General features: G+C 63.6%; 57 protein-coding genes (1 of these 57 running past the window's edge). 24 read left to right on the top strand and 33 right to left on the bottom strand.

The window, feature by feature from the left end:
• From trpA to NDO48_RS25985, 4 genes are all read left to right on the top strand, one after another.
• On the top strand, window positions 1-474 hold a 474-nt coding region (gene trpA / locus NDO48_RS25970), incomplete at its 5' end, for a tryptophan synthase subunit alpha (RefSeq protein ID WP_267322661.1).
• 36 nt (window positions 475-510) lie between these two features.
• Window positions 511-1434 carry an acetyl-CoA carboxylase, carboxyltransferase subunit beta gene (gene accD, locus NDO48_RS25975; RefSeq protein WP_267322662.1) on the top strand — a complete coding sequence of 308 codons (924 nt, stop codon included), beginning with the start codon at window positions 511-513 and terminating at the stop codon, window positions 1432-1434.
• Window positions 1435-1470: 36 nt separating this feature from the next.
• The gene (locus NDO48_RS25980; protein ID WP_267322663.1) at window positions 1471-2802 is read left to right on the top strand and encodes a bifunctional folylpolyglutamate synthase/dihydrofolate synthase; all 1332 of its coding nucleotides are present in this window, start codon (window positions 1471-1473) and stop codon (window positions 2800-2802) included.
• A gap of 192 nt (window positions 2803-2994) precedes the next feature.
• Window positions 2995-3378, top strand: a complete 384-nt coding sequence (locus NDO48_RS25985) for a VOC family protein (RefSeq protein WP_267322664.1) — start codon at window positions 2995-2997, stop codon at window positions 3376-3378.
• Between the two features lie 116 nt (window positions 3379-3494).
• On the opposite strand, the gene trxA is transcribed toward NDO48_RS25985, so the two are convergent.
• The 12 genes from trxA to NDO48_RS26045 form a co-directional block, all read right to left on the bottom strand.
• Window positions 3495-3818 carry a thioredoxin gene (gene trxA, locus NDO48_RS25990; protein ID WP_018430556.1) on the bottom strand — a complete coding sequence of 108 codons (324 nt, stop codon included), beginning with the start codon at window positions 3816-3818 and terminating at the stop codon, window positions 3495-3497.
• Window positions 3819-3891: 73 nt separating this feature from the next.
• Entirely contained in the window at window positions 3892-7422 is a 3531-nt protein-coding gene (gene addA / locus NDO48_RS25995; protein ID WP_267322665.1) for a double-strand break repair helicase AddA, read from the bottom strand.
• Complete coding sequence (addB, locus tag NDO48_RS26000) at window positions 7419-10544, bottom strand: double-strand break repair protein AddB (RefSeq protein WP_267322666.1); 3126 nt, start codon at window positions 10542-10544, stop codon at window positions 7419-7421. Before addB ends, addA begins: the two co-directional genes overlap by 4 nt.
• Window positions 10541-11245 (bottom strand): nucleotidyltransferase family protein, encoded by a 705-nt coding sequence (locus tag NDO48_RS26005; protein WP_267322683.1) that lies wholly within the window; start codon window positions 11243-11245, stop codon window positions 10541-10543. The genes addB and NDO48_RS26005 overlap by 4 nt, the downstream gene beginning before the upstream one ends.
• 29 nt (window positions 11246-11274) lie before the next feature.
• Window positions 11275-12786, bottom strand: a complete 1512-nt coding sequence (gene tsaE, locus NDO48_RS26010; protein WP_267322667.1) for a tRNA (adenosine(37)-N6)-threonylcarbamoyltransferase complex ATPase subunit type 1 TsaE — start codon at window positions 12784-12786, stop codon at window positions 11275-11277.
• Window positions 12787-12794: 8 nt separating this feature from the next.
• Entirely contained in the window at window positions 12795-15344 is a 2550-nt protein-coding gene (locus NDO48_RS26015) for a PAS domain-containing sensor histidine kinase (RefSeq protein ID WP_018430551.1), read from the bottom strand.
• A 198-nt stretch (window positions 15345-15542) separates the two neighbouring features.
• A complete protein-coding gene (ahcY, locus tag NDO48_RS26020; RefSeq protein WP_026227710.1) occupies window positions 15543-16943 on the bottom strand; it encodes an adenosylhomocysteinase in 1401 nt (466 codons plus the stop codon).
• 149 nt (window positions 16944-17092) lie between these two features.
• Window positions 17093-17395 carry an HPr family phosphocarrier protein gene (locus NDO48_RS26025; protein ID WP_018430549.1) on the bottom strand — a complete coding sequence of 101 codons (303 nt, stop codon included), beginning with the start codon at window positions 17393-17395 and terminating at the stop codon, window positions 17093-17095.
• Entirely contained in the window at window positions 17392-17793 is a 402-nt protein-coding gene (locus NDO48_RS26030) for a PTS sugar transporter subunit IIA (protein ID WP_018430548.1), read from the bottom strand. The genes NDO48_RS26025 and NDO48_RS26030 overlap by 4 nt, the downstream gene beginning before the upstream one ends.
• Before the next feature lie 163 nt (window positions 17794-17956).
• The gene (locus NDO48_RS26035; RefSeq protein WP_267322668.1) at window positions 17957-18403 is read right to left on the bottom strand and encodes an HPr kinase/phosphorylase; all 447 of its coding nucleotides are present in this window, start codon (window positions 18401-18403) and stop codon (window positions 17957-17959) included.
• A gap of 3 nt (window positions 18404-18406) precedes the next feature.
• Window positions 18407-20191: a sensor histidine kinase gene (locus tag NDO48_RS26040; protein WP_267322669.1), complete on the bottom strand. Its 1785-nt coding sequence runs from the start codon at window positions 20189-20191 to the stop codon at window positions 18407-18409.
• A 22-nt stretch (window positions 20192-20213) separates the two neighbouring features.
• Window positions 20214-20915 carry a response regulator transcription factor gene (locus NDO48_RS26045; RefSeq protein WP_085941106.1) on the bottom strand — a complete coding sequence of 234 codons (702 nt, stop codon included), beginning with the start codon at window positions 20913-20915 and terminating at the stop codon, window positions 20214-20216.
• 359 nt (window positions 20916-21274) lie between these two features.
• On the opposite strand from NDO48_RS26045, the gene NDO48_RS26050 reads away from it, so the two are divergent.
• The 4 genes from NDO48_RS26050 (at window position 21275) to NDO48_RS26065 (ending at window position 24713) form a co-directional block, all read left to right on the top strand.
• Window positions 21275-22885: a phosphoenolpyruvate carboxykinase gene (locus NDO48_RS26050; protein WP_018430544.1), complete on the top strand. Its 1611-nt coding sequence runs from the start codon at window positions 21275-21277 to the stop codon at window positions 22883-22885.
• Window positions 22886-22970: 85 nt separating this feature from the next.
• On the top strand, window positions 22971-23408 hold the full coding sequence (arfB, locus tag NDO48_RS26055; RefSeq protein WP_018430543.1) for an alternative ribosome rescue aminoacyl-tRNA hydrolase ArfB: 438 nt from the start codon (window positions 22971-22973) through the stop codon (window positions 23406-23408).
• Window positions 23409-23479: 71 nt separating this feature from the next.
• Window positions 23480-23998 (top strand): peptidoglycan-binding protein LysM, encoded by a 519-nt coding sequence (gene lysM, locus NDO48_RS26060; RefSeq protein ID WP_018430542.1) that lies wholly within the window; start codon window positions 23480-23482, stop codon window positions 23996-23998.
• Between the two features lie 97 nt (window positions 23999-24095).
• Window positions 24096-24713 (top strand): alpha-ketoglutarate-dependent dioxygenase AlkB family protein, encoded by a 618-nt coding sequence (locus NDO48_RS26065; protein WP_267322684.1) that lies wholly within the window; start codon window positions 24096-24098, stop codon window positions 24711-24713.
• A 15-nt stretch (window positions 24714-24728) separates the two neighbouring features.
• Here the strand turns inward: NDO48_RS26065 and coaA are convergent, their stop codons facing one another.
• From coaA to hisB, 8 genes are read right to left on the bottom strand one after another with little or no spacing between them, the layout of a single operon-like run.
• On the bottom strand, window positions 24729-25691 hold the full coding sequence (coaA, locus tag NDO48_RS26070) for a type I pantothenate kinase (RefSeq protein ID WP_018430540.1): 963 nt from the start codon (window positions 25689-25691) through the stop codon (window positions 24729-24731).
• A 29-nt stretch (window positions 25692-25720) separates the two neighbouring features.
• Window positions 25721-26047, bottom strand: coding sequence for a phosphoribosyl-ATP diphosphatase (locus NDO48_RS26075; protein ID WP_267322670.1), 327 nt, complete (start codon window positions 26045-26047; stop codon window positions 25721-25723).
• Window positions 26048-26062: 15 nt separating this feature from the next.
• Window positions 26063-26848, bottom strand: a complete 786-nt coding sequence (hisF, locus tag NDO48_RS26080; protein ID WP_026227707.1) for an imidazole glycerol phosphate synthase subunit HisF — start codon at window positions 26846-26848, stop codon at window positions 26063-26065.
• Window positions 26845-27609 carry a 1-(5-phosphoribosyl)-5-[(5-phosphoribosylamino)methylideneamino]imidazole-4-carboxamide isomerase gene (gene hisA / locus NDO48_RS26085; protein ID WP_267322671.1) on the bottom strand — a complete coding sequence of 255 codons (765 nt, stop codon included), beginning with the start codon at window positions 27607-27609 and terminating at the stop codon, window positions 26845-26847. Before hisA ends, hisF begins: the two co-directional genes overlap by 4 nt.
• A 2-nt stretch (window positions 27610-27611) precedes the next feature.
• Window positions 27612-27905: a DUF1330 domain-containing protein gene (locus NDO48_RS26090; protein ID WP_018430536.1), complete on the bottom strand. Its 294-nt coding sequence runs from the start codon at window positions 27903-27905 to the stop codon at window positions 27612-27614.
• On the bottom strand, window positions 27902-28552 hold the full coding sequence (gene hisH / locus NDO48_RS26095; protein ID WP_018430535.1) for an imidazole glycerol phosphate synthase subunit HisH: 651 nt from the start codon (window positions 28550-28552) through the stop codon (window positions 27902-27904). The genes NDO48_RS26090 and hisH overlap by 4 nt, the downstream gene beginning before the upstream one ends.
• A gap of 1 nt (window position 28553) precedes the next feature.
• The gene (locus NDO48_RS26100; protein ID WP_018430534.1) at window positions 28554-29036 is read right to left on the bottom strand and encodes a DUF2628 domain-containing protein; all 483 of its coding nucleotides are present in this window, start codon (window positions 29034-29036) and stop codon (window positions 28554-28556) included.
• Window positions 29037-29038: 2 nt separating this feature from the next.
• Complete coding sequence (gene hisB, locus NDO48_RS26105; protein ID WP_018430533.1) at window positions 29039-29638, bottom strand: imidazoleglycerol-phosphate dehydratase HisB; 600 nt, start codon at window positions 29636-29638, stop codon at window positions 29039-29041.
• 191 nt (window positions 29639-29829) lie between these two features.
• On the opposite strand from hisB, the gene hslV reads away from it, so the two are divergent.
• From hslV to NDO48_RS26135, 6 genes are all read left to right on the top strand, one after another.
• Window positions 29830-30378, top strand: a complete 549-nt coding sequence (gene hslV, locus NDO48_RS26110) for an ATP-dependent protease subunit HslV (RefSeq protein ID WP_018430532.1) — start codon at window positions 29830-29832, stop codon at window positions 30376-30378.
• Window positions 30368-30889: a GNAT family N-acetyltransferase gene (locus tag NDO48_RS26115; protein WP_018430531.1), complete on the top strand. Its 522-nt coding sequence runs from the start codon at window positions 30368-30370 to the stop codon at window positions 30887-30889. Before hslV ends, NDO48_RS26115 begins: the two co-directional genes overlap by 11 nt.
• Window positions 30886-31488 carry a DUF2585 domain-containing protein gene (locus NDO48_RS26120; RefSeq protein WP_018430530.1) on the top strand — a complete coding sequence of 201 codons (603 nt, stop codon included), beginning with the start codon at window positions 30886-30888 and terminating at the stop codon, window positions 31486-31488. Before NDO48_RS26115 ends, NDO48_RS26120 begins: the two co-directional genes overlap by 4 nt.
• Window positions 31488-32555, top strand: a complete 1068-nt coding sequence (locus NDO48_RS26125) for a hypothetical protein (RefSeq protein ID WP_051091999.1) — start codon at window positions 31488-31490, stop codon at window positions 32553-32555. The genes NDO48_RS26120 and NDO48_RS26125 overlap by 1 nt, the downstream gene beginning before the upstream one ends.
• A gap of 29 nt (window positions 32556-32584) precedes the next feature.
• On the top strand, window positions 32585-33892 hold the full coding sequence (gene hslU / locus NDO48_RS26130) for an ATP-dependent protease ATPase subunit HslU (RefSeq protein ID WP_018430528.1): 1308 nt from the start codon (window positions 32585-32587) through the stop codon (window positions 33890-33892).
• 165 nt (window positions 33893-34057) lie between these two features.
• Complete coding sequence (locus NDO48_RS26135) at window positions 34058-35017, top strand: DUF1402 family protein (protein WP_026227705.1); 960 nt, start codon at window positions 34058-34060, stop codon at window positions 35015-35017.
• Window positions 35018-35027: 10 nt separating this feature from the next.
• Here the strand turns inward: NDO48_RS26135 and NDO48_RS26140 are convergent, their stop codons facing one another.
• The 4 genes from NDO48_RS26140 to NDO48_RS26155 are packed head-to-tail and all read right to left on the bottom strand — an operon-like array spanning window position 35028 to window position 37783.
• Window positions 35028-35411: a helix-turn-helix domain-containing protein gene (locus NDO48_RS26140; RefSeq protein WP_018430526.1), complete on the bottom strand. Its 384-nt coding sequence runs from the start codon at window positions 35409-35411 to the stop codon at window positions 35028-35030.
• On the bottom strand, window positions 35408-35956 hold the full coding sequence (locus NDO48_RS26145) for a Smr/MutS family protein (protein ID WP_018430525.1): 549 nt from the start codon (window positions 35954-35956) through the stop codon (window positions 35408-35410). Before NDO48_RS26145 ends, NDO48_RS26140 begins: the two co-directional genes overlap by 4 nt.
• The gene (locus tag NDO48_RS26150) at window positions 35953-37059 is read right to left on the bottom strand and encodes a murein transglycosylase A (RefSeq protein ID WP_018430524.1); all 1107 of its coding nucleotides are present in this window, start codon (window positions 37057-37059) and stop codon (window positions 35953-35955) included. Before NDO48_RS26150 ends, NDO48_RS26145 begins: the two co-directional genes overlap by 4 nt.
• A gap of 22 nt (window positions 37060-37081) precedes the next feature.
• Complete coding sequence (locus tag NDO48_RS26155) at window positions 37082-37783, bottom strand: Tim44/TimA family putative adaptor protein (protein WP_018430523.1); 702 nt, start codon at window positions 37781-37783, stop codon at window positions 37082-37084.
• A 207-nt stretch (window positions 37784-37990) separates the two neighbouring features.
• On the opposite strand from NDO48_RS26155, the gene NDO48_RS26160 reads away from it, so the two are divergent.
• Window positions 37991-38491, top strand: coding sequence for an FxsA family protein (locus tag NDO48_RS26160; RefSeq protein ID WP_018430522.1), 501 nt, complete (start codon window positions 37991-37993; stop codon window positions 38489-38491).
• Between the two features lie 95 nt (window positions 38492-38586).
• Window positions 38587-39075 carry a protein-export chaperone SecB gene (secB, locus tag NDO48_RS26165; RefSeq protein ID WP_018430521.1) on the top strand — a complete coding sequence of 163 codons (489 nt, stop codon included), beginning with the start codon at window positions 38587-38589 and terminating at the stop codon, window positions 39073-39075.
• A 99-nt stretch (window positions 39076-39174) separates the two neighbouring features.
• Here the strand turns inward: secB and dnaQ are convergent, their stop codons facing one another.
• The 5 genes from dnaQ to NDO48_RS26190 form a co-directional block, all read right to left on the bottom strand.
• Complete coding sequence (gene dnaQ, locus NDO48_RS26170) at window positions 39175-39891, bottom strand: DNA polymerase III subunit epsilon (RefSeq protein WP_267322685.1); 717 nt, start codon at window positions 39889-39891, stop codon at window positions 39175-39177.
• A gap of 123 nt (window positions 39892-40014) precedes the next feature.
• Window positions 40015-40605 (bottom strand): dephospho-CoA kinase, encoded by a 591-nt coding sequence (coaE, locus tag NDO48_RS26175; RefSeq protein WP_267322672.1) that lies wholly within the window; start codon window positions 40603-40605, stop codon window positions 40015-40017.
• Window positions 40602-41438, bottom strand: a complete 837-nt coding sequence (locus NDO48_RS26180; RefSeq protein WP_267322673.1) for a shikimate dehydrogenase — start codon at window positions 41436-41438, stop codon at window positions 40602-40604. The genes coaE and NDO48_RS26180 overlap by 4 nt, the downstream gene beginning before the upstream one ends.
• Window positions 41431-42030 carry a Maf-like protein gene (locus NDO48_RS26185; protein WP_018430517.1) on the bottom strand — a complete coding sequence of 200 codons (600 nt, stop codon included), beginning with the start codon at window positions 42028-42030 and terminating at the stop codon, window positions 41431-41433. Before NDO48_RS26185 ends, NDO48_RS26180 begins: the two co-directional genes overlap by 8 nt.
• A 57-nt stretch (window positions 42031-42087) precedes the next feature.
• Window positions 42088-42909, bottom strand: a complete 822-nt coding sequence (locus NDO48_RS26190; RefSeq protein ID WP_267322674.1) for a pyruvate, water dikinase regulatory protein — start codon at window positions 42907-42909, stop codon at window positions 42088-42090.
• Between the two features lie 400 nt (window positions 42910-43309).
• On the opposite strand from NDO48_RS26190, the gene hemE reads away from it, so the two are divergent.
• From hemE to rho, 3 genes are all read left to right on the top strand, one after another.
• Window positions 43310-44344 carry a uroporphyrinogen decarboxylase gene (gene hemE, locus NDO48_RS26195; RefSeq protein WP_267322675.1) on the top strand — a complete coding sequence of 345 codons (1035 nt, stop codon included), beginning with the start codon at window positions 43310-43312 and terminating at the stop codon, window positions 44342-44344.
• Window positions 44341-44880 carry a protoporphyrinogen oxidase HemJ gene (gene hemJ, locus NDO48_RS26200; RefSeq protein WP_018430514.1) on the top strand — a complete coding sequence of 180 codons (540 nt, stop codon included), beginning with the start codon at window positions 44341-44343 and terminating at the stop codon, window positions 44878-44880. Before hemE ends, hemJ begins: the two co-directional genes overlap by 4 nt.
• A 167-nt stretch (window positions 44881-45047) precedes the next feature.
• Window positions 45048-46313 carry a transcription termination factor Rho gene (gene rho, locus NDO48_RS26205; RefSeq protein ID WP_018430513.1) on the top strand — a complete coding sequence of 422 codons (1266 nt, stop codon included), beginning with the start codon at window positions 45048-45050 and terminating at the stop codon, window positions 46311-46313.
• Between the two features lie 7 nt (window positions 46314-46320).
• Here the strand turns inward: rho and NDO48_RS26210 are convergent, their stop codons facing one another.
• Complete coding sequence (locus NDO48_RS26210) at window positions 46321-48336, bottom strand: thioredoxin domain-containing protein (RefSeq protein ID WP_267322676.1); 2016 nt, start codon at window positions 48334-48336, stop codon at window positions 46321-46323.
• 67 nt (window positions 48337-48403) lie between these two features.
• Between NDO48_RS26210 and mnmE the strand changes: the two genes are divergently transcribed.
• The 5 genes from mnmE (at window position 48404) to NDO48_RS26235 (ending at window position 54172) form a co-directional block, all read left to right on the top strand.
• Window positions 48404-49732 (top strand): tRNA uridine-5-carboxymethylaminomethyl(34) synthesis GTPase MnmE, encoded by a 1329-nt coding sequence (mnmE, locus tag NDO48_RS26215; protein ID WP_267322677.1) that lies wholly within the window; start codon window positions 48404-48406, stop codon window positions 49730-49732.
• Between the two features lie 173 nt (window positions 49733-49905).
• Window positions 49906-51780: a tRNA uridine-5-carboxymethylaminomethyl(34) synthesis enzyme MnmG gene (gene mnmG / locus NDO48_RS26220; RefSeq protein ID WP_267322678.1), complete on the top strand. Its 1875-nt coding sequence runs from the start codon at window positions 49906-49908 to the stop codon at window positions 51778-51780.
• Entirely contained in the window at window positions 51777-52412 is a 636-nt protein-coding gene (gene rsmG / locus NDO48_RS26225) for a 16S rRNA (guanine(527)-N(7))-methyltransferase RsmG (RefSeq protein ID WP_040456370.1), read from the top strand. The genes mnmG and rsmG overlap by 4 nt, the downstream gene beginning before the upstream one ends.
• 38 nt (window positions 52413-52450) lie before the next feature.
• Window positions 52451-53248, top strand: coding sequence for a ParA family protein (locus NDO48_RS26230; protein WP_018430508.1), 798 nt, complete (start codon window positions 52451-52453; stop codon window positions 53246-53248).
• Between the two features lie 39 nt (window positions 53249-53287).
• The gene (locus NDO48_RS26235) at window positions 53288-54172 is read left to right on the top strand and encodes a ParB/RepB/Spo0J family partition protein (RefSeq protein WP_018430507.1); all 885 of its coding nucleotides are present in this window, start codon (window positions 53288-53290) and stop codon (window positions 54170-54172) included.
• 104 nt (window positions 54173-54276) lie between these two features.
• Here the strand turns inward: NDO48_RS26235 and holA are convergent, their stop codons facing one another.
• The 3 genes from holA to NDO48_RS26250 all read right to left on the bottom strand — a co-directional run.
• A complete protein-coding gene (gene holA / locus NDO48_RS26240) occupies window positions 54277-55326 on the bottom strand; it encodes a DNA polymerase III subunit delta (protein WP_018430506.1) in 1050 nt (349 codons plus the stop codon).
• Between the two features lie 135 nt (window positions 55327-55461).
• Entirely contained in the window at window positions 55462-55602 is a 141-nt protein-coding gene (ccoS, locus tag NDO48_RS26245) for a cbb3-type cytochrome oxidase assembly protein CcoS (RefSeq protein WP_018430505.1), read from the bottom strand.
• Window positions 55599-55871 carry the 3' portion of a cation-translocating P-type ATPase gene (locus NDO48_RS26250; RefSeq protein WP_267322679.1) on the bottom strand. Its footprint extends 2001 nt past the window's final position, so the window shows 273 of its 2274 coding nt (coding positions 2002-2274); the start codon falls outside the window, past its right edge; the stop codon is at window positions 55599-55601. Before NDO48_RS26250 ends, ccoS begins: the two co-directional genes overlap by 4 nt.

Below are 55871 nucleotides of genomic sequence, written 5' to 3' on the forward strand. Positions count from 1 at the left end.
GGCATCGATGGCCTGATCGTCGTCGACCTGCCGCCCGAGATGGACGCCGAACTCTGCATCCCCGCACTCAAGGCAGGTATCAATTTCATTCGCCTGGCGACGCCGACCACCGACGACAAGCGGCTGCCCAAGGTGCTGCAGAACACGTCAGGCTTCGTCTACTACGTGTCGATGACCGGCATCACCGGCTCGGCGCTGGCCGACACCTCGAAGGTTGCCGAGGCAGTGGCGCGCATCAAGGCGCACACCGACCTGCCCGTCTGCGTCGGCTTCGGCGTCAAGACCGCCGAGCAGGCGCGCACCATCGGCGCCTCCGCCGACGGTGTGGTGGTGGGCACCGCCATCGTCAATGCGGTGGCCAATGTCATCGGGCCGAAGGGCGAGAAGACGGCCGATCCGGCCGAGGCGGTTGCGACGCTGGTCAATGGCTTGTCCCAAGGCATTCGCGCCGCACGCCTTGCTGCCGCCCAATAAATATCCCATGTCCTAGGGTCGAAGAGGACCAAAACCATGAACTGGATCACGAACTTCGTTCGTCCGAAGATCAATTCGATGCTCGGCCGCCGGGAAATGCCCGACAATCTCTGGATCAAGGATCCCGAGAGCGGCGAGATGGTGTTCCACAAGGATCTCGAGGAAAACCAGTACGTCATCCCGTCGTCTGGCCACCACATGAAGATCTCGGCGAAGGAGAGGCTGCGCTTCTTCTTCGATGACGGCCGCTACGACACCATCGAGAATCCGAAAGTCGTCACCGACCCGCTGAAGTTCCGCGACGAGAAGCGTTATGTCGACCGCCTGAAGGACGCCAAGGCCAAGACCGGCATGGAAGACGCGATCCTGTCGGGCACCGGCAAGATCGAGGGCCTGCCCGTCGTCGTCACCGTGCAGGACTTTGCCTTCATGGGCGGTTCGCTCGGCATGGCCGCAGGCGACGCGATCATCCGCGCCTTCGAAGTGGCGCTGGAGAAGAAGCGTCCGCTGGTCTTGTTCGCTGCCTCCGGCGGAGCGCGCATGCAGGAAGGTATTTTGTCCCTGATGCAACTGCCGCGCACCACGGTCGCGGTCGATCGGCTCAAGGAAGCCGGCCTGCCTTATATCGTGGTGCTGACCAACCCGACGACAGGCGGTGTGACTGCCTCCTATGCGATGCTGGGAGACGTGCATATCGCAGAACCTGGTGCGCTGATCGGCTTCGCCGGCCCGCGCGTCATCGAGCAGACCATCCGCGAGAAGCTTCCGGAAGGTTTCCAGCGCTCCGAGTACCTGATGGATCACGGCATGGTCGACATGGTGGTGTCGCGCCTGGAGATGAAGTCGACGGTCGCCAACCTTTTGAAGATCCTGATGAAGACGCCGGCGGAGGCCAAGCCGGCCGAAGCCGAGATCTTGCCGCCTGTCGTGTCCGTGCCGGAACGCCGCCCGCAGGCCTGATCTGACCGCAGCCGCGTAGTGCCGGGGGGAAACGCCATGACCACGCTCGAAGCCGATGTCGAAATCGAGCGCCTTCTGGCGCTGCACCCGAAGGGCTTCGACCTTTCGCTCGACCGCATCACCCGGCTGCTCGAGCGGCTCGGCAATCCGCAGGACCACATCCCGCCGGTGATCCATATCGCCGGGACCAATGGCAAGGGCTCGTGCGCGGCGTTTTCGCGCGCCTTGCTCGAGGCGCAGGGCATGCTCGTTCATGTCCACACCTCGCCGCATCTGGTGAACTGGCACGAGCGCTATCGTCTCGCTGCACCTGGCGGCGGCAAGCTGGTGGCTGACGACGTGCTGGCCGATGCGGTACGTCGCGTCGGCGAGGCCAATCGCGGCGAAAAGATCACCGTCTTCGAAATCCTGACCGCCGTCACCTTCGTGTTGTTTGCCGAACATCCGGCCGACGCCTGCATCATCGAGGTCGGCCTCGGCGGCCGCTTCGACGCGACCAATGTCATCAAGCGGCCGGCTGTGTCGGTGATCATGCCGGTGTCGATGGATCATGAGGCCTATCTCGGCGACAAGGTGGAGCTCATCGCCGCCGAAAAGGCCGGCATCATCAAGCGCGGCTGCCCTGTCATCGTCGGCGCGCAGGAGAGCGAAGCCGCCCAGCAGGTGCTGATCGACACCGCCGAGCGGCTGAATTGCCCGCTCGAGGTCTACGGCCAGGACTTCCTCGCCTTCGAGGAAAACGGCCGGATGATCTTCCAGGACCCGACCGGGCTGATGGATCTCGTGCCGCCGCGCCTGCCCGGCCGACACCAGTATGCCAATGCTGCCGCGGCGATCGCGGCGGTGAAGGCAGCGGGTTTTCCGGTCGACGACCGCATCGCCGACAAGGCGATGGCCTCGGTGACCTGGCCCGGCCGGATGCAGCGCCTGCCGCAGGGTGCGCTGACCGATCTTGCACCGAAGGGTTCGGAAGTGTGGATCGACGGCGGCCACAATCCCGGCGCCGGCACCGTGATCGCAGAGGCGCTGACCGAGCAGGAAGAAAAGGTGCAGCGGCCGCTGTTCCTGATCTCCGGAATGATCAACACCAAGGACCAGACCGGCTATTTCAAGCCGTTCCACGGCATGGCGCGGCATGTCTACACCGTGCCGGTGCGGATGAGCGAAAGCGGCGTCCCCAATGAAGAACTGGCGGTGCGCGCGTCGGAGGCCGGGCTTTCGGCCGAGCCGGTGAGTTCAGTCGCCAATGCGCTGATGCTGCTGCGCGATACCTGGGACGAGGACGAGCCGGCCCCGCGTATCCTGATCGGCGGCTCGCTCTATCTGGTGGGCGAAGTGCTGGCCGAAAACGGAACGCCGCCGACCTGAGCGACAAAAGCCCGGTCGCCCCCCTCACCAATAAGCATGTGAGATGCCTTTCTCGCAGAAGCCGGTCATAGAACGACGGCTTTTGCGGCCGTTTTTTTGCGACCACAAATAACTTGCCTTGCATTTGTTCTTGTTATGTTCTTTCTGGTTCGACATGGATTTCCATGTCGAACCTTCGGAGGAATGGCAGAAATGAGTGTTTACGTGACCGTTGGCGCCCTGGAGTCCGCCACGTCGAACGCCTTCTATGACGCGGTCCTGGCAACCATCGGATGGAGCAAGCATACGGAGTTTCCGGGGTGGCGCGGATATTCCGAGGGCGGAACGGGCGAGGGGCTTGTCCTATGGGTCTGCAAGCCTTTCGACGGTGGGCCGGCGAGCGCCGGAAATGGCGCGATGGTGGGCTTCATGGTCAAGTCTCGTGCGGAAGTCGACGCTTTCCACGAAGCTGCCATGGCCAACGGCGGAACGGACGAAGGCGCACCTGATCCGCGCCCGCACTATGGCCCGCACTGGTACGCCGCATACATGCGTGACCCCGCCGGAAACAAGATCTCCGTGGTCTACAACGGCTAGCGCTTCGTAAACCGGCCTTACGGCTGCCTGCGGAAAGAAAAAGCCGCTCGTAACAGGACGTTACGAGCGGCTTCATTTTCAGCAGCGACTAAGGCTTCGCTGTCGCCTTGCAAACGTCAGGCGACGTTGCCGGCGATCCAGTGGGCCAGCGCGGTCTTGGGAGCGGCGCCAACCTTGATGTCGGCCACTTCGCCATCCTTGAAGATCATCAGCGTCGGGATCGAGCGCACGCCGAACTGGGCAGCGATCTCGGGGTTCTCGTCGATGTTGACCTTGGTGATCTTGACCTTGCCGGCGAGCTCGTTGGAAATCTCCTCAAGCGACGGGCCGATCATCTTGCAGGGACCGCACCACTCAGCCCAGAAATCGACCACGACCGGCTCCTTGGCTTCGAGCACGCCGGACTTGAAATTGCTGTTGTCGATCTTGACGGTGGCCATGATGCGATCCTCTAGAGTTAGCTGTCGCGCCATATGTGGTGGTTTGGGGCCCGACGTTCAAGCAGTTCTTGTGTCACGCTTGGGTGAGTCGAGCAAGGGCGGCGTCCATGGCCGCCACGGGCAGCGGGATCAGAAGCGGCGCCTCAGTGAAGAGCAAGGCAGCCGCAACCGACTTGCCCGGATAGAGCGGCCGGAGTAGCGCGCGGTAGAGCGCAAGCTGTACGATGTAGGCTCCGGGCACCTGTTCAAGCGAGGCCGGCGGCGAGGCATTGGTCTTGTAGTCAACGATCAAAACCTCGTTATCCGTGACCGCCAGACGGTCGATCTTGCCCGACACCGAACGCGCTTTCCCCCTGATGTCGAGACTGCCCATCACGGCCACTTCGGCGCGCGAGGCGCGCGAGAAGAGGGGCGCAAAGCGCGTGTCGTCGAGGATGGAGAGGACGGACGCGAGAGCCGAAGCGCGCTGCGCCTCGTCCCAGTCGCGGCCTGTTCGGGCGAGATAACGTTCGGCCGCCTGCCGCCGCTCTGCCGGGTCGAGACGCGGCAGCATCTGCAGCAGGCGATGCAGCGCCGAACCGCGGGCGATGGCAAAGGCAGGCTCGACCTCCGCATCCAGCACCGGCGAACGGCCTGAGATCACCGGCTCTTCGGTCTCCTCGATCAGGGCCGAGGCCCCCGACGGCGACAGCGGGCGCGGCAGGTCCTCGAAGGGCGGCGGCCGGTCGAACAGGCTTTCGGGCAGCGGCGCCGGGGCGACGATCTCCGCCGCCTCGCGCTCAGGCGCGATTTCCGCCGCACCCGACAAAGGCGTGACGCGGAAGCGGTGCACCTTGAGGTCGGCGACGACGGGATGGTCGCGCAATTCGCTTTCCGGCGCGGCCGACAGCGCGCGCGAAACGATCGAATGCCAGGTGTTGCCGCCGGGCGCGCGTTTGCCGTGATAGCCGCAGACGATGAGACGGTCTTCGGCGCGGGTCATGCCGACATAGAGCAGGCGACGGTATTCGTCGTCGGCCAGTTCGCGCGCTGTCAGAGCAGCGCCCTTGGAGAAGGCATTGGCGACATCGGCGCCGGCGCGCCAGAGATAGCCTTTGCCCTGCCAGTGTCGGGCACGCGGGATGAAAGGCATCAGCCGGGGCAAATGCTGGTCGCTGAACGGCGCCGAGCCGCTGTCGACCAGGAATACGACCGTCGCTTCCAGTCCCTTGGCGGCGTGCGCGGTCATGATGCGGACCTCGTCGCGGGTCTGGTCCATCTCGCGCTTGATCTCGGGTCCGGCGTTTTCCAGCGTCGACAGGAAGGCTTCGAGGCCGGGCAGGCCGGTGCGCTCTTCGGCGAGGCAGAAGTTGAGGAACTCGTCGAGAATGTCGCCGGCTTCCTGGCCCAGACGGGAAATCATTTTCTTGCGCACGCCATCACGGTCGCGACCGCCCGAGAGCACGCCTGAGTAAAACTCGAAGATCGGCCGGAAGGCGGCCTCGGTGGCCCAGGCTTCGAGCTGTTCGGAGACCGGTTTCAGCGCCGCATCCGTTTCGGCGGCCTCACGCAGTGAGGCGACCAGCGAGCGGCTGCCGGGTCGGCCAGAGGCGAGCGCGAACAGCGCCTCCTCGGAAAAGCCGAAGATCGGACTGCGCAGGACGGCCGCCAGCGAAAGATCGTCCTCGGGCTGGATGAGGAAACGACCGAGCGCGATGAGGTCCTTGACGGCGATGTGGCCGGGCAGGCTGAGGCGATCGGCGCCGGCGACGGGGATGTCGCGGCGTTTCAGGGCTCGGGAAAGGGCGTGGACGAAGCGGTCGCGCTTGCGCACCAGCACCATGACGTCGCCGGCACGCAGGCGCTTGCCGGTGCCCTCGACGATCTCGTCATTGTCGAGCCATTTGCGGATCGTTGCCGCGACCTGCTCGGCCACCACCACGGCGGGCGCGTGGGCATGGTCGATGGGCTTGCGCCAGTCGTCCGGTTCGTCGACCACATCGGTACCAACAGAAGGCCAGACCTCGACATAGCCGGGGGCGCCGGCGCGGATCGCCTTGTGGCTGGGCGGCTCGGGCGCGCGGGTGACGCCACGGCGGACCGTCGGGTCCTCGAACACACGGTCGACCGCCGACAGCACGTCGTCGGTCGAGCGGAACGACCAGGTCAGCGTGACGTCTTCGAAGCGAGCTTCGGCGGCGCGGACGCGGGCGGCAAATTCGTGCTTGCTGTCGTCGAAGGATTCAGGCGCGGCACCCTGGAAGGAATAGATCGACTGCTTCTCGTCGCCGACGGCGAAGACGGTGCGGTGGACATGATCGCGCGCCCCGAAACCGGAGAAGAACTCCTCGGCCAAGCGCTTGACCACTTCCCACTGGTCGGGGCTGGTGTCCTGGGCCTCGTCGAGCAGGATGTGGTCGATGCCCTTGTCGAGCTTGTATTGCACCCACGGCCCGGCATCGGGGCGGGCAAGCAGGTTGACCGTGCGGGTGATAAGGTCGTTGAAATCGAGGAAACCGCGCCCGGTTTTCAGCCGCTCATAGCGGGCGATCAGCCAGTCGGCGATGGTGAGTGCGGCGCGCGTCGCCTCGAGCATGCGGAAATGGGCGAGACGGTCTGCGGCCCGGATGATCGCCTCTGACGTCGCCTGGTAGCGTTCCGGCAGGTCGGGTAGGCGGTCGAGCAAAGCCTTCTTGAAGGTGCTCGCCGTGTAGGGATCGCCGTCAGCCTTGAGGAAGGCATCGGCCAACAGGCCGAGACGCCTGATCGGGTCGGGTTCGGCATAGGCCAGGCTGGCATAGGGCAGGATGTTGTTGAGCACGCTGCGTGCGTCGGTCGCCTCGGCAGCAGCGGCAAAGGCATTGAAGAATGAAGGCTCGAAACCGGGCAGAGGCCAGATCGAGCCAGCGATGGCTTCGGCGTTGTCGTCCTTGATAAAGCCGAACTCCTCGTACAAAGCGCCGAAGGGCCAGGAAAAATCCATGATCTGGCCGATGAAGGCGCGCAGGCCGTCGCGCTTGGCGACGATTTCGGACAGCAGCGCGTCGAGACCCGCCTCGCCACCGCGCTCCAGCACCATGGCAAAGGCTTCGGCCAGCTCGGGATTGGCCGCCCCCCCGGTCACCATCTCGCGCCGCGCAGTGGCAAAGAGCGTCGCTTCTATCTGCGGATCGAGCATCTCGAAATGGGCAGCGATGTTGGCTTCGAGCGGGAACTGGTGCAGCACCGACTCGCAGAAGGCGTGGATGGTCTGGATCTTCAGACCGCCTGGCGTTTCCAACGCCTCGGCGAACAGCCGGCGGGCACGTCGCAGCATCGCCCGGTCGGGCCGCGCGCCGTCGAGGGCGGTAATGCGCTCGGCCAGCTCCGCATCGGGCAGCATGGTCCATTCAGACAGGTTGGCGAACACGCGGTTCGACATGTTGGCGGCGGCGGCGCGCGTGTAGGTCAAACAGAGGATCTTCGACGGATCGGTGCCGCGCAACAGCAACCGCATCACCCGCTGCGACAGCACATGGGTTTTGCCCGAGCCGGCATTGGCCGACACCCAGACCGAATTGCCGGGATCGGAGGCGCGGGCCTGCCTGTCCGCGGTTTCTTGGGGGACGAAGAACTTCTTCTTCATTCCTCGCCCTCCGAACCGCCATCGCCGCCGGCCGACCATTCGAGCACGCGGGCGAGATGGTCGTAATCGCCGTCGGTTTCGCCCTCGCGGAAGGGCAGTGCGCGCGACAGATAGCCGGTGGTGGGATCGTCATAGTGGTGGAGAAGCTGCTCTAGCCTCATCCAGGCCTCTTCCGACAGCTCCGACGCCGATTTGGGCTTGCGGTTGTGTTCGAGGATCGATTCCTCGAACACCTCGCCATTGGGCTTGAGGCGGACGAAAGCAAGTTGCGACGGCTCGCGCTGGCCCAGTTCGCGGAAGGCGCCGCGACGGAGCAGGGCGCCTTCAAGTGCCAGCTGCGGCGCGATCAGCGTATGGGCCTGCGCCTTGGAGGGCGACGAGCCGGTTTTGTAGTCGATGATGTCGGCCATGCCGCCTGCAAGCAGATCGATGCGGTCCGCCCGACCTGACAGCGTGATGCCGGTGCGCCCGACTTCGGTCGCGGAAGCACCTTCCTCGGCATGGCGGCTGACGACAGCGGCGGCACGGCTGCGCTCCCATTCGAGGATGCCCTCGGCCATGCGTTCGAAACGCGGCCACCAGACGGCCTCGACATCGGCGGGCAAGGATGCCTCGGCGAAGCAGTGCTTGCCTGCGGCGATGAGAACGTCGAGCGCCTGCGGCGCGCGCGGGTCGCCGACCGTCGCCGAGAACAGGTGCAGAATGTCGTGGAACAGCGTGCCACGCTCGGCGGCACCGGGATCCCGCACCAGCGGATCGATGGCCGACAGGCCGAGGATGCGGCGCGCATAGACGGCATAAGGATCGCGGCGCAGCGTTTCGATCTCGGTAACGCTGAAGCGGCGCGGCCGCACCGCGACCGGCGGCCTCGGCTCGGGGCGGGCGGCGAAGTCGGTCTTCTGGCCGGCATCGAGTTGCCGGGCCCAGCCGAGAAGCCTTGTGCCGCGCTGACGCAACACCGCCGCATGGTCGGGGCCGATATAGGTGAGCAGGCGCTGGAGCCAACGCGACGGCACGGCGGGCGCATCGCCAGAGCGCGCCGAGCGCGACAGCACGACGTTCCTGGCGCCCATCGCCATCTGGAAATCATGGGCGGCGAGGCCGATGCGGCGCTCCGGCGGTTCAAGGTCAATGCCCGATTTCATGACGCGCGACATGAAGCGGTCGGCCTCGGCCTTGCGCGGCCAGCTGCCTTCGTTGAGCGCGCCGATGACCAGCGTGTCGACGGTCTGGAGACGAGCCTCCAGCGCACCCCAGATGGAGATGGCGCGGTCGGCGCCCTGCGACGGCTTCACCGCCTCTGGCGCGACAAGTGCGTCGAGCACGTCGGGCCACTCGGCGGCGGCGAAGCTGAAGCTCGCCTGGGCCGAGACCAGCCCGCGCAACGTTTCGGCCAGCTTGGCGCCGGCATCACCATCATAGAGGGTCGCAAGCCCCCCAAGCTCGTCCCGGCCCAGATATTCCAGCGCCTCGACGGTGGCGCGAACGACCGCACCGAGTTCGATGGCCTCGTCGCCGCGAAGGGCAGTCAGCGGTGCGACTGCTGCAACCAGCCTGGCTGCAACGTTGCGCGCGTCCTCGATGCGGCGGACATTGATGCGGTCGAACCAGAAGGGCTTGCGCGATGCATCGCCAATGCCGGTGAGACGGGTGTCGAAATCCTCGGCAAGCCGGGCAACATCGGGGCGGCCGACGCCGCCGCGTAGCACCACGAGCTCAATGGTTTCGGCGGCGCGCCTGACCACATGACGCTCCAGCCCGAGGCGCAGCAGCGGGTGCTTGAGCAGCGACAGAACGGCGACCGGGTCGCCGGGGCGGATCGCCGCCTCGACCATCGTGCGCAGAAGTGCTGCCGGTGGGGTGTTGGCGAGCGGCACGCCGCCGGAATCGTCGGCCTGGATGCCGAAACGCCGGAGTTCGGAGGCGACGCGGCGGGCAAGGTTGCGGTCCGAGGTGACGAGGGCGGCGCGATGGCCGTCCTGTGCGACCGCCTCGCGCAGCGCGATGGCGATGGCGGCTGCCTCGTCGCGTTCCTGGGCGGCTTCGAGCAGCGTCACGCCGGCAAGGGCATCTGATATCTCGGCGTCGCTGACGCCGCCGCGCTTCTGGGCCCAGGCGTCTGTGGTTTCGGCCGGGCGCAGCGCCTCGCCGACGATGGCCGCGCGCGCAGTCAGCGCCGGCGGCGACACGCCCAGCTCCTCGATGTCGCGACGCAGGACACCGATCTTGCCGATCAGCTTGGCGAGACCATATTGCGGATGGCCGAGCACCGAGGCGCGCAGGTCGGGCGCGGTGATGGCCTCAAGGGCGGCCTCGTCGAGCGTGGCATCAAGACCGGGCAGGACGACCGCGCCACGCTGAAGGCGGGCGATGGCCGCGAGCAACTCGGCGGTTGCAGGAATGGAGCCGGTGGAACCGGCGGCGATGACCGGACCGACCGGCGGATTGCGCCTCAGACGCTCGGCCTCGAGCCGGATCAGCGCGCTGCGGTGGGCCGCCGGGTTGGATTGGTCGCGCTCGGCGAGCAGATCGGGCCAGACCGAGGTGACGATGGACAGGAAGTCGAGCGTGACCTGCCACCAGCCTGAGAGTTCGCCGGTGACGAGGCCAGCGAGCTTGGCCCAGTCGGAACCTTCGGTCTCGATCTCGTCCATCAGACCGGCGAGATCGCGTGCCAGCCAGATGGCGTCGGCGGCCGAGGCCGGCACGACCACCTCTTCCTCGAACAGGGCTGCGACATGGGCAGGCAGGCGACGCTTCCAGGCGCGCACCAGCGGCGCAAGCAACAGCAGCCGGTCGGTGGACGAAACGGGCGGTGCGAGATCGAGTGCTGCCGTACCTTCGGCCTCGAAGGCGGCCTCGTCCTCATCGAACTCGCCAAGCGGCTTGATCACGGGCAGGATGGCCGAACGGCCGCCGGCGGCGTCGACGAAGACACCACGCAAGGCGCGCGCCGCACGGCGCGTCGGCACGTAGATGGTGACGTCGGCCAAGGCCAGCGGGTCGCCGTCAAAGCGGAAATCGGGGATCAGGCTGCCGTCGAGCAGGGATGCCGCCAGCGTCGGCAGGAAGGGGGCGCCGGGCGGGATGGAATAGACGCGTGGCGACGCGCGCCCGCTCATTGCGCCCCTGCCAATGCCCTTTTCACCGCGGCCTCCGCAGGGACGATGGCGTCAGGCGTGCCGACGGTTATCCAGCTGCCTTGCATGGGCATGCCGAACAACCGGCCGGCCGAAATCGCCTCATCGAAATAGCGGTTTAGCGAGATCGCACCAGCAGGCGCGTCGGCGAAGATGCGGGGATGGATGATCGCAGCACCCGCATAGATCAGCCCGTCGGGCGATCCTGCGGCGCGGCGCAGCTGGCCGTCGGGCGCGACGAGGAAATCGGTGCCGCCGGAATGGCCGGTCGCCTGGGGGAGAGCCGCGAGCATGATGAGAATATCCATGCGGGCGTCGTCCCAGGCAAGGGCGAGGCGAGTGAGGTTCGGTGTGCCCTCGTCGACCCAGAAGGTGTCGGCATTGACGATGTAGAACGGATCGGTGCCAAGCTCGGGCAATGCCTTGACGATGCCGCCGGCGGAGTCGAGCAGTCCGTCGCGCTCGTCGGAGATGGCGATGCTCGGTGCCCGGCGGGACGCGGCATGCGCGACGATCTGGTCGGGGAGATAGTGGACGTTGACCACGGCCTTTTCGACGCCTGCCATGGCCAGGCTGTCGAGCCCCCAATCGAGCAGGGTCTTGCCGGCAATTTTTACCAGCGGCTTGGGAATCGTGTCGGTGATCGGCCGCATGCGCTTGCCGAGACCGGCTGCGAGAACCATGGCGACCGACGGGATCTTGGCAGGCCCACTCACGCGTCAAACTCCTCGAGCAGGCGGTTGTCGCGGTAAAAGTCGCGCAGGCCGGTCAATGCGGGATGTGCGAGCGCGCGGTGCAGGTAATCGCGGATGCGCGGCAGGTGCTTGAGATATTGCGGCTTGCCGTCGCGGCGGTCGAGCCGGACGAAGATGCCGAGGATCTTCGAGTTCCGCTGCGCCGCCATGATGGCGTAGGCTTCGCGAAAGGCAGCCTCGTCGAAGCCGCCGGCAGCGTTGCGGGCGGCGACATAGGCATCGACGGTGGTCCGCTCGATCTCAGGCGAGACAGTCACGCGTGCGTCCATGGCAAGCGAGGCGACGTCATAGGCGACGGGGCCGATCAGCGCGTCCTGAAAGTCGACGATGCCGAGCCGGGCGAAACCCTTCTCCTCCGTACGCCAGATGATGTTGGGCGAGTGATAGTCGCGCAGAACCAGGCCGTATTGTTTGTCGGTGAGGCGGTCGAAGACGGCGTTCCAGGCGGCGCGGTAACCATCGCGCAGCGCATCGGAGGCGGGCGCACCCGACACGGCCGGCACATACCAGTCGACCAGCAGGTCGACCTCGATCATCAGCGCGCCGCGGTCGAAGGGCGGAACCTCGTGGACGACGCCGGGGGCGGCTTCGAGCCGGTCATCCCAATGTTTCCCGTGAATCATTGCCAGCAATTCGGCAGCGGCGGCATAACGTTCGGCGACCGGATTGCCCTCTGGGTCAAGGAATGCGCCCGTTCCCAGATGCGCGAGGAGCAGAAAACCCTGGTCGAGGTCCTGGGCGACGATGCCCGGTACGGTGACGCCGCCCGAGGCGAGCGCCCGGTCGACCGCCGCGAAGGCGGCAACCGTCTGTGCGGTGTGAGCGATCTCGGCATAGGGCTTGCCGTCTCGAACCGGCGGTCCGAGCACCAGGCGCGGTGAATTCATCAGCACCAACGGCGCATGACCGTCGAGCGTCACCGTCTCATAGGCGCGAGCGGAGGCGTCGCCGATGAAGCGGGCGCGATGGGCTTCGCCCCAACCGGAAGCGGCAAGAAAGTCGCGCATGGCGAGCGAACGGGCCATGCGGTCGAAAGCGGGGCCATCGCCCGAAATGATGATGCGGCGGCCGTCGCCTTCATGCTCGATGGCAAGCCGCAGGCTGGTGGTCGGCATGGCGGCGGCCGCGCGCTCGGGCCACTCGACCAGTGCCACGCCGGAGGCAACCGCCTCGTCGAAGCCGAGCTCGTCGAGCTCCTCCGACGAGGACAGGCGGTAGAGGTCGAAATGGTGGACCGGAACCGGCGTGTCGTAGCTCTGGACCAGGGTGAAGGTCGGGCTCGGCACCTCGTGGCGGGGGTCGCCCGCCAGCGCCCTGATCAGGCCGCGCGCCAAGGTCGACTTGCCGGCGCCGAGATCGCCGTCGAGCAGGAACACGTCGCCCGGCCTGACGGCCATGGCGAGGTCCTCGCCCAGCCGCGTGGTGGCTGCCTCGTCGGGCAGGAAGCGCTCCAGCGATCTGGCCGTCATGAAGGGATCTACTCCGCCGCCACCCGGACGCCGGCCGGCGCGCCAGGGAACAGGCAGATGACTGTTGTGCCGCGGTCGGTGCCGCTGTCGATGCGGACCGAGCCGCCATGCAACTCGACGAAACTCTTGACGATGGACAGGCCAAGACCGGCGCCACGGCGGCGGCCGCCATTGACGCGGGATTCGAAGCGCTGGAACACCGTGTCCAGCACCTCCGGCGGCATGCCGGGTCCATCGTCATGGACGGAGAATTCGACACCCTCGGCGCGCTGGCGGCAGGCGAGCGTGATGGTGCTGGCGGCCGGCGCGTAGTTCACCGCATTGCTGAGCAGGTTGTAGAGGACCTGGCGCACGCGGGTCTCGTCGCCGCTGAAGCTCTTGGGCGCGGCGGCGATGTCGATCGAAAGTCGGATCGAATGCTCCTGCAGCCGATCGGCGACCAGCTCGGCCGCCGCCTCGATGGCGCGGTCGACATGAACCTCGGAAATGTCGAGCTGCATGATACCGGCATCGACGGTTGCGAGGTCGAGGATGTCGTTGACGATGGTCAAGAGCACGCCCGAGGACGAGCCGATGTGCTCGACATATTCGCGTTGGCGCTGCGACAGCGGGCCTGTGCCTGGCAACGACAGAAGCTCAGTGAAGCCGATGATATTGGTCAGCGGCGAGCGCAGTTCGTAGGAAACGTGCTGGACGAACTCGTTCTTGATCTGGTCGGCGCGCTGCAGGGCCTCGTTCTTGTCCTTGAGCGCGCGCTCCATATTGACGCTGTCGGTGACGTCGACAAAGGTCAGCATCACCTGGCCGTTGGGCAGGTGGACGACGGCGTGCTGCAGAACCGTGCCGTTGCGCAGCTCGGTCTGGCCGCGGCGGTCGCTGCGTTCGTCGAAGCCGGTGACGGCCGCCACGAAGTCGGACCACGGGCTGATCTCGGCACGCATGTCGCATTCGGCGCGGATGGCCGAGATGTGGGTGCTCGGCCGCAGGATGTCGTCGGAGACACCCCAGAGCTGGCCAAAGGCCGGGTTGAACAGGCGGATGCGGCCATCGGGCCCGAACACGACGACGCCCTCTGCCAGATTGTCCAGCGTCTCGCCCTGGACACGGACGGCAGTGGTGTAGCGGCTTTCGAGATCGATCTTCTCGGTCAGGTTCTCGAACACCCAGGTGACGCCGCCCTTGGGCTGCGGATTGGCGACGACGCGGATGGTGCGTCCGTCGGGCAGGTGCCAGAGATGTTCCTGCGGATCGACGGCGCGGTAGGCGCCGAGCAGGTTTTCCTTCCAGCGCCGCCATTCCGGTTGCTCGGGTAGCTTGCGCTCGCTGCGCAGGCGATCGAGCAGCAGCGCATTGTCGGGCGCGCTGGTGAGATAGCCGGCGTCGAGGTCCCAGATCTTCTGGAACGCCTGATTGTAGAAGCGCAATTTCTGGTTGGCGTCGAAGGTAGCCACGGCGGTGGCCACCTGGTCGAGCGTGTCGGCATGGCTGCGCACGACCTGGCCGTATTCGTCGCGGATGGCATCGGCAGCGCTCATGTCGACGGCGATGCCGGCGGAGCCGTCGCGGCCGAGGATGTCGGTGACGGCAAACATCTTGCGGTCGCCGTCGATGACGGTCGACAGCTGCTGCTGGAACAGCGGACGGGACTGGTGCTGCTTGGCGATCGCCTCGCGTGACTGGGTGCCGAGGAACTCCTTGCCGTCGCGAATGACGGCCGAGCCATCGATGGCCTCGACCGCCTTGGCATAGGCCCTGTTGACCCATTTCAGGCGGCCGTCGGCGTCGCGCATCCAGAACGGCATCTCGACGGCATCGATCAGGCCGACGAGCGTCTCGTATTCCGCGCCGATGCGCTGGTTCTCAAGCTTCAGCCGCGCCTGGAGGCGCTGTGCCTCGGAAATGGAAATGAAGCGCACGATGATCTGGGTGCCGCTCTTGCGGCCCTGGACCTCGAGCGCAGCACCCGCATGGGTCTCCGCCACCAGTTCGAAGGCGGTTCCCTTGTCGCGCAGGCCGGCGATTGCATTTTCGAGCGCTGCCGCAGAGCGCGGCATGAGCCAGCGGCCGAAGGCGAGGAAGGCGGCGCGATCGTCCGGCACGCCGGTTTCGACCGGCAGCGAGCCGATCAGCTCGGGCTTCTTGTTGTCGTTGGCCCAGACGATGACGCGCTGGTCACGCAGATTGAGCAAGGCCTCGGTGCGCTGGACCGACGCGTTGAGGTCGGCGACGCGGCCGCGCAGGTCGCCGTTCTCGGCGGCGAGACGGGCCCGCTCGCGGATCAGTGCGACGGCGGAGATCATGGCGGCGCCGATGACGCCGACGAAGACGGCGAGCTGGATGACGTCGACCGTGCTGACGGAAAGGCCGGCGACGGACGCCTGCTGGGCATGCGCAAAACCGAGAGGCGTGCAAAGAGCTGATGTGCCGAGGGCAAGGCCGGCTGCACGGCGGCCCAGCCGGCGCACCGCCTGCCACCTGCCGCCCGCAAGGGCCTTCCGCGAATCTTCATGGCCGCCGGAAACGGCTCGTCCCGCTGAAAGCGGGTATTCCCCCGGCATGTCTTGTTTTCCTTTGTGCCGCCCGAATGCAAGACCGCCCTGAAGCGCCCGGCTTTCCCCGCCAAGAACGAGCGCGTGACGAATCACGTCACAATAACCCCTAGGCGAATCGTCGTGAAGAAGGCGCGCCTCCAAAAAGAGAAGCCGGGCGAAAGTCAATCGCCCGGCTTCAATATCTTGTAGGTACTTTCGCTATGGTTAATAGCGGTAGTGTTCCGGCTTGAACGGGCCCTTCGGCGTCACGCCGATATAGGTAGCCTGCTCATCAGACAGGGTGGTCAGCTTGGCGCCGAGCTTGTCGAGATGCAGCCGCGCGACCTTCTCGTCGAGATGCTTGGGCAGGACATAGACCTCGTTCTTGTACTGGCCGGGCTTGGTCCAGAGTTCGATCTGGGCCAGCGTCTGGTTGGTGAACGATGCCGACATGACGAAGCTCGGATGGCCCGTCGCGTTGCCGAGATTGAGCAGACGGCCTTCCGACAGAAGCAGCATGCGCTTGCCATCGGGGAAGGAAATCATGTCGACCTGCGGCTTGACGTTGGTCCACTTGAGATTGCGGAGCGCCGCGACCTGGATCTCGTTGTCGAAGTGGCCGATGTTGCCGACGATGACCATGTCCTTCATCGCCCGCATATGGTCGAGGGTGATGACGTCCTTGTTGCCGGTCGTGGTGATGACGATGTCGGCGGTCGGGGCAGCGTCCTCGAGGGTGACGACTTCATAGCCGTCCATCGCGGCCTGGAGCGCGCAGATCGGGTCGACTTCCGTGACCTTGACGCGGGCGCCCGCACCCTGGAGCGAGGCTGCCGAGCCCTTGCCGACGTCGCCGTAACCGCAGACGACCGCGACCTTGCCGGCCATCATGACATCGGTGCCGCGGCGGATGCCGTCGACCAGCGATTCCTTGCAGCCGTATTTGTTGTCGAACTTCGACTTGGTGACCGAGTCGTTGACATTGATCGCCGGGAAGGGCAGCAGGCCCTTCTTCTGCAGCTGGTAGAGACGGTTGACGCCGGTGGTGGTCTCTTCGGTGACGCCGCGGATGGCAGCCTTGTGCTTGGCGAAGAAGCCCGGCGTCTCAGCCATACGCTTCTTGATCTGGGCGAACAGGATCTCTTCCTCTTCGCTGCCCGGGTTGGACAGGACGTCCTCGCCAGCCTCGGCGCGGGCGCCGATGAGGATGTACATGGTGGCGTCGCCGCCATCGTCGAGGATCATGTTGGTGGGGCCGCCATCGGTCCACTGGAAAATCTGGTCGGTGTACTGCCAGTATTCCTCAAGGGTCTCGCCCTTGACGGCGAAGACCGGGATGCCGGCATCGGCGATTGCCGCCGCTGCGTGGTCCTGGGTCGAGAAGATGTTGCACGAGGCCCAGCGGATGTCGGCGCCGAGCGCCTTCAGCGTCTCGATCAGCACCGCCGTCTGGATGGTCATGTGCAGCGAGCCGGAAATGCGCGCGCCCTTGAGCGGCTGGGCTTCACCGAACTCCTCGCGGCAGGCCATCAGGCCCGGCATCTCGGTTTCGGCGATCTCGATTTCCTTGCGACCCCAGCCGGCGAGCGAAATGTCGGCGACCAGATAATCCTTGCTACCCGTCATGGCTTGCTCCGATTCCTGTTTGCTGCGCGCCAAAGCGGGAGGCTGAAAAGGGCGCGCGAAGTGACGGCCTGACTACCAGATCAGCCCGCACCCGACAATGGGACATAAAGAAATCTTTATTCGTGCATGTCACCGACAGATGCCGACGATCAGCATTCCTCGCCGAAGCGCGCTGCGACGAGGGTGGCCAGCGCTTCCATCGCCTGGGGCGCTTCCGGGCCCGTGGCAGTGACCGTGATGGTGCAGCCAGGGCTGGCGGCCAGCATCATCAGCCCCATGATCGAGGTGCCCCCGACCGAGATGCCGTCCTTTTCGACGGTGACGCAGGCCTGGAACTCGTTGGCGATCTGGACGAACTTGGCCGAGGCGCGGGCATGCAGCCCGCGCTGGTTGACGATCGGCAGTTCGCGGGTGATGTGGCCCTGTTCGGGCGAATAGGGCATGCCGCTCATTTGCCGCTCAACACCTGGCTTGCAACGTTGATGTATTTCCGGCCGGCCGCCTGGGCCTCCTCGAGCGCCATGGTCATGTTGTCGGCCTTGCGCACGCTGGTGAGCTTGATCAGCATCGGCAGGTTCATGCCGGCGATGACCTCGACCTTGCCCGCCTCCATCACCGAAATGGCGAGATTGGAGGGCGTGCCGCCGAACATGTCGGTGAGCACGACAACGCCGTTGCCGGTATCGGCCCGGCCGACGGCACTGATGATATCGCTGCGGCGCTGCGCCATGTCGTCGTCGGCGCCGATGGAAACTGTCTCGAAGTTTTCCTGCGGTCCGACGACGTGTTCCACTGCATGGCGGAACTCCTCGGCCAGCTGACCGTGCGTCACTAGCACGAGTCCAATCATTCTGGTTTGACTCCCGTCATGGCCCCTTCACAGCCGCGCAGTATTCTTGCCGCCATGGTGGAGGGCGGGAGCGCTATCTTGTCGAGGGCGAGAGCGTTTACAAGCCCCAATTTGCGGCATCGGCAGCCATTTTGACGCATTGCAGCAAAAATTTCGGGCAGGTTCAGCCGGAAGGCAGCAGCCCAAGGCGGGCAAAGACAACGGGTAGGGCGGCAATAACCTCGCGCTCCGCGAGCATTACCTTGGGTACGCTGCAACCAAGCAAAATCTCGCTCGCCGGCTCGGGCAACCGCTCGATATCGGTGGCGGGAGCAAGACGGACAAGCAGATCGACGGCGGCGGCAGCCTCATGCGCGACGGGACTGGGGCCCAGCCCGCGGATCTCGACCAGCCCGGCGATGGTTGCCGGCGCATGGCAGACAAGCCGCCCGTCCGGGGCGGACAGGAAAAGCTGATCGTCGGAAACCAGCCGTGCGAAAAGCCCCGATCCGCGTGCCCTGTCGATCAGCGCCAGCGCTAGTGCAGTCTTGCCGGAACCCGAGGGGCCGGCGATGAGCACGCCGCAATCGCCAAGCAGCACCGCAGTGGCGTGCATGTTGACGGGCGGCACGGATCAGCCTTCGGCCGGCAGGGTGACGATGAAGCGCGCGCCCTTGATGTCGCCGGGCTTGGTGCCGGTGATGTTTTCCGCAGTCAGCGTGCCGCCATGGGCCTCGACGATCTGGCGGCTGATTGACAGGCCGAGGCCGGAATTCTGGCCGAACGCCTCCGATGAGGGCCGGTCGGTGTAGAAGCGCTCGAAGATGCGGTCGATGTTCTCGACGCGGATGCCGGGGCCGTTGTCCTCGACCATGATGACGTTGAACTTGCCGATGCGCGCCAAGCTGATGTCGATGTGGCCATGACCGTCGGGCACGAAGGAGCGTGCGTTCTCTATCAGGTTGGTGATGACCTGGCCGATGCGCAGGTCGTGGCCGAGCACGTTGTAGCTCTTCACGCCGGCCGGCAACTTGGCGGTGGTGAACTCGATCTCGACCGACTTCTTGTGACGCGATGTCTCGCGCGACACCGAGACGAGATCGCCGACGAACTTCTTGAGATCGACCTTGGCCGCGTCCTCGCGGGCAAGCTCGGCGTCGAGGCGCGATGCGTCGGAAATGTCCGTGATCAACCGGTCGAGGCGCTTCACGTCGTGCTGGATGATTTCCATAAGGCGTTCGCGCGAATGCTCGTTCTTGGCCAGAGGCAGCGTTTCGACGGCACTGCGCAGCGAGGTCAGCGGGTTCTTGAGCTCGTGGCTGACATCGGCCGCGAAGCTTTCGATCGCCTCGATGCGAGCGTAGAGCGCGTTGGTCATGTCACGCACCGCGACCGAGAGGTTGCCGATCTCGTCCTGACGGTCGGAGAAGTCGGGGATTTCCTCGCGGCTCTTGCCGCCACGGCGCACGCGGTTGGCCGCGGCCGAAAGCCGGCGCAGCGGATTGGCGATGGTCGATGCCAGGAGCATCGACAGAAGTGCCGTCACCAGGGCCGCAACGCCGAAGACGCGCAGGATGGCCTTGCGCTCGGCCGCAACGATCTTGTCGATGTCGCCGCCCTCGGTCGACAACATCAGCACGCCGAGCACGGCGCGGAAGCGCTGGATGGGCACGGCGACCGAAACGATCTGCTCGCCCTTTTCGCTGACGCGCACGATGGTCGCCGGGCTGCCGGTCAGCGCCTGCATCACCTCCGGGAAGGCCGAGCCGTTGCCGCCGGGCTGCTCGTGATAGACGGGCAGCGAGCTGTCGCGGAACATGTCGAAGATGAACTTCTGGCCCCTCTCGAGCAGCGTCGGCTCCTCTTCCTCGACCGGCGGCAGGTCGTAGCGGAGGATCTGGCCGCGCGAATAGAGGTGGCGCGAATCGAGCAGCAGGGTTGCTTCACGGTCGAAGATGCGGGCGCGTGTGCGGGTCGGCGAGATCAGCCGGCGCAGCACGGGTGCGACACGCTCAGGGTTGATCGGGAAGTCGAGGCTGTCGAGCTGATCGGAACGCGGACCTAGCGTCTCCCCGGCCTGCAGTTCCAGGAGCTTCTCGGGATCGATGCTGATCGAGTCCGTCTCGACCGTCGCCGAAGCGGCGATGGCGCCGGCGATGATTTCGCCCTGCGTCATCAGGCTCTCGACGCGGGCGTCGATCAGGCCGTCGCGAAAAGTATTGAGATAGAGGATGCCGGCGACCAGCACGGCGAGGCCGGCAAGGTTGAGAAAGAGGATGCGCCGGGTGAGGCTCGAGAAGAAATGATGGCCGAGGAAGCGGCTGAGCCGGGCCCGCACGCGGTCCAGGAAAGTCGACAAGCGCCCGCGCGACCGCCTTTTGGCGGCCACTGGCTTGCTCATCTCTGCTTCCATTGCCATGCGGTTTCAGGCCCCGCCGGTATCAGGCTTCGCGGAATCTGTAGCCGACGCCATAAAGCGTTTCGATCATCTCGAAGTCGTCGTCGACGGCCTTGAACTTCTTGCGCAGGCGCTTGATGTGGCTGTCGATGGTGCGGTCGTCGACATAGACCTGCTCATCATAGGCCGAATCCATCAGCGCGTCGCGGCTTTTGACCACGCCGGGGCGCTGGGCCAGCGAATGCAGGATGAGGAATTCGGTGACCGTGAGAATGACCGGCTCACCCTTCCAGGTGCAGGTGTGGCGTTCCTGGTCCATGACCAGCTGGCCGCGTTCGAGCGAGCGCGATGCCTGCGCCGGCGCCTTGGTGGCGGCTTCGCGGGCGCTTGCACGGCGCAGCACGGCGCGGACGCGCTCGACCAGCAGGCGCTGCGAGAACGGTTTGCGGATGAAGTCGTCGGCGCCCATCTTGAGGCCGAACAGCTCGTCGATCTCGTCGTCCTTGGACGTGAGGAAGATCACCGGCAGGTCGGTCTTCTGGCGCAGGCGGCGCAAAAGCTCCATGCCATCCATGCGCGGCATCTTGATGTCGAGGATGGCGAGGTTCGGCGGACGCGCGGCGAGGCCTTCCAGTGCGGATGCGCCATCGGTGTAGGTCTCGACGCGATAGCCTTCGGACTCGAGCGCAATCGAAACCGATGTCAAAATGTTGCGGTCGTCGTCGACAAGCGCGATCGTTGCCATTTCCAGCGGCTCCCTCATGTGCGGGTGTCCCTTCCTGCTTGAAGCAGGGCTTTTGCAGGACAAATTAGGTACAAAATGTGGCATACCCCCCGAAGGCGGGGAGCGCAACCGCAACGCCCAATGCCTGTCTTATATGGGGCGGTGAGGCCAAAGCTCGAACAAAAAACCGCCCATCTTGTGTGGGCCGGCTGGTCGTTCCCCACCATTTAAACGATTTAGATATTTTTCAAAATTTTTAAATCGATTAATGATTTGATATCGCTGATCTTTTCTGTTTCAGCCTGCCTTAGTCCCTCGGGACTGCGGCGTCCGGCCCGTTGACCGGACATAGGCGTCAAAGCGAAACGAGGCTTCACCAGATGTCGGAAAACGGTAAGCGCAATCCCGCATGCGGGATCGAAACGGCAGGACTCAAAACGTCGGGCACCGTCCGTTACAACTTTGGCGCTGCGTTTCTCACCGAAGAAGCGATCCGGCGCGGCGAAGCGAAGCTGACCGCCCATGGGGCGCTTGTCGCCGAGACCGGCCAGTACACCGGCCGTTCGCCCAAGGATAAGTTCGTCGTCCGCGACGAAAACACCGAGGCGCATGTCTGGTGGGACAACAACAATGCGATGACGCAGGCCCAGTTCGACGCGCTGCATGCCGACTTCCTGGCGCATGCGTCGACCAAGGACCTCTACGTCCAGGACCTGATCGGCGGCGCCGACCGCTCGCTCTGCCTGCCGACGCGCGTCGTCACCGAATTCGCCTGGCACTCGCAGTTCATCCGCAACCTGCTGATCCGTCCGACGGAAGCCGAGCTTGAGAGCTTCGTGCCGGAGATGACGATCATCGACCTGCCGTCGTTCCGCGCCGACAAATCACGCCACGGTGGACGCAGCGAGACGCTGATCGCCGTCGACCTGACCCGCAAGATCGTGCTGATCGGCGGAACCCAGTATGCCGGCGAGATGAAGAAGTCGGTGTTCACGGCGCTCAACTACGTGCTGCCGGCCAAGGGCGTGATGCCGATGCACTGCTCGGCCAATGAAGGTCCCGACGGCGATGCTGCCGTGTTCTTCGGCCTGTCGGGCACCGGCAAGACGACGCTGTCGGCCGACCCCAAGCGCACGCTGATCGGCGACGACGAGCATGGCTGGGGCCCTGACGGCATCTTCAACTTCGAGGGCGGCTGCTACGCCAAGACCATCCGCCTGTCGGCCGAGGCCGAGCCGGAGATCTTCGCCACCACCAGGCGCTTCGGCACCGTGCTCGAGAACGTCATCCTAGACGAGAACCGCGTTCCCGACTTCAACGACGGCTCGCTGACCGAAAACACCCGCTGCGCCTATCCGCTTGATTTCATCCCGAATGCCAGCGCCACCGGCCGCGCCAGCCATCCGAAGAACATCATCATGCTGACGGCCGACGCCTTTGGTGTGATGCCGCCCATCGCCAAGCTGACCCCGGCGCAGGCGATGTACCACTTCCTGTCGGGCTACACGGCCAAGGTCGCCGGCACTGAGCGTGGCGTGACCGAGCCCGAAGCGACCTTCTCGACCTGCTTCGGCGCGCCTTTCATGCCGCGCCACCCCTCGGAGTACGGCAACCTGCTGCGACAGCTGATCGCCGAGCACAATGTCGACTGCTGGCTGGTCAACACCGGCTGGACCGGCGGCGCCTATGGCGTGGGCTCGCGCATGCCGATCAAGGCGACGCGTGCGCTGCTCTCGGCAGCACTCGACGGTTCGCTGAATTCGGTCGAGTTCCGCACCGATGCGAATTTCGGCTTTGCCGTTCCGGTCTCGGTGCCCGGCGTCGACGCAAAAATCCTCGACCCGCGCTCGACCTGGGCTGACGGCGCTGCCTATGACCGCCAGGCCAAGAAGCTGGTGTCGATGTTCGTCGACAATTTCGGCAAATTCGAAAGCCATGTCGATGCGACCGTGCTGGGCGCTGCCCCGCAGGTGCGCACGGCAGCCGAGTAAAACCGGCATCGCCCGAGAAGTTCCAAAAGGCCCGGCCAAGTGTCGGGCCTTTTCTTTTGCGCTCCAGCACGGCATGAGTTGGCGCATGAGCGCCGACGACAAGATCATCATCGCCAACGACGTGGTCATCCATCCCGATGACCTCGAGGAGAACTTCATCCGCTCCTCGGGGCCGGGCGGCCAGAACGTCAACAAGGTGGCCACCGCGGTGCAACTGCGCTTCGACGCGGCGAATGCGCCGGGGCTGCCAGAGCGCGTGCGCGAACGCACCATCAAGCTCGCGGGACAGAAGGCGACCAAGGACGGCGTCATCGTCATCGAGGCCGGACGCTACCGGACACAGGAGCAGAACCGTGCCGATGCGCGCGCCAGGCTGACCGCACTTGTGGCCAAGGCGGCCGAGCCACCGCCGCCGCCCCGCAAGAAGACCAAACCGACCAAAGGTTCGGTCGAGCGCAGGTTGAAAACCAAGTCCGGGCGCTCGACAGTCAAGAAGCTTCGCGGGCGTGTCGACGGCGACTAGATCGAAGTTGCTTCCAATTTGTTTTTGCAGATGCCAAGCTCCGGCGAACGCCACAGCAAGGGAGACCAAGGATGGGCATGTTCGATTTCGTCAAGAATGTCGGCAAGAAGCTTGGCTTCGGCGGTGAAGAAGAGGCGCCGACGGCCGATACGCTGAAGAAAGAGCTCGATTCTCATAAACTAGGCACCGACAACGTGCAGGTCGTGGTCAAGGGCGACACCGCCGTGCTGACCGGCGTGGTCAAGGACCAGTCGATCTTCGAAAAGGCGGTCATCGCCGTCGGCAACACGCTCGGCGTCTCCAAGGTGCAGGCGGACGAACTCAAGGTCGTGGCGCCGGACTCAGGGCTCAAGCTCGACGGCAAGGTCGACATGACCGAACTGGTCAAGGCGGCGACGCCAGCCAAGGCGCCGGTGTTCTATACGGTCAAGAAGGGCGACAACCTGTCGAAAATCGCCGAGGCCCAGTACGGCAAGGGCAAGGCTTCGAAATACACCGTCATCTTCGAGGCCAACAAGCCGATGCTGACGCATCCCGACAAGATCTATCCCGGCCAGGTGCTGCGCATTCCCGATATCGCGACGGCCTGACCCGAAATTTCATTCGATGCGGAACGGCGGCTTTCGGGTCGCCGTTTTGCTTTTCCGGTGACAATCTGGATGGCCAGATCAACGAGGCAGCTTGAACGTGCTCGTGCTTCCCAAAGGCGTCCGCCACATGCCCGGCTTTCTCAGCCGAGAGGTGCAGGAAGGGCTGGTCGAGAGCATCCGCGAGGTGGTGAAGGCAGCGCCGCTGTACACTCCCGAAATGCCGCGCACCGGCAAGCCGATGAGCGTGCGCATGACCAATTGCGGCTCGCTTGGCTGGGTCACCGACAAGGATCGTGGCTATCGCTACCAACCCGAGCACCCGGTGACGGGCGACCCCTGGCCGCCAATTCCCGAAGCGTTGATGGCATTGTGGCGTGAGGTCTCCGGCTATCGCCACCCGCCCGAGGCTTGCCTGGTCAATTTCTACACCGACGCGGCCAAGATGGGCCTGCACCAGGATCGCGACGAGCAGGAGTTCGAAGCACCCGTGGTTTCGGTGTCGCTGGGAGATGCCTGCCTGTTCCGTGTCGGCGGCAGCCGGCGCGACGATCGCACGGTATCCTTCCGGCTGGAAAGCGGCGACGTGGTGGTGCTGGGCGGGGAGGGTCGGCTCGCCTTCCACGGCGTCGACCGCATCTATCCGATGACCTCGGCCCTGCTGAAGCAGGGCGGGCGGATCAATCTGACGCTGAGACGGGTGACGAAGCCAGCGTGACGGGTCGGCGAAGCTCTAGAGTTTGCGGATCGCCACTTCCTCGACAAGGTGGCCGGCACCCTTCTTGAGGATCAGGTCGGCGCGCGGGCGCGTTGGAAGAATGTTCTCACGCAGGTTCTTGAGGTTGATGTTGGCCCAGAGCCCCTCGGCGATGGCGCGCGCCGCATCTTCCGACAGCTGCGAATAGCGATGGAAGAAGGACTGCGGATTGCGGAACGCCGTCTCGCGCAACCGCATGAAGCGGTCGATGTACCACTCGTGGATGATCTGCTCGTCGGCGTCGATATAGATCGAGAAATCGAAGAAGTCGGAGACGAAGGGCACGAACTTGCCGTCCTTGGGCAGTTCGCGCGGCTGCAGCACGTTGATGCCTTCGAAGATCAGGATGTCGGGTCGGTCGACGGTGACGAACTCACCGGGGATGACGTCGTAGGTCAGGTGCGAATAGACGGGAGCCCGCACATTGGGCTGGCCCGACTTGATGCCCGAGAGGAAACGCAACAGCGCCCCGACATCGTAGCTGTCGGGAAAACCCTTGCGCTCCATCAGGTTGTCGCGGCGCAGAACCTCGTTGGGATAGAGGAAGCCGTCCGTCGTGACCAGATCGACCTTCGGGCTCGACGGCCATCGGGTGAGCAGCTCCTTGAGAATGCGCGCCGTGGTCGACTTGCCGACGGCGACGGAGCCCGCCATGCCGATGATGAAGGGCGTCTTGGTGCCTTTCTTCTCCGAATTGAAGAAGCGCTGGCGCTGGCGGAACAGCTGCTGGCTGGTTTCGACATGGGCCGAAAGCAGTCGCGACAGCGACAGGTAGATGCGCCGGACTTCCTCGAGGTCGATCGGCTCGTACATCGAACTCAGCCGCCTGACCTCGTCGGCGGTCAGCGTCATCGACATGTCGGCGCCGAAACCCGCCCAATGCTCGGCGGAGAAGAACCAGTAGGGCGAGTACTTGTCCGTCGGTGCGAGCTGATCCATCGACTGTTCCCTGCGGCGGCCGACCAAGGTCAGCCCTCGTTCTTGCGCGAGGCCTTCTCGGCGATGCCCGACTGGGCGGTGCGGCGCTCGAGCTCGGCCATCACTTCCGTCATCGGGATGCCGGCGACGGCAAGCACGACGAGCCAATGATAAAGGAGATCGGCGCTTTCCGAAACGAGCGCGGTGTCGTCGCCCTTGACGGCGGCGATGACGGTCTCCACCGCCTCTTCGCCGAGCTTCTTGGCCGCCCGCTCCATACCCGACTGGTAGAGCTTGGCGGTCCAGGAATTGGTGTCACCCGAACGGGCGCGCTGGGCGACGATCTTTTCGAGATCAGAAAGGGTAAATGCAGTCATCATTGCCTCGGCAGGTCAGCCAATAGGATCGAGCCGCATGGGCAGGCCTGCTTTTGCCATGTGTGCCTTGGCCTCGGCAATGGTGTAGGTGCCGAAATGGAAGATCGAGGCAGCAAGCACGGCCGTGGCGTGGCCATCACGGATGCCTGCGACCATGTGGTCGAGGTTGCCGACGCCGCCCGAGGCGATGACGGGCGCACGCACGGCGTCCGCCACGGCCCGGGTGAGGGCGATGTCGTAGCCGATCTTGGTGCCGTCGCGGTCCATCGAGGTCAACAGGATTTCGCCGGCGCCGAGGTCGACGACCTTGCGGGCGAATTCGACGGCGTCGATGCCGGTGCGCTCGCGGCCACCATGGGTGAAGATTTCCCAGCGGTCGGCCTCGTTGGCCTCGGACACCTTCTTGGCGTCGATGGCGACGACGATGCACTGGTTGCCGAACTTGTCGGCGGCCTCGGCAACGAAGGATGGGTTCTTCACCGCCGCCGTGTTGATCGAGACCTTGTCGGCGCCGGCCAAGAGAAGCCTGCGGATGTCGGCGACCTGGCGCACGCCGCCGCCGACGGTCAGCGGCATGAAGCACTGCTCGGCGGTGCGGGCGACGACGTCGAAGATGGTCTCGCGGTTGTCGGACGAGGCGGTGATGTCGAGGAAGCAAAGCTCATCGGCACCGGCGGCGTCATAGGCCTTGGCGGCCTCGACCGGATCGCCCGCGTCGATGAGATCGACGAAGTTGACGCCCTTGACGACGCGGCCATCCTTCACGTCCAGGCACGGAATAACTCGAGCTTTGAGAGTCATGGGCGTCCCTCGAACAATCCGGCCTCAGGCTTGAGCGTGCCACTGAGGATGGCAAGCGCCTGCGCCGGGTCGATGCGGCCGTCATAGAGCGCACGGCCGGAGATCGCGCCTTCGAGCTTCCTGGCGTCGGGCATGGTCATACGCACGATGTCGGCAAGCGAGGCGAGGCCGCCCGAGGCAATGACGGGGATCGAGACGGCCTCGGCGAGGTCGATGGTCGAATCCCAGTTGATGCCGGCCAGAACGCCGTCGCGGTCGATGTCGGTGTAGATGATGGCGGCAACGCCGGCACCCTCGAACTTCCTGGCGAGTTCAACGACGCCGAGGCTGGACGCTTCGGCCCAGCCCTCGACGGCAACCTTGCCGCCCTTAGCGTCGATACCGACGGCGACCTTGCCCGGGAATTTTTTGCAAGCTTCCTTGACCAGCTCGGGGTCGCGCACGGCGACAGTGCCGAGGATGACGCGGGCAAGACCCTTGTCCAGCCAGCTCTCGATATGGGCGAGCGTGCGGATGCCACCGCCGAGCTGGACCGGGTTCTTCGTCGCCTTGAGGATCGCCTCGACGGCCGAACCGTTGACGCTCTCGCCGGCGAAGGCGCCGTTGAGGTCAACCACATGCAGCCATTCGAAGCCCTGGTCTTCGAAGGCTTTCGCCTGCGCGCCGGGATCGTTGTTGTAGACGGTCGCCTGGTCCATGTCGCCGAGCTTGAGGCGCACGCACTGGCCATCCTTGAGGTCGATGGCGGGGAAAAGGATCATGCTCAGACGCCTTCGACGATGACGAACTTGCCGACGGAGGCGGCGTGGCGAAGCTTCACCACCTCCTGGTAAGCGGGGGAGTGATAGCAGGCGATCGCCTGCTCGTAGGATTCGAATTCGACCAGGACATGGCGGTTGCCGGTCGGTCCTTCCGGCTGGTCGTACTGGCCACCGCGCACCAGAAGCTTGGCACCGTAAGGAGCGATCGCCGCAAGATTGGCCGCGATGTAGGCGGGATAGGCGTCGGGGTTGGTGATCTCGATCATCGCCATCCAGTAGGCCTTCTTCGTCGTCATGGCTTCCACCTCAGGAAGTTGGCAATGAGGCCGAGGCCAAGCGCCTGGCTTTTTTCGGGATGAAACTGGGTGCCGACAAGATTGTCGCGCGCGACAGCCGCAGTGACCCGGCCGCCATAGTCGGCAACGGCCAGCACCTCTTTTTCTTTGGTCGCGTCGAGATGATAGGAATGCACGAAATAGGCGTGCAGTCCCTGCGGCCCTGTGGCGATGCCGTCGAAGACCGGGTGGTCGTGTTTCACGTGAATCGTGTTCCAGCCGATCTGCGGGATCTTCAGCGTCGGGTCGGTCGGCGTGATCTCCTTGACGTCGCCAGCGATCCAGCCGAAGCCCTCAGTGACGGTCTTTTCCAGCCCGCGTTCGGACATCAGCTGCATGCCGACGCAGATGCCGAGGAAGGGATGCGCCTTGCGGATGGCGACCTCCTCGACTGCCTCCCACATGCCGTCGACGGCGCGCAGGCCACGGGCGCAATCGGCATAGGCGCCGACGCCGGGAAGTACGATGCGATCGGCAGTCAAGACGCGATCGGCGTCCGCGGTGAGGTCGATCTCCGCCGCAATGCCGGCCTCGCGGGCGGCACGTTCGAAGGCCTTGGTTGCCGAGCGCAGATTGCCCGAACCGTAGTCGATGATCGCAACGCGCATGTCAGTTTCTTCCGGGATAGTGCAGGAGGCCGAGCGCTGCACCCGAGGTTTGCGGGCGCGGTGCAGCTGAGGGAGGGATGGCTACGGGTGCCGGCTGCGCTTCTTCGGCCACGTCGTCGGCCGCATAGAGGTAGCGCATCTCGGCGTCCTCGATGGTGTCGGCCTCGATCACCCCCCACTGGCGCCAGCCAGCGCGGCGCAGGGCGGCGACCCTGAGCGCACCGCCGTCAAGGCCGACATAGAGCGAGATGAGCAGCGACAACAGCGGCACGGCCGCGATCAGCCCGGCCCACTCGCCAAATGCACCCAGCGCGAGGGTGACCGCGAAGGTCACCGCCGCAAGGACCCAGAGACGATGCCACAGCATCCACAGAACCGGGGCGATGAAGCCGAAGAAGTAAAAACCGTCGCGAATGAAGACGGCACTTTCCGAAGCGTTTTTTCCTGCCGAGGCAGGCGGCTCCATGACGACATGGATGGCCATAGCTATCCCTTCAGGCTGCCCTTGGTCGAGGGTACTGCGTCAGGCTGGCGCGGATCGCTTTCAAGGGCCATGCGCAGCGCGCGCGCCACAGCCTTGAAGCAGGTTTCGGCGATATGATGGTTGTTGGCACCGTAATGGTTGGTGACGTGCAGCGTGATGCCGGCGTTCTGGGCCAGCGCCTGGAAGAATTCGCGCACCAGCTCGGTGTCGAAGGTGCCGATCTTGGGGGCCGAGAAATTGACGTTCCAGACCAGGAACGGCCGGCCCGATACGTCGATGGCGGCGCGCGTCAGCGTCTCGTCCATGGCGAGGTCGATCGAGGCGTAGCGCATGATGCCGCGACGCTCGCCCAGCGCCTTGGACAGCGCCTGGCCAATTGCGATGCCGCAATCCTCGACAGTGTGGTGGTCGTCGATATGCAGGTCGCCCTTGGCGGACACCTTCATGTCGATCAGCGAATGTCTGGAAAGCTGGTCGAGCATATGGTCGAAGAAGCCGACGCCGGTCGCCATTTCCGAACGGCCGGTGCCGTCGACATGGACCGAAACCGAAATCTCGGTTTCCTTGGTCTTGCGGCTGACTTCGGCGGAACGGGGGGCCATTGGCGGATCCTTGTCCTCAAAATTGACTGCCTAATAACAGCATGATCGGCCGATTGCCAATTGCCACGAAAGGGCATTTCGTCATGCGGCATGGCGATTTGCATTCCTTGCGCCGCGTCATACATAAGGTCGAACTTCCACTCGTAACGCGCGAGCCGCCTGGAAGGGGCCGCGTGCCATCGGAGAAACATATGTCCAACGAACAGAGCATGCACGCCACTACAATTGTGACAGTGCGCAAGGGCGGCAAGGTGGTCATCGCCGGCGACGGCCAGGTGAGCCTCGGCCAGACCGTCATGAAGGGCAACGCAAGGAAGGTCCGCCGCCTCGGCAAGGGCAATGTGATCGCCGGCTTTGCCGGCGCCACGGCCGACGCCTTCACCCTTCTCGAAAGGCTCGAAGCCAAGCTCGAGCAATATCCCGACCAGCTGACGCGCGCCTGCGTCGAACTCGCCAAGGACTGGCGCACCGACCGTTATCTGCGCCGCCTCGAGGCTATGATGCTGGTGGCCGACAAGAACGTGTCGCTGGCGCTGACCGGCACCGGCGACGTGCTGGAACCCGAACATGGCGTCATGGCCATCGGCTCGGGCGGCAACTATGCGCTGGCCGCGGCCCGCGCGCTGATGGACACCGACAAGGACGCCGAGGAGATCGCCCGCAAGGCGATGCAGATCGCGGCCGACATCTGCGTCTACACCAACCACAACTTCGTGGTTGAGACGCTCGATGCCGAATAAGGAAGTCGCGCTGTACGAGTTCCGCCCGGTGACCAGGGCCGACCTGCCAATGATCAAGGCATGGTTGGCCCAGCCGCACGTCGCCGAATGGTGGGGCAACGCCGCCCACGAGATCGCCGAGATCGAGGCGCATATCGACAGTATCTCTGTCGAGCCGCTGATCGTCGAGCTGGACGGCAAGCCGATCGGCTACCTCCAGAGCTACGATCCGCACATGGAGGACAACCATCCCTACCAGGACCAGCCCTTCGGTACGCTTGGCATCGACCTTTCGATCGGCGTGCCGGAACTGGTGGGCAAGGGCCACGGTTCGGCCATCGTCAGGCAGTTCGTCGACGACCTGTTCGAGGAAGGCGTGCCGAGGGTCATCATCGACCCGGACCCGACCAACAAGAGGGCCATCCGCGCTTACGAGAAGGCCGGCTTCGTGGCTTTCGACACGCGAACCTCGATCTACGGCCCGGCGCTCATGATGGCGATCGATGCCGAGGAGGACGAGTTCGAGGAATGACCGCATCGCAGGACCACGGCGCGGAGCAGGCACAACGCCGGAGACTTGGCTGGTGGCTGCTCGTCGTGGCCCTGATGATTGCGGGCCAGGCACTTGCGCTGCTGTGGATGGGGCATCCGGCGATCTGCAAATGCGGATACGTCAAGCTGTGGCACGGGGTGGTGCAGAGTTCGGAGAACTCCCAGCACATCACCGACTGGTACACCTTCTCGCACATCATCCACGGCTTCCTGTTCTACGCGCTGCTGCGCTGGCTAATGCCCAACAGCCCGCTCGGACTGAGGCTGGCCATCGCCGCCGGCATCGAAGTGTCGTGGGAACTGGTGGAAAACAGCGACTTCATCATCAACCGCTACCGCGAAGGGACCATTTCCCTCGACTACTACGGCGACAGCGTCATCAACTCCGTGTCCGACACGCTGGCGATGGTGCTGGGCTTTGCGATGGCGGCGCGGCTCCCGGTGTGGGGCGTCGTTGCCCTGGCCGTCATCTTCGAACTCGGCGTCGGCTACGTCATTCGAGACAACCTGACGCTCAACATCATCATGCTGGTCTATCCGCTGGATGCGATCAGGCAATGGCAGGCGGCGATACCCTGATGAGCACGTCGATACCATTGGAAGCGACCAGCATATCGCCCGATACATTGCTTGCCGCAGTCGCAAACGGGCTGCTGACGGCAGAGCAGGCGCAAGGACTGCGGGATCTGGAGAGTGCGAGCGCGCCGGCCCTCGACAGTGAACCGCATGACGACGAGAAATTCCGCTTCATCAGCGGTTTCAGCGACATCTTCGTCACCATCGGCCTCGGACTGTTTCTGGGTGCGCTCGGCTACTTCTCCGGCGACATGATCGGCAACACCGGCATGTTCGCCGTCATCGCGGTGACGAGCTGGCTATTGGCCGAGTATTTTACCCGCCGGCAGCGCATGGCGCTGCCCAGCATCGTGTTGCTCCTGGTCTATGCCGGAGCGGTCTTTTCGACGGTTGCGGAAGCCTTCAACCCCAGCCTCAGATTCGGCATGGGGCTCGGCAACCATGGCGGCCTGCCGATCGTTGTCGCCGGGCTTATGACCGCTGCGGCAACCGCGTTGCACTACCGGCGTTTCCGCGTGCCGGTGACGATCGCAGCCGGTGTGGCCGCCCTTGTCGCCTCGGCCGTCGGTGTGCTTTTCATGATCGTTCCGGATTTCGCCACCCAAGCGGCCAAGCCCCTGCTGCTGGCCTGCGGCCTTGGTGTGTTCGCGCTTGCCATGCGCTTCGACCTGAGCGATCCGCAGCGCCAGACCCGACGCACCGACATCGCCTTCTGGCTGCACATGCTCGCCGCACCGCTGATCGTTCATCCGCTGGTCAGCGGGCTCGTCGGCGAGGGTGGTTCCGAAGCCGTTTCGGCCTGGAGCATCCTGGCGATCTTCGTCGGACTGGCGCTGGTCGCCCTTGTCGTCGACCGTCGCGCCATCCTGGTGTCAGGCCTTTCCTATGCCGGCTTCGCCTTCGGCTCGCTGGTCGTCAAGGCCGGGCTGTCGGACAGCGTCGTGCCGCTGACCATGCTGGTGCTCGGCGCGCTGGTCCTGCTGCTCAGCGCCGGCTGGCATACGCTGCGCCGGGCTCTTCTGCCACTGCTGCCCGGCACCCTTGCGCGGCGGCTTCCAGCCCATACATAAGCCCCAACTGAGTATTCGAGAGTAACGCCATGTCCACATTTTCTCCCCGTGAGATCGTTTCAGAACTCGACCGCTTCATCATTGGCCAGAAGGACGCCAAGCGTGCCGTGGCGATTGCGCTGCGCAACCGCTGGCGCCGGCAGCAGCTGGAAGGCCAGATGCGCGAAGAGGTCATGCCCAAGAACATCCTGATGATCGGGCCGACGGGTGTCGGCAAGACCGAAATCTCGCGCCGTCTTGCCAAGCTTGCAGGCGCGCCCTTCGTCAAGGTCGAGGCGACCAAGTTTACCGAAGTCGGCTATGTCGGTCGCGACGTCGAGCAGATCATCCGCGACCTGGTCGAAATCGCCATCGGCCTGGTGCGCGAAAAGATGCGTGAGGACGTCAAGGCACGCGCCCACGTCAATGCCGAAGAGCGCGTGCTCGAGGCGCTGGTGGGCAAGACCGCCAGCCCCGCCACCCGCGATAGTTTCCGCAAGAAGCTGCGCGACGGCGAGCTCGACGACAAGGAGATCGAGGTCCAGGTGGCCGACACCGGCACCGGCGGCATGCCGAGCTTCGACATTCCCGGCATGCCGGGCGGCAATGTCGGCGTGCTCAACATCAACGACATGTTGTCGAAGGCGATGGGTGGCCAGCGCACCAAGACGCGCAAGACCACCGTCAAGGAATCCTACGGCCTGTTGATCCAGGACGAGTCCGACAAGCTTCTCGACCAGGACGAGGTGGTGCGGCGGGCGCTTGAAGTGACCGAGAACGAAGGCATCGTCTTCCTCGACGAAATCGACAAGATTGCCCGCGGCGACGTTTCCGGCGGACCTTCGCGCGAAGGCGTGCAGCGGGATCTCCTGCCGCTGGTCGAGGGCACGACGGTTGCCACCAAATACGGGCAGGTCAAGACCGACCACATCCTGTTCATCGCTTCGGGTGCGTTCCATATCTCGAAGCCTTCGGACCTTCTGCCTGAATTGCAGGGTCGCCTGCCGATCCGCGTCGAACTGCGCGCGCTGGAGAAGGACGACTTCCGCCGTATCCTGACCGAGACGGAAGCCAGCCTGATCAAGCAGTACATCGCGCTGCTGAACACCGAGGGCGTCAACCTCGACTTTACCGACGACGCCATCGACGCGCTCGCCGGCATCGCCGTCGATCTCAACGCCACGGTCGAGAACATCGGTGCGCGGCGCCTGCAGACGGTGATGGAGCGCGTGCTGGACGAAATCTCCTATGACGCGCCCGACCGCAACGGCACGACCGTGACGATCGACGCGGCCTATGTGCAGAAACACGTCGGCGACCTGTCAAAGAACACAGATTTGTCGCGTTTCATCCTTTAAGGACAAGGACAGGCGGGCTGCGCGCAAGCATCCCGCCTGGATTTGCGACCTGTGGCCGAATGGAACCATCCGGCCACCTTTCGCGCATGCCGGGCCACTACGCTCTCGACTATGTCGGGGGCTTTACCTAGTTTGCCCGGAAACAGCTTGGGCAAGCAGCGGCGCATGAAAAAAGCGATTATCTCGGCATTTGTTTTGGCGATGACCTTGGGTGTGTCGCACGCGTCGGCCACGACAGTGGTTGCCGCAGGCAACGTGCATGCCGAGCAGCCACAGGTGCCGGGCGCTTCTTCCAAGCGCACCAAGGCAGGCAAGACGACCTTCGACGCCAAGTACCGCAAGGTCTATGCGCTGCTGCAGAACGACACGCAACTGCGCAGTAAGATCAAGTCGGTGGCGCGCGATTACGGCATCGACCCGATGCATATCGTTGGCGCCATCGTCGGCGAGCACACCTACAATGTCGACGCCTACGACCGGCTGCAGACCTATTACGTCAAGGCCGTGTCCTATCTCACCAGCAATCTGCGCTTCGCCTATAATGGCGAAGACATCACCGACTTCATCAAGCGCCCACAATTTGCCGAATGCGCGTCGAAGTCGGGCAGCTATGACCTGTGGGATTGCCGCGAGCGCGTGTGGAACCAGGATTTCCGCGGCAAGACCGTGGGCGGTACGGCCTTTCCCAACGACCGCTTCAGCGCCACCTTCTTCCAGCCATTTTATGCGGGCCAGACCTTCGGCATCGGCCAGCTCAATCCGCTGACGGCGCTGCAGATGAGCGACGAGGTCCACAAGGTCTCAGGCCTGCCCAAGCTCGACGAGGGCGATCCGAACGAGGTCTACCAAACCATCATGGACCCGGACCTGACGCTTCCTTACGTGGCCGCAACGCTGAAAACCTCGATCGAGGCCTACAAGCGCATCGCTGGCTTCGACATCTCACAGAACCCGGGACTGACGGCAACGCTCTATAATGTCGGCAATCCGGAAGCCCGGGCGCATGCGCTCAAGGTCGAGAACGAGCGCCGCAGCGCCGCCGGTGAGCCGGCCAAGGTTCCCGAAGAGAATTATTATGGCTGGCTGGTCAACGACAAGCTGACCGAACTGCAGGCGCTGTTCTAGCCCTCGGCTCTTACAGCCTTCGCCGCGCCTTCTTGCGGGCAATCGCCTCGCGCATCCGGACAGTGATCGCAGCCAGTTCAGCCTCATTCAGTTCGCCGATGCCCTCAGCCAGCAGATTGGCAAGTTCGGTCGCCGCCGGCGAAAGCCCCGACGTGTCGACGACGACGCGAGGGTGCGAACCTTCCGCCAGCTTCTGCAGATCCTCGGCGTCGTCCCAGATGACGTTGAAGTAGCCGATGATCTTCTGGATCATCGGCCAACTCGGCACGCCGCGATGGCCATGCTCGAGCGCCGACAGATAAGCGGCGCTGACGCCGATGCCTTCGGCCATCTCTTTCTGGCTAACGCCGCGCTCGCGCCTGAGCTCGCGGATGCGTTCGCCGAGCGGCGTCATGCGCCGAGCCTCCGCCTGATCCTGACATATATCGCGCCTGAACCGCCATGGTGGCGCTCGGCATGATCGAGGCTCGAAACCAGCATGCGGAAAGGTGCGGTGTCCAGCCAAGCCGGAACCATGCGGCGCAGGATGCCGTCGCCACCCTTCGAATTGCCTTTGCCGGTGATGACGAGCACGTAACGCAAGCCGCCGGCATGGGCGCGGCTCAGGAAGGTGAACAGCAGCGAATAGGCTTCGTCCTGGGTCATGCCATGAAGATCGACGCGACCTTCGATGGGCAGGCGGCCCTTGGAGAGCTTGTCGCGGGTCGGCTCGTCGAGCGTGTGGGCGACATACTGGCGCCTTGGCTGCTTGGCGAGCGCCGGCGCGGGCTGCTCAACGGCAATCTTTGCCGGCATGGCCTCGACCTTCGGCGCCTCCACCGGGGGAACCTCGGGGATTTCCATGGCGCGCTTGCCCTTGAGGGGCATCGTCGTGCGGGCGATGACGTTCCAGAGAACGCGCTCTTCGTCGCTGAGCTTGCGGTCGCGCCGGCCAGTCATGACGCTACCTTTGCGAATAGTGGCTTCGGCAGCAGCGCGTAGAAATCGGCGTCGGCACGGACGATGCCGGCAATCTCCCCGGCGGCATCGCCCGAACCGGCAAACAGGTCGCCGCGCGCCGCACCCGTAATAGCCGAGCCGGTGTCCTGGGCGATCAGCAGCCGGGCGAACGGCTGGCCGCCAAAGGCCGTGAGCTTGGGGGCGGCGATGAAAAAGGGCGTGCCGAAGGTGTGAAGCAGCCGGTCGACGGCCACAGAGCGGCCAGGGGTGAGCGGCACCTTGGCTGCGGCGACGGGGCCGAGGTCGGGATCATCCACTGCCGCGTCTCGGAAGAAGATGTAGGAGCGGTTCTGCCAGAGGATTTCGCTGATCCGGTGCGGATTGGCTTTGAACCAGGCCCGGATCGACTGCATCGTCACCTTTTCGAGCGGGATTTCGCCGATATGCGCGAGGATTCCGCCGGGACCGGTGAAACGCTGGCCGGACTTCGCCGCATAGGTGACTCGGCGCTGCGAGCCGTCGGTCATCCGGAGCCGCGCGGCACCCTGGACGTGGACGAAGAAGGCATCGACCGGATCGGCGACCCAGGCGATATCGAGGCAGCGGCCGACCAATGCGCCCTTTTCGATGGCAGGACGGTCAAAATATTCGACCAGACCATCGGGGGTCCACCGCGCAAAGGCGAGGTAGGGGTCCATGCCATCGGGGCGGTTGCCATCGTCGACATCGACAAGATCCTCGGGCCTGGCCAGCAGCGGAACACGGAACTCCGCTGTCTCGACAGGCGAGGCGTCGACCTCGGGCTCATAAAAGCCGGTGACGAAGCCTGACGGACGATGCTCGGGAACAATGAGGGCCGGGAGGAAGTGGCGCTCGAAGAAGGCCTTCGCCTCAGACTTGCCGAGCGAGGGATGGGAGCGCGCCTCGGCGTAGGCGGCATCGAAGGCGCCGAAATCGACGCCCAGCGCGCCAGTGCGATAGGGCTTGTTCAGGACATGGAAGGCTGAGCGGCGGAATGCAGCAAAGGCGGACGACTGGTCGTCGCCCGCCCATTGCGGAAGCTCAGTGAAAGAAACGAGCCGGAATGCGGACGAGAGCGCCACGGGCGTCGCCCGCCGGCCGCTATCAGTCTTCTTCCTCGGTCGCGACAAGCTTCCAGTTCGGGTCGCGCGACCGCGTGTCGCGGGCAAAGGTCCAGACATCCTTGACCTCGGCCACGGTTTCCGGATCACCGTCGATGACGGCACCAGCCTTGTCGCGCGTCGCCGAGATCAGCTCGCTGACGATGCGCAGCGTGACATGGGACTCGGAACCCTTCATCTCGGCCGAAACGATGTCGGCCTTGTCGATGCCGACGAAGGATGACTGGATCTTCTCCGAACGGCCCTCGCGATCGTTGATGGCGGCGACGAAGCCGTCGAAAACCTCACGCGACAGCAGGTTCTTCAGCGTCTTCCGGTCGCCGTCGGCATAGGCCATGACGATCATCTCGTAGGCCATCTTGGCGCCATCGACGAAACCCTTGGGCTCGAAGGAGGCGTCCTGGTCCTTGATGGCGCGCAGGCCCTTGTTGAGGTCGGTACCGGGCTTGGCAAAAGCGTCGATGGCGGCATAGGCCTCTTCGCTGGCCGGGCCGGGTGCGCGCTTGGGCAGCGAAACCACGTTCTCGGGCTTGCCGCTGGCGTCCTGTGGTTTGCTGCGGGACGAATAGGGATCGAAAGGCGGACGTTCATTGCCTGTGCGGCGTCCAAGCACGTTGCGCAGTTGGAAAAAGATCACAACCGCTGCGATCAGAAAGAAAATCGTGCCGAAATCGAAGAATTGCATATCTTCCCGCCGATCCGTCCCTTGTTCATGGCCGAAGCCGGCCTATCTGCGTTTGGCCGGCTGTCGCCGTCTCAGCTATTGCATATAGAACGCATGCGCCGATCATTCAAATCAAAGGCGCTGCGGCATATCTAACGATGTATGCGCTTTGCCTGTGACGGCATATGATGCATTCGTCAACTCGAACCGACCGGACCCACGCCCTTCATGCTGCCCCTTCTGATCCTTGCCCTGCCTCTTCTCGAGATCGCCGGCTTCGTCGTGGTGGGCAGCGAAATCGGCGTTCTGCCGACCATCGGCCTGGTGCTGCTGAGCGTGGTCGTGGGATCAATCCTGCTGCGTGTTCAGGGCTTTGGCGTCATGAACCGCGCCCGCGCCGAGATCGAGGCAGGACGCGACCCAAGCAAGGAACTGGCTCACGGCGCCATGATCGTGCTCGCCGGCATCCTGCTGGTGATCCCCGGCTTCATCACCGACATATTCGGCATCCTGCTGTTCCTGCCGCCCGTGCGCGAACTCGCCTGGCGCCTGCTGAGCAAGCGGATCGTCGTTGCCACCGACTTCAACGGCTTCGCACGGCGCGGCCGTCCGGGCGATGGCAGGACCATCGACCTCGACGAGGAAGACTTCCGGCGCGAGCCTCGCCCGAATTCCAATCCAGACACGCCGTGGCGCTCGCTGCCCGACGACCAGTCCCGCCGCGACTGACGCCGGCAAAACCTTGTCTTGACAGGCCGGGCATGGTAGCCAACGCGCCACTTCCAATAGGCCGCATGACGGCCGAGCCAAGAGGACAAGGGCTTATGGCCAACAACGAAGACGGCGCCAACGGCAACGGTAACGCACAGCAGCCCACGCTGAACGTGCTGGCTCAGTATGTGAAGGACTTCTCCTTCGAGAGCCCCGGCGCGCCGAACTCGCTGCGCGGCCGCGACCAGGCCCCCGGCATCAACATCAACGTCAACGTCAACGCCAACCCGATGACGGACAAGCAGTTCGACGTCAACCTGACGCTGAACGCCAAGGCAGCCTTCGACAAGGAAGTGCTGTTCAACGTAGAGCTGGTCTATGGCGGCGTGTTCCGCATCGACGGCTTCCCGCAGGAACACATGCTGCCGCTGCTCTTCATCGAGTGCCCGCGCCTGCTGTTCCCGTTCGCGCGCCAGATCATCGCCGAGGCGACCCGCAACGGTGGCTTCCCGCCGCTGATGCTCGATCCGATCGATTTCGCTCAGATGTTCCAGCAGAAGATCGCCGAGGAACAGGCTGCCTCGAAGGTCAAGGCCAGCTAAGACTTCGCTTCAGGCGACCAGAATGCAGAAGCCCGGCCATGTGCCGGGCTTTTCTTTTTTTGGGTGCATCCTGTGGAAATCGGGCGGCTCGACCGGCCGTCAGCTCGCTTCGGCAGGCGCCAGAAGCTTGGCCCAGATTGCCTTTTCGCCGAGTTCGCCAACCAACTTTCCGTGCGCCGCAATCTCCGTCTCGCTCAGCCGCGAGGGCAGGGGCTCCGGACGCGTCGCGATGACGATGTCGAGTTCGACGGCATTGCGGCCATTGCCAGCTGAAGACGAGGCGCTGTCGAGCACAAGTGCCGCCTGCTTGCCGCCAATGAGCTCGATATAGACCTCGGCCAGCAGTTCGGAGTCGAGCAACGCGCCGTGCTTGGTGCGGCGGCTGTTGTCGATGCCATAGCGTCGGCACAGCGCGTCGAGCGAATTGGGGCCCATCGGATGCTTGCGGCGGGCGAGCGCCAGCGTGTCGATGACCAATCCTGGATCGACAGGCGGCACGTCGAGCCGGGCAAACTCGGCATTGATGAAGCCGATATCGAAGCTGGCATTGTGGGCGACGAGCTTGGCGCCGTCGATGAAATCGAGAAACTCCTGCAGGATCTCGGAGAAGATCGGCTTGCCTTCGAGATCGGCATTGGAAATGCCGTGCACTTCCTGCGCGTCGGGATGCACCGAGCGTCCCTGCGGGTTGATGTATTTGTGGAAGGTGCGGCCCGTCGGGAAGCGATTGTCCAGCTCGATGCAGCCGATTTCGATCAGGCGATCCTCGCGGTTGTCGAGGCCGGTCGTTTCGGTATCGAAAATGATTTCGCGCAAGTCGTGCTTCTCTCTTTGTGTGAGCATGATCCCGCCGGAAACCGGCGTCCACGTTCCGCGATCATGCTTTTGCCGAGCATGCCCTCCCGGACAGCCGGGGGACAAGTGCGGCAGTTCGCCTGCTCAGGGCTTTCCCACCGTCAAATCGGCAATGATGGCCCGTACTGCGGCACGGGCTGGCTCAAGCCCCTGGCCGGTATCGACGATATAGTCGGCGAGCTTGCGCTTTTCAGCATCGGGCACCTGCTTGGCCAGGATCGCCTCGAACTTCGCTTCCGTCATGCCCGGCCGCGCCAGCACGCGCTCGCGCTGGATGTCGGCAGGGGCGGTCACCACCACCACCTTGTCGACGCGGGCCCGTCCAGCCGTCTCGAACAGAAGCGGGATGTCGAGCACCGCGATGGCTGAGCCAGCAGCACGGCTGCGCTCGAGGAAAGTGCTGGCGTCGGCCCGGACGAGCGGATGGACGATGCCTTCCAGCCTTTTCAGCGCGGCCGCATCGCCCAGCACATGGCGGGACAGCTCAGTGCGGTCGACGACGTCATCCTTCACCGTTCCCGGGAAAGCAGCCTCGATCAAAGGTGCCGCCTCGCCGGCGTACAAGCGATGCACGGCCTCATCGGAATCGTGCACCGGGACCCCGGCCTCGACGAACATCTTCGCCGTGGTCGACTTGCCCATGCCGATCGAACCGGTCAGCCCAAGCACGATCATTTCTTGGCGTCCAGGTCGGCGACGATCATGTTGCGCAGCTCGGCCGTGACCTCGGGGCGTTTGCCGAACCAGCGCTCGAAGCCGGGAACGGCCTGGTGCAGCAGCATGCCGAGGCCATCGACGGTCCTGAGGCCGCGCGCCCGGGCTGCAGCGAGCAACGGCGTTTCGAGCGGCACATAGACGATGTCGGTGACGATGGCATGGTCGGGCAGGCCGGCGGGATCGGCCGGCAGGCCCTCATTGCCATGCATTCCGAGCGCGGTGGTGTTCACCAGCAGCGATGCATCAGCGAGAAGTTCTTGCGTCGCCGACTGGGGATGCGCCGAGACCCCGGTACCAAACTGGCGCGCCAGCTCCTCAGCCCGTTCGACCGTGCGGTTGACGATCCTGATGTCCTTGAAGCCGCGCTGCTTGAGCGCGTGGATGATCGCGCGCGATGCCCCGCCGGCGCCCAGCACCACGGCGACGTCGCCGCCATCCCATCCAGGGGACAGATGGTCGAGATTGGCAGCAAAGCCATAAGCATCGGTATTGCCGCCCCAGAGCACGCCATCCTCGAGCCAGACTGTGTTGACGGCGCCGATCTGTTCGGCCGCCTCATCGCGGCGCTGGACAGAAGCGAAGGCCACCTCCTTGTGCGGAATGGTGACATTGCCTCCCCGCAAGCCGGCCTCGGCCAGACCTTTTAGGAAAGCCGGGAAGTCGGCAGGCGCGACATCGATGGCGCGATAGCTGCCGTCGATGCCGTAATGCGCCAGCCAGTGACCGTGGATCTTGGGCGAGCGAGAATGGGCGATCGGATGCCCGCAGACGAATGCGTTCAGTTCAGCCATCGATCGCGCCGAGTTTCCTGAGTTCTTCCAGTACCGGCAGCAGAGGAAGGCCGACGATGGTGAAATAGTCGCCCTCGACCTTGTCGAACAGCTGGATGCCTTCGCCCTCGATCTGATAGGCGCCGACACTCGACAGCGCCTTGTCGCCGACGCGGGCGAGATGGCGGCCGATGAAGGCGGGATCGAGCTTTCTCATCGTCAGCGAGGCGATGCCGACATGGCGCCACAGCGTTTCGCCGTCGCGCACCAGCACCACGGCGCTGTTCAGATGATGCGTCTTACCTGAAAGCTTGAGCAGGTGGCGGCGGGCGCCCTCCATGTCATCTGGCTTGTGGAACACCTCGTCGCCGAGTGACAGCGTCTGGTCGCAGCCGAGCACCAGCCTGCCGGGATGCTCCTCGCTGACGGCCACGGCCTTGGCCTCCGCGAGCACCATCGCCACGTCTTCGGGCGAGGCACCACTTTCCGCCAATGGGGCTTCGAGCGCGCGCTCGTCGAGATCGGCGGGAATTGCCTCGACTTCTATGCCGGCATTTTCGAGCAGCTTCTTCCGGAAAGGGCTTCCGGACGCCAGGATGATTTTTTCGGTCATGGTTTTACCTCCCGCGAGCCGCACGGGCTCATCATCAGCGTGGACAGTCCCGAGGTCCTACCGGCTCTTGTTGCGCAGGGCAACGATGGCGGCCGCCGTTTCTTCGATCGAACGGCGGCTGACGTCGATCATCGGCCAGTTGTGACGAGTGCAGATCTGCCGGGCATAGGACAGTTCCTCCGAGATCGCGGCACGGTCGACATAGTCCTGGGCGTCAAAAGCCATGGTCTGGCCGAGGATGCGGTTCTGGCGGACATGCGAGATGCGTTCGGCGGTCGCCACCAGACCGACGACGAGCGGACCATTGGCCTGGATCAGGCTGTCGGGCACCGGTACGCCAAGCACGATGGGAATGTTGGCGGTCTTGATGCCCCGATTGGCGAGATAGATGCTGGTCGGCGTCTTCGACGTCCTGGAAATGCCGATCAGCACCACATCGGCCTGTTCCATGTCCGTCGGCAGCTGCCCGTCGTCATGTTCCATGGTGAAATTGAGCGCATCGATGCGGCGGAAATATTCGGCGTCGAGAACGTGTTGGGCGCCGACGCGACGGCCGGCGGGTGCGCCGAGATATGACTGGAACACCGAAAGCACTGGCTCCAGCACTGAAACGCAGGGCAGGCCCATTGCGGCGCAACGGCTGTCGATGATGGCAGCCAGGTGCTGGTCGACGACAGTATAGAGGACGATGCCCGGTTCCTGATCGATGTCCTCGAACACCTTCATCAACTGCTTCTCCGTACGGATCAGCGGATAGATATGCTCGATGGCGCGCGCGTCCTTGTATTGCGCGGACGCAGCGCGGCCGGCGGCCAAAAGCGTCTCGCCGGTGGCGTCGGAAATCAGGTGCAGGTGGAAGAAGCTCTGAGGTTTGTTCACAGCAGATGTCCGGGCCTGTGGCCAAATGTGGATAAAGGGCGGGTTTGGCCCGAAGCGACTGGGTGGACTGTATCAGATGCCTGTTTGTCCACAATTCGGTCTGCTGTCAGTTTGGTTTCCGCGGCGGGGAGTATTGTGGGGATAGTTTTTCTGTCCTTCGCTACCCACAGAATCAGCATCGCTGCCTTGACCCGCTAGGACTTTGATTCAGATGATTGAATCGGAAGCGCTCACGGAGTTTTCCCCAGTGGCCAAATTGACCGCGCGTCACTATGACAAGTGGAAATCAGAGGCCTCCTATGGACAGATGCCAATCCTCGATTCCAACAGAGTCTAAGAATTAGAAGACTCTTTCAAAATAGATTTTTGTTTAAAGATGGCTTCAGGAAAGCGAGGCTCGATGCCCGTGAAACGCTCTGTTCTCCAGGTCCTCAAAGGCGAGAGCTTTGAGGTTCCTCCGCTCTGGATGATGCGGCAGGCAGGCCGCTATCTTCCTGAGTACCGTGAAACGCGAAAGACGGCCGGAAGTTTCCTCGACCTCTGCTACAATCCCGATTTCGCCGTCGAAGTGACGCTGCAGCCGATCCGGCGCTTCGATTTCGATGCCTCGATCCTGTTTTCCGACATTCTCGTGGTGCCACATGCGCTCGGCCGCGATCTCCGCTTCGAAGAGGGTCGGGGACCGCTGATGACCCCGATCACGCCTCAGGGCATCGACGCCCTCGACGGCGAAACGTTTCACGTGAATCTCGAACCGGTTTACGAGACCGTGCGCCGGCTGCGGCGCGAACTGCCCGAGAAGACGACGCTGATCGGCTTCTGCGGTGCGCCCTGGACCGTCGCCACCTATATGATCGCCGGTCACGGTACGCCCGATCAGGCGCCAGCAAGGCTGTTTGCCTATCGCGAGCCAGAGGCAGTGAAGAAGCTGCTCGCCATCCTCGCCGATCATTCCGCCGCCTATCTCATCCGCCAGATCGAGGCGGGTGCCGACGTGGTGCAGATTTTCGATTCCTGGTCGGGCGTGCTCGATGAGGCGACCTTCGAGATGTGCTGCGTGAAGCCGGTAGCCGAGATCGTGCGCAAGGTGAGGGCCGTCTATCCAGACGTGCCGATCATCGGCTTCCCGAAGGGCGCTGGTGCCCAGCTCGATGCCTACCGGCAGCGCACAGGCATCAACGGTCTTGGCCTCGACTGGACGGTGCCGTTGAGCCAGGCACGGCGGCTGCAGGCCGAGGGTGCCGTGCAGGGCAATCTCGACCCGCTGAGGCTGGTGGCAGGCGGCAGGGCACTGGAGGAGGGCGTGGACGCTATCCTGAAGGCTCTGGGCGCTGGTCCGCTGATCTTCAACCTTGGACATGGCATCACGCCGGAAACGCCAGTGGCGCATGTCGAGGCGATGGTGAAGCAGGTGCGAAAGGCGACAGGCCAATGAGCAGTCAGAACCCGGCGGTTTCGAGCAGCGGCAATGCGGCCCGACGCGCGATCATCTCGATCGTTGTCCTCGTCGCCCTGACAGCCGTGCTGTTTGCCTTTGCCGGCGACGGGTTCTACCTCTGGGCCAAGGCCATCCATGTGATTGCCGTGATCTCCTGGATGGCCGGGATGCTCTATCTGCCCAGGCTATTCGTCTATCATGTCGATGCCGAGAAGGGATCGGTGCAGTCGGAGACCTTCAAGGTGATGGAGCGCCGCCTGCTGCGCGCCATCATCAACCCCGCGATGATCGTCACGTGGGTGTTCGGCCTGTGGCTTGCCTGGAAGGGTTTCGGCTTCTCCGGCGGCTGGCTGCACGCCAAGATCGCCTGCGTGTTGCTGTTGTCGGGCGTGCATGGCTATCTATCGGCTTCGGTGCGCCGCTTCGCCGAGGATCGTAACGAAAAGCCGGGGCGCCACTGGCGCATCGTCAACGAGATCCCGACGGTTCTGATGATCGCCATCGTGATACTGGTTGTCGTCAAGCCGTTCTGAGCTGTTTTTAAAATTGTTAGAGCTTGCCTTGCTCTTTCGATGCGAGGGGGCTAAAACGCTGTTCTTCCTTCCCGCCATGCGCCGCCCCATTTCCATACACTGGCCGCGCCCGGCGTTTATCGCAAAATGCCGATAGAAATTTTCCCACGCTCACCCAGAGTCCGTTCATGCAGGAAATGAAACTCCAGGATTTTAAGAACAAGAAGCCGACAGATCTGATCGCCTTCGCCGAATCGCTCGAGGTCGAGAACGCCAGCGTGATGCGCAAGCAGGAACTGATGTTTGCGATTCTCAAGAAGCTGGCGGCTCAGGACATCGAGATCATCGGTGATGGCGTGGTCGAGGTTCTCCAGGACGGTTTTGGCTTCCTGCGTTCGGCAAATGCCAATTACTTGCCGGGTCCTGACGATATTTACATCTCGCCCTCGCAGATCCGCCGCTTCTCTCTGAAGACCGGCGATACCGTGGAAGGCCCGATCCGCAGCCCCAAGGAGGGCGAGCGCTATTTCGCGCTGCTGAAGGTCAACACGATCAATTTCGACGATCCTGAAAAGATCCGTCACAAGATCCACTTCGACAACCTGACGCCGCTTTATCCGACGTCACGGCTGAAGATGGAGGTCGAAAACCCGACCACCAAGGACATTTCGCCTCGCGTAATCGACCTGGTGGCACCGCTCGGCAAGGGTCAGCGCGCCCTGATCGTGGCACAGCCGCGCACCGGTAAGACCGTGCTGCTGCAGAACATCGCGCACTCGATCACCACGAACCACCCCGAATGTTATCTGATCGTGCTTCTGATCGACGAGCGTCCGGAAGAAGTGACCGACATGCAGCGTTCGGTGAAGGGCGAGGTCGTGTCCTCGACCTTCGACGAGCCGGCGGTTCGCCACGTGCAGGTCGCCGAAATGGTCATCGAAAAGGCCAAGCGCCTGGTCGAACATGGCCGCGACGTCGTCATCCTGCTCGATTCGATCACCCGTCTCGGCCGCGCCTACAACACGGTCGTCCCGTCATCCGGCAAGGTCCTGACCGGTGGTGTCGACGCCAACGCGCTGCAGCGCCCGAAGCGCTTCTTCGGTGCCGCCCGTAACATCGAAGAGGGTGGCTCTCTGACCATCATCGCCACCGCGCTGATCGATACCGGCAGCCGCATGGACGAAGTCATCTTCGAAGAGTTCAAGGGCACCGGCAACTCGGAAATCGTGCTCGACCGCAAGGTCGCCGACAAGCGCATCTACCCGGCGATGGACATCCTCAAGTCCGGCACGCGCAAGGAGGACCTTCTGGTCCAGCGTCAGGACTTGCAGAAGATCTTCGTGCTGCGCCGCATCCTGGCGCCAATGGGCACCACCGATGCGATCGAGTTCCTCATCGACAAGCTGAAGCAGACCAAGACCAACGCCGACTTCTTCGATTCGATGAACACCTGATCCCGTCTCACCGGCGGCGCAGAGCTTCTTCAAGCTTGCTGGTGTCGGTGATGACAGGCAGACAGATGAGGCCGGTGCAGAGATATGCGCCGGCCTTTTTCATGTCCGGAAGCTCGTTTCCTGGCAGTTTGGCCTGCGAAGCATCGCCGCCGAGCGGTAGGAATATGTCGACGCGGCGTGGATCAGGGTTCCGATTCGGTACCGAAACAAGCGTTGGCCGCGCTGGATCTTCGATGACAATCAGCTTGGACGGCTCGAGCGCCAGTGCGCATGCGTTGACAATGCCGGCCTGGCCGAACTGCTGGCTCTGAATCCGCCCGGCGGCGTGAGCGGCGACCGACCAGGCACGCTCCTGCATCTCGATGTCGCCGGCGGCGCTCGCCAGCCGTACCATGGCCTCGATGATCTGGCTGGTGGCCGAGGGGATGGCTTCGTCGACATCGCCGCGGATGCGCAGGGGAACGTCGGCGCTGTCGGACGCGGTCAGGAAATAACCGGTCTTGTCCGTATCCGCATGCCAACTGTCGAGCGCGTCCAGAAAGCTGGAGGCGTGATTGACGTAGCTTCCGTCGCCCGTCGCCTCGAAAAGCGCTACGGCGGCATTGATCATGGCGGCATAATCACTGGACAGTGCCGGATAGAGACGTTTGTCGCCGAGGCTCGAATGCGGCAGACGCCCATTCTCTGCAGACGCTACTATGGCGCTGAATGCCTTTGCCCCGACATCGATCCAATCGCGGCGGCCAAGGCTTCGGCCTGTTTCTGCCAGTGCTGTGATCAGAAGCCCATTCCAGTCGGTGAGTGCCTTGTCGTCGCGGCCGGGCCTTATCCGCTTCTCGCGCTCGACAAGCAGCCTGGACGTCAGACCGGCGACGACTTGACGGTCTTCCACCGACTTTTCAGCCTGGCCCGAGGTCTGGTGGATGATGGGATCGCCCTCCCAAGATTGCGGCTTGGTGATCGTGAAGTATTTGAAAAAGCTGGGTGAATCGTCACCAAGAACGGTTTCGATACCGGTGCGTGTCCAAGTGTAGAACAGTCCTTCCTCACCTTCACTGTCAGCGTCGAGGCTGGAAGCAAAAGTGCCCATGGGCAGCCGCATCTCACGCAGCAGCCAGTCGACGACGTCTTCGATTCGTATCCGAAACAGATCTTTGCCGGTGGTTGCATAAGCCCAGTTCAGCTGCCGGATGAGCTGGGCGTTGTCGTAGAGCATCTTTTCGAAATGCGGCACCAGCCAATGAGCGTCGGTGGAATAGCGCGCCAGCCCGCCGCCAACATGATCGTAGATGCCGCCTGACAACATGTGTTCAAGGCTTTTAATTACCGCGCCGCGGCGGTCCTGGTCGCCTGATTTGAGCCAGGACAGCCAGAGCGTTTGCATGAACGGCGCATTGGGAAACTTCGGGGCGCCACGCAATCCGCCGAGTTCGCGGTCGATCATCCCGTTGATGCCCTGAGCGAGGGTTTCCAGCGCCTGTGGTGAAATCTCACCGGCCGGAGCGGTGTTGCCCAGTCTTTGGCCAACATGCCGGGAGAGCTCGGTCGCGCTTTGCAGGATGCTTGCACGCTTGCCGCGCCAGGCGGCGTCCACGGCATTCAGCACCTGAATGAAGCCGGGACGGCCATAACGAGGCTCGCGTGGAAAATAGGTGCCGCCCCAGAACGGCTTGGCATCGGGGGTGAGGAACATGGTGAGCGGCCAGCCGCCCTGTTCGCCCATGCTGGCCAGTGCCGCCATATAGATTTGGTCGATATCGGGCCGTTCCTCCCGGTCGACCTTGATGTTGACGAAGAGACGGTTCATCACCTCCGCAACCTCGTCGTTCTCGAAGCTTTCATGGGCCATGACATGGCACCAGTGGCAGGCGGCATAACCGACCGAGAGCAGAATCGGGCGGTCAAGACGGACAGCTTCGGCAAGTGCGGCCGAAGACCAGGGGCGCCAATGCACCGGGTTATCGCCATGCTGGCGCAGATAGGGGCTGCCTTCTTCCTGTAGCAGGTTCTTTGGCTGAAGCATGGCTCCGAATTGCCCCGAAACAGTGTTAAGAGATCTTCAAACTAGGGCGGTTCGGAAAGGCCGGCAAATGCTATTCAAGGATTCGATCGCCGCGCTTTCCAGCGGCCACCTGCCCTCAGGTGTGGCGATTGTCAGGATCTCCGGCTCCGACGTTCGATTCGCTATCGAAACGATATCCGGAAAATTGCCGCGACCACGGCAAGCGCATTATGGCCCATTGCATGGCGGATCGGGGGACCTGATCGACCATGGCCTCACGCTGTTCTTCCCTGGACCCAACAGCTTCACCGGCGAGGATTGCGGCGAGTTCCAGGTTCACGGCGGGCGAGCAGTTGTTTCCGCATTGCTGGCCGAAATCGGAAAAATGCGCGGATTCCGACTGGCTCAAGCGGGCGAATTCACGCGTCGCGCCTTCCTGAATGGCAAGATCGACCTTCTGGAGGCTGAGGCGCTGGCCGATCTGGTCAATGCCGAGACGGAAGCACAGCGCCAGTTTGCTGTCATGAATTCGAACGGCGCTCAAAGCGAGCTCTACAGCGGCTGGCGCCGGCGTCTGATCCATGCGCGCGCCATGATCGAGGCCGAGATGGACTTCGCCGATGAATCCGACGTTCCCGGGTCGATTTCGAACCAGGTTTGGCAGGACGTGGACGTGCTGAGTGACGAAGTCGAACGGCATGCGGAAGGCTATGGCCGCGCCGAGATGATCCGCGATGGTTTCGACGTCGTCATTCTCGGCGCACCGAATGCGGGCAAGTCGAGCTTGCTCAATGCGCTGCTGCGGCGTGAAGCTGCGATCGTCACGGACGAGCCGGGTACCACGCGCGACCTTGTAGAGGCCGTATTGGATCTCGACGGCATCAAGGTGCGCATCACCGATACGGCAGGATTGCGCGAGCCGGCCGGCAGGGTTGAGGCGATAGGCATCGCGCGCGCCAGGGAACGTGCTTCGACTGCCGATCTGGTGGTCTATCTGGAGGATATGAATTCAGGCGAGGCTTCCATCGAAGCCCCCGAGGGCGTGCCTACGATGCTCATTGGTACCAAGCTGGATCGGAAGCAGGCCAATGCAGGCACCCGGAGCGAACCCTACGCGCTCGAGATTTCGACCGTGACGGGCGAGAACATCGACATCCTGCTTAATTTGATCGGCCAACGGGCGAGGGAGGCGGTTGGCCAAAAGGGCGATGTGCTGCCGTCACGCCTGCGGCACGTCGAGCTGTTGCGGGAAGCAATTTTCCATATGCGCGCAGCGCTTGCTCATCCTGCCGATATGCTTGAACTCAAGGCCGAAGAGCTGAGATTGGCGACAGATCGAATTGGCAAGCTGTCCGGCGCTGTCGATGTGGAAGATCTCCTGGATGTGATCTTCTCCCAGTTTTGCATCGGAAAATGATTCACGTGAAACATTCCACCGCCTGCAGAAAGTCGTGATTCACGTGAAACATCCAGCAAATCACCATTGACTCAAGGTGAAATGTTTCACGTGAAACCATCACCGGTCCGATTCCCTTGACATAGGGGAACGAAGGGGACATCTGTCCGCTCACACACTTCCTGGAGAGAGTCATGGTTGATAGCTACGACGTTGTCGTGGTGGGCGGGGGGCATGCTGGCTGTGAGGCCGCGTCTGCATCCGCCCGGGCAGGCGCCAGAACAGCGCTGGTTACGCTTCGGCGCGACACAATTGGCACCATGTCATGCAATCCGGCCATTGGCGGCCTCGGCAAGGGCCACCTGGTCCGCGAGATCGATGCCTTGGACGGGCTGATGGGCCGAGTGGCCGATGCCGCCGGCATTCAATTTCGGCTGCTCAATCGCCGCAAGGGGCCGGCCGTGCGCGGTCCGCGCACGCAGGCAGACCGCAAGCTCTATCGTCTTGCGATGCAGGAGGCGATCGCAGCGCAATCGAATCTCGATGTAGTCGAAGGTGAGGTCTTTGATTTCATTATCGACGATGGGCGCGTGACCGCCGTCGTCCTTGCCGATGGGCGCAGATTGGATTGCGCTGCCGTGGTCCTGACCACCGGAACCTTCCTGCGCGGCCTTATTCACATCGGCGAACGCAAGATCACTGCCGGTCGCATGAACGAACAAGCCTCGATAGGGCTTTCGGAGACGCTCAAACGGGCAGGGCTGCGTCTTGGCCGACTCAAGACCGGGACGCCGCCGCGGCTCGACGGCAAGACGATCGACTGGGCTTCGCTGGACAAGCAGGCCGCCGATGAGGACCCCGTGCCGTTTTCGCTGATGACGGACAGGATCACCAATCCGCAGATCGAGTGCGGCATCACGCGAACGACCGAAACCACGCATCGCATTATCAGGGAGAATCTCGGCCGATCGGCGATGTATTCGGGATCGATTGAAGGCGTTGGGCCCCGCTATTGCCCGTCGATCGAAGACAAGATCGTCAAATTTGGCGATCGCGAAGGTCATCAGATCTTCCTTGAGCCGGAAGGTCTCGACGACGATACTGTCTATCCTAACGGTATCTCGACGTCGCTGCCGGAAGACGTGCAGCTCGAAATCCTGAAGTCGATTCCCGGGTTGGAGAAGGCAGTCATGCTCCAGCCCGGCTATGCAATTGAATATGATCATATCGACCCGCGCGAACTGGAACCCACGCTGGAAACCAGGCGCGTGGCCGGCCTTTACCTCGCAGGCCAGATCAACGGTACGACCGGATATGAGGAAGCCGGCGCCCAGGGGCTGCTGGCCGGTCTCAATGCCGCGCGCAAGGCAGGTGGCGGTGAGGCGGTGATCCTGAGCCGCACGCAGGCTTACATCGGCGTGATGGTCGATGACCTGACGAGCCGCGGGATCAGCGAACCCTATCGCATGTTCACGTCGCGCGCCGAGTTTCGGCTTTCCTTGCGTGCCGACAATGCCGACCGGCGATTGACGCCGCTTGCCGTCGAGCTGGGGATTGCTTCAAGTGGACGCGAGAAGCGTTTTGCTGAGATGGCTGCACGCGTCGACACCGTTCGTGCGCTGACGACGTCACACAGCTTGTCGCCCAACGAGGCGCGCCGCCATGGCATCGAAGTCAATCTCGACGGCGTCAAACGCTCACTCTATGAGTTGCTGGCTTATCCCGACATTGACCTCAAGCAACTTGTTAAGGTCTTGCCAGAGCTTGCGTCGATTGACGGCAAGACAGCTGAAGCGATTGAAATTGAAGCCAAATATGCTGTCTATCTGGACCGGCAGAAGGCCGATGCGGCATTGATCCTCAAGGAAGAGGAGAGAACCATCCCCGAAGCGCTTGATTTTGAGTCGGTTCCCGGCCTTTCCAACGAGCTGCGGCAGAAGATGAAGCTTCGTCGGCCGCGGTCCCTGGCGGAGGCGCAAAGGATAGACGGCATGACGCCGGCCGCGTTGGCCATCATCCTGGCCCATGTACGCAATGCCGAGGTGCTATCCCGGAAAGGTGCCGCGTGACTGCAGACAGTAGCTATTCCCGGTTGCAAGATATCGCAGGGCCAGTTTCACGTGAAACATTCGAACGCCTTCAGGCCTTCGAACGCGTGTTTCGCAAGTGGGCGCAGAGGATAAATCTCGTAGCGCCGTCGACGCTCAACGAGGTGTGGGAACGTCACATCCTCGACAGCGCACAGGTCGTGAAACTTGGCGGTGACGCCAAGAAGTGGCTCGACATCGGTTCAGGTGGTGGCTTTCCCGGCTTGATCATTGGGACGATGATCGCAGACCGGTCGGGCGCGTCCATCGATCTGGTCGAAAGCAATCGCAAGAAAACCGGTTTCCTGCAGGCGGTTGTCGGCGAACTCGGGTTGCCGGCCAAGGTTCACTCCAAGCGCATCGAGGATGTGCATGACATCATCACCGCACCCGATATATTGAGTGCACGCGCTTTGGCACCACTACCGCTGCTCCTGGAGCTGTCGGCACCATGGCTGGAGGCCGGAACGGTGGCGCTGTTTCATAAAGGCCGGGATTACCGCCAGGAGATCGAAGATAGCGCTCATCAGTGGCGATTCGATCTGGTAGAACATCCCAGCCTGACCGACGCGCAGGGAGTCATCCTCGAGATTCGGAACCTGCGTCGCGCTTGAGCGACGCTTGTTTTGAGACGAAAGACAGCAGTCGAGCCATGAAAAACACGCCAAGAATCATCACAGTAGCCAATCAGAAGGGCGGCGTCGGCAAGACGACGACGGCCATCAATCTGGCGACAGCACTTGCCGCGATCGGTGAGCGCGTTCTCATCATCGACCTCGATCCACAGGGTAACGCAAGTACCGGCCTGGGCGTAGACCGCCGCGACCGCAGTGTGTCGTCATATGACGTGCTGACCGGCCAGCTGACCATCGAGGAAGCGGCGATTGAGACAGCCGTTCCCGGTCTGTCGCTGGTGCCGTCGACGCTCGATCTGCTTGGAATCGAAATGGAAATCGCCTCCGCGGCGGATCGCGTGCTCAAGCTGCGCAATGCGCTGCGGGCGGCCGCCAATCGCTCGGCAGCCTATAGTTACGTGCTGATCGATTGCCCGCCGTCGCTCAACCTGCTGACCCTGAATTCGATGGCGGCGGCGGACTCAGTGCTTGTGCCGCTGCAGTGCGAATTCTTTGCGCTCGAGGGCTTGAGCCAGTTGCTTGAGACGGTGAATCAAGTTCGTCAGACGATCAATCCCGACCTGACCATACAGGGCATCGTCCTCACCATGTTCGATGGACGCAACAATCTGGCCAACCAGGTGGTCGAAGACGTGCGCGCCCATATGGGCGAGAAGGTCTATGACACGGTGATCCCGCGCAATGTGCGTATCTCCGAGGCGCCATCCTATGGCAAGCCGGCGATCCTCTACGACCTGAAGTGCTCGGGTAGCCAAGCCTATCTGCAGTTGGCTTCCGAAGTGATCAGGCGTGAGCGCAAGCTGCGCGCCGCGTAACCGATTCGATACCGAAACAATCCGGAAAAGAAGAAGAATATGAGCGAAGACCTTTCCAGAAAGCGGCTCGGACGAGGCCTCGCAGCTCTGATCGGTGAAATGGACAAGCCGGCGGAGCCGGAAAAGCCTGCGGCGCTGGCCGACGGGCGGGTACCGATCGAATTCGTGAGCCCCAATCCGCGCAATCCACGCCGGCATTTTGCAGAGGCCGATCTGGCTGATCTGGCGCAGTCGATCCGAGAGCACGGTTTGGTGCAGCCGGTGGTGGTGCGCCCGGCAGCGCAGGCAGGACGCTATGAAATCATCGCCGGTGAGCGTCGCTGGCGCGCCGCGCAGCGTGCAGGCGTCAACGAAATCCCCGTCATCGTGCGTGAGGTCAACGATCGCACGGCGCTCGAGCTGGCGATTATCGAAAACGTCCAGCGTACCGACCTCAATGCGATTGAAGAAGCGCTCGGCTACCAGCAGCTCATCGACGACCACAACTACACTCAGGCTGATCTAGGTCAGGTGATCGGCAAAAGCCGCAGCCACGTCGCCAACACGCTGCGGCTGCTCAAACTGCCCGACGTCGTTCGCGATATGCTGGTGAATGGCGAGCTGTCGGCCGGTCATGCGCGCGCGCTGATCACCGCCGCCGACCCAGTCGGGCTGGCCAAGCGCATCGTCGAGGATGGCCTTTCGGTGCGCCAGGCCGAAGCGCTGGCGCAGCTGCCGGCATCCGCCGTCGCTGAAGAGAAGCAGCGGCGCGCCGTGGACAAGGATCCCGACACTGCGGCACTGGAAAAACTCCTGTCAGACGTCGTCGGTATGCGGATCTCCATCGCCCACAAGGAAAAGGGCGGCGGCGAAGTGCGCGTCGCCTACCGCTCGCTCGAACAGCTCGACGACCTCTGCCGCCGGCTGAAGAACGAATCTATGTGATTGAATCTATTGATTCTTGCTACGAAAACGCCGGCTTGTTAGCCGGCGTTTTTTGTCGTGCTCAAGCTCAGCTGCACGAGCTTTGCTGCGCAAGAACATTGGGCCTAGCGCCTGCCGGCGGCGAGCCGTGCACCCTCTACCGCGATCCCGAGAAGAGCTTGGCGCGCCAGGGCCACAGCGAGTTCGGGACGCCGTCGCGTCTGCAGCGTCGTGGCCTGCAGACGGGTCAGGGCGCGGGTGAGCGAAGCTGAATTCCAGCTGGTCAGGGCGCGCTCGACCGCACGCTTGCGGGCGAAGAAGACAGGCGGCCGCGCTGCCGCAATGACCGCGGCGGCATTACGGTTGCCGCTCTCGAGATCGCCGCGCATCAGCTGGATGCTGAGAAGGTGGCGCATGGCGGCGGCGAGCAGCTGTGCCGCCTGGCTACCGTTCTGGCACTGCTTGGTGAAGGCAAGGTCGAACTCGGCAATGTTGCCGCCCAGCGCCGCGTCGACGGCGTCGTCGAGTGACAGGGCCGAGACGTCGCCGATCATGTCCTTTACGTCTTCGAGCGAGATTTCGCCCTTGCCCATGGCGTAAAGCGTCAACTTCTGGATCTCGCCGCGTGTGGCGAGCCGGTCGCCGCCGAGGCTGCGGCGCAGCGCGTTGCGCGCGTCCATCGCCATGGTCAGGTTCGCTATACGGAGTTCGTCGTCGATGATGGTTTCGAGATCGCGTGCTTCGTCGCCGTAGCAGGGCAGGGCCATGCCGGCAAAAGCGCCCTCGACGATGGTACGCAAAGGAGCGCCCTTCTTGAGGTCTTGTGCCTCGATCAGGACGATCGCGTCACGCGGCGGATCGCCGGCCAGCGCTTTCACGTCGTCGGCGAGGCTCTTCTGGGCCGCGGCATTGCGCACCCAGATCAGTCGGCGCGGCGCAAACATCGGCACGGTGCGGGCTTCGTCGACCAGACGGCCGCTGTCGCGTTCGACATCGGCGGCGTCGAGCTTGACCACGGAGAAGGGGTCATCGAGCGGCAGGCCGGTCTTGGCTGCAAAGGCTGCTGCGCGCTCGGAAACGAGGCCACGGTCTGGACCGTAGATCAGCACGATCACGGCCTCGGAGGAGGGCCGTGCCAGCCAGGAGTCGACTTCGTGAGCTTTCTTTTGCGCCATGTCGTCCTGTTAGCACAGGCCTTCGCCCGGCCGCAGCCTTTTTGTCCTTTGCGAAATGTCTTGCCCCAATGCAAAAGCCCGGAGATCGCCAGCGATCCCCGGGATTTCGGTCAAAGGCCGCACCTTCGAGAAGGATCAATCGTCGTCGATCAGGATGCGTTCTGCCGCACCGTCCATGTCCTCGTACTGGCCGCTGCGCAGCGACCAGAGGAAGGCCGCGAGCCCGAGCCCGCCGAGAAACAATGCGACAGGCAGAAGAACCAGCAGACCGCTCATGATGCCATCGCCTCCTTGGTCGGATACGCCTCGGCCGGGATTGCCGCCACCTTTGGCTCCGGCGCCTTGCCGGTGCCGAGGCGCAATCCGTTGGCGATCACAATAACCGAAGACACAGACATTGCGAGCGCCGCGACAAGCGGGGTGACGTAGCCGAACAGCGCGATCGGCACGGCAATGGCGTTGTAGATGATCGCCAGCACCAGGTTCTGGCGGATCAGCTTGTTCGCCTCGCGCGAGGTGGCCAGAGCGAGTGGGATGGCAACCAG

Source organism: Aminobacter sp. MET-1, from assembly GCF_026521175.1.
Taxonomy (GTDB): domain Bacteria; phylum Pseudomonadota; class Alphaproteobacteria; order Rhizobiales; family Rhizobiaceae; genus Aminobacter.

Excerpts from the sequence above, each read along its gene's own strand:
- NDO48_RS26155 (WP_018430523.1), bottom strand. The coding sequence starts at position 37,783 with ATGCAATTCTTCGATTTCGGCACGATTTTCTTTCTGATCGCAGCGGTT.
- coaA (WP_018430540.1), bottom strand. The coding sequence starts at position 25,691 with ATGGATCAGCTCGCACCGACGGACAAGTACTCGCCCTACTGGTTCTTC.
- trxA (WP_018430556.1), bottom strand. The coding sequence starts at position 3,818 with ATGGCCACCGTCAAGATCGACAACAGCAATTTCAAGTCCGGCGTGCTC.
- NDO48_RS26125 (WP_051091999.1), top strand. The coding sequence starts at position 31,488 with ATGAGCACGTCGATACCATTGGAAGCGACCAGCATATCGCCCGATACA.
- NDO48_RS26015 (WP_018430551.1), bottom strand. The coding sequence starts at position 15,344 with ATGCCGGGGGAATACCCGCTTTCAGCGGGACGAGCCGTTTCCGGCGGC.
- mnmG (WP_267322678.1), top strand. The coding sequence starts at position 49,906 with ATGGTTGATAGCTACGACGTTGTCGTGGTGGGCGGGGGGCATGCTGGC.
- NDO48_RS26235 (WP_018430507.1), top strand. The coding sequence starts at position 53,288 with ATGAGCGAAGACCTTTCCAGAAAGCGGCTCGGACGAGGCCTCGCAGCT.
- hisB (WP_018430533.1), bottom strand. The coding sequence starts at position 29,638 with ATGGCCCCCCGTTCCGCCGAAGTCAGCCGCAAGACCAAGGAAACCGAG.
- accD (WP_267322662.1), top strand. The coding sequence starts at position 511 with ATGAACTGGATCACGAACTTCGTTCGTCCGAAGATCAATTCGATGCTC.
- NDO48_RS26040 (WP_267322669.1), bottom strand. The coding sequence starts at position 20,191 with ATGGCAATGGAAGCAGAGATGAGCAAGCCAGTGGCCGCCAAAAGGCGG.
- hslU (WP_018430528.1), top strand. The coding sequence starts at position 32,585 with ATGTCCACATTTTCTCCCCGTGAGATCGTTTCAGAACTCGACCGCTTC.
- addA (WP_267322665.1), bottom strand. The coding sequence starts at position 7,422 with ATGAAGAAGAAGTTCTTCGTCCCCCAAGAAACCGCGGACAGGCAGGCC.
- NDO48_RS25980 (WP_267322663.1), top strand. The coding sequence starts at position 1,471 with ATGACCACGCTCGAAGCCGATGTCGAAATCGAGCGCCTTCTGGCGCTG.
- hisH (WP_018430535.1), bottom strand. The coding sequence starts at position 28,552 with ATGCGCGTTGCGATCATCGACTACGGTTCGGGCAATCTGCGCTCGGCA.
- NDO48_RS26230 (WP_018430508.1), top strand. The coding sequence starts at position 52,451 with ATGAAAAACACGCCAAGAATCATCACAGTAGCCAATCAGAAGGGCGGC.
- addB (WP_267322666.1), bottom strand. The coding sequence starts at position 10,544 with ATGAGCGGGCGCGCGTCGCCACGCGTCTATTCCATCCCGCCCGGCGCC.
- hemE (WP_267322675.1), top strand. The coding sequence starts at position 43,310 with ATGCCCGTGAAACGCTCTGTTCTCCAGGTCCTCAAAGGCGAGAGCTTT.
- ahcY (WP_026227710.1), bottom strand. The coding sequence starts at position 16,943 with ATGACGGGTAGCAAGGATTATCTGGTCGCCGACATTTCGCTCGCCGGC.
- NDO48_RS26160 (WP_018430522.1), top strand. The coding sequence starts at position 37,991 with ATGCTGCCCCTTCTGATCCTTGCCCTGCCTCTTCTCGAGATCGCCGGC.
- NDO48_RS25985 (WP_267322664.1), top strand. The coding sequence starts at position 2,995 with ATGAGTGTTTACGTGACCGTTGGCGCCCTGGAGTCCGCCACGTCGAAC.
- hslV (WP_018430532.1), top strand. The coding sequence starts at position 29,830 with ATGTCCAACGAACAGAGCATGCACGCCACTACAATTGTGACAGTGCGC.
- hisA (WP_267322671.1), bottom strand. The coding sequence starts at position 27,609 with ATGATCCTTTTCCCCGCCATCGACCTCAAGGATGGCCAGTGCGTGCGC.
- NDO48_RS26030 (WP_018430548.1), bottom strand. The coding sequence starts at position 17,793 with ATGATTGGACTCGTGCTAGTGACGCACGGTCAGCTGGCCGAGGAGTTC.
- NDO48_RS26210 (WP_267322676.1), bottom strand. The coding sequence starts at position 48,336 with ATGCTTCAGCCAAAGAACCTGCTACAGGAAGAAGGCAGCCCCTATCTG.
- NDO48_RS26135 (WP_026227705.1), top strand. The coding sequence starts at position 34,058 with ATGAAAAAAGCGATTATCTCGGCATTTGTTTTGGCGATGACCTTGGGT.
- NDO48_RS26185 (WP_018430517.1), bottom strand. The coding sequence starts at position 42,030 with ATGACCGAAAAAATCATCCTGGCGTCCGGAAGCCCTTTCCGGAAGAAG.
- NDO48_RS26120 (WP_018430530.1), top strand. The coding sequence starts at position 30,886 with ATGACCGCATCGCAGGACCACGGCGCGGAGCAGGCACAACGCCGGAGA.
- tsaE (WP_267322667.1), bottom strand. The coding sequence starts at position 12,786 with ATGACGGCCAGATCGCTGGAGCGCTTCCTGCCCGACGAGGCAGCCACC.
- NDO48_RS26145 (WP_018430525.1), bottom strand. The coding sequence starts at position 35,956 with ATGACTGGCCGGCGCGACCGCAAGCTCAGCGACGAAGAGCGCGTTCTC.
- NDO48_RS26005 (WP_267322683.1), bottom strand. The coding sequence starts at position 11,245 with ATGGTTCTCGCAGCCGGTCTCGGCAAGCGCATGCGGCCGATCACCGAC.
- coaE (WP_267322672.1), bottom strand. The coding sequence starts at position 40,605 with ATGATCGTGCTTGGGCTGACCGGTTCGATCGGCATGGGCAAGTCGACC.
- NDO48_RS26025 (WP_018430549.1), bottom strand. The coding sequence starts at position 17,395 with ATGAGCGGCATGCCCTATTCGCCCGAACAGGGCCACATCACCCGCGAA.
- secB (WP_018430521.1), top strand. The coding sequence starts at position 38,587 with ATGGCCAACAACGAAGACGGCGCCAACGGCAACGGTAACGCACAGCAG.
- NDO48_RS26140 (WP_018430526.1), bottom strand. The coding sequence starts at position 35,411 with ATGACGCCGCTCGGCGAACGCATCCGCGAGCTCAGGCGCGAGCGCGGC.
- hemJ (WP_018430514.1), top strand. The coding sequence starts at position 44,341 with ATGAGCAGTCAGAACCCGGCGGTTTCGAGCAGCGGCAATGCGGCCCGA.
- NDO48_RS26180 (WP_267322673.1), bottom strand. The coding sequence starts at position 41,438 with ATGGCTGAACTGAACGCATTCGTCTGCGGGCATCCGATCGCCCATTCT.
- arfB (WP_018430543.1), top strand. The coding sequence starts at position 22,971 with ATGAGCGCCGACGACAAGATCATCATCGCCAACGACGTGGTCATCCAT.
- NDO48_RS26115 (WP_018430531.1), top strand. The coding sequence starts at position 30,368 with ATGCCGAATAAGGAAGTCGCGCTGTACGAGTTCCGCCCGGTGACCAGG.
- rho (WP_018430513.1), top strand. The coding sequence starts at position 45,048 with ATGCAGGAAATGAAACTCCAGGATTTTAAGAACAAGAAGCCGACAGAT.
- hisF (WP_026227707.1), bottom strand. The coding sequence starts at position 26,848 with ATGACTCTCAAAGCTCGAGTTATTCCGTGCCTGGACGTGAAGGATGGC.
- holA (WP_018430506.1), bottom strand. The coding sequence starts at position 55,326 with ATGGCGCAAAAGAAAGCTCACGAAGTCGACTCCTGGCTGGCACGGCCC.
- NDO48_RS26075 (WP_267322670.1), bottom strand. The coding sequence starts at position 26,047 with ATGACTGCATTTACCCTTTCTGATCTCGAAAAGATCGTCGCCCAGCGC.
- NDO48_RS26090 (WP_018430536.1), bottom strand. The coding sequence starts at position 27,905 with ATGACGACGAAGAAGGCCTACTGGATGGCGATGATCGAGATCACCAAC.
- NDO48_RS26045 (WP_085941106.1), bottom strand. The coding sequence starts at position 20,915 with ATGGCAACGATCGCGCTTGTCGACGACGACCGCAACATTTTGACATCG.
- ccoS (WP_018430505.1), bottom strand. The coding sequence starts at position 55,602 with ATGAGCGGTCTGCTGGTTCTTCTGCCTGTCGCATTGTTTCTCGGCGGG.
- mnmE (WP_267322677.1), top strand. The coding sequence starts at position 48,404 with ATGCTATTCAAGGATTCGATCGCCGCGCTTTCCAGCGGCCACCTGCCC.
- NDO48_RS26050 (WP_018430544.1), top strand. The coding sequence starts at position 21,275 with ATGTCGGAAAACGGTAAGCGCAATCCCGCATGCGGGATCGAAACGGCA.
- NDO48_RS26100 (WP_018430534.1), bottom strand. The coding sequence starts at position 29,036 with ATGGCCATCCATGTCGTCATGGAGCCGCCTGCCTCGGCAGGAAAAAAC.
- lysM (WP_018430542.1), top strand. The coding sequence starts at position 23,480 with ATGGGCATGTTCGATTTCGTCAAGAATGTCGGCAAGAAGCTTGGCTTC.